Source organism: Arthrobacter sp. NicSoilB8 (genome assembly GCF_019977355.1).
Taxonomy (GTDB): domain Bacteria; phylum Actinomycetota; class Actinomycetes; order Actinomycetales; family Micrococcaceae; genus Arthrobacter.
This window is the reverse complement of the sequence record NZ_AP024655.1, coordinates 626,307-682,481: the sequence shown is the minus strand read 5'-3', so window position 1 is coordinate 682,481 and position 56,175 is coordinate 626,307. Positions and strand designations below refer to the sequence as shown.

The 56,175-nt window shown below is 68.1% G+C and carries 55 protein-coding genes (2 of these 55 running past the window's edge); 37 read left to right on the top strand and 18 right to left on the bottom strand.

The window, feature by feature from the left end:
* Together LDO15_RS03180 and LDO15_RS03175 are read left to right on the top strand one after the other, a co-directional pair.
* Window positions 1-2,765 carry the 3' portion of a crosslink repair DNA glycosylase YcaQ family protein gene (locus LDO15_RS03180; protein WP_223983940.1) on the top strand. Its footprint begins 2,431 nt before the window's first position, so only the last 2,765 of its 5,196 coding nucleotides appear in the window; its start codon lies off the left edge, out of view; its stop codon occupies window positions 2,763-2,765.
* On the top strand, window positions 2,758-3,615 hold the full coding sequence (locus LDO15_RS03175) for a DNA-formamidopyrimidine glycosylase family protein (protein WP_223983937.1): 858 nt from the start codon (window positions 2,758-2,760) through the stop codon (window positions 3,613-3,615). The genes LDO15_RS03180 and LDO15_RS03175 overlap by 8 nt, the downstream gene beginning before the upstream one ends.
* A gap of 213 nt (window positions 3,616-3,828) precedes the next feature.
* On the opposite strand, the gene LDO15_RS03170 is transcribed toward LDO15_RS03175, so the two are convergent.
* Window positions 3,829-4,461, bottom strand: coding sequence for a hypothetical protein (locus tag LDO15_RS03170; protein WP_223983934.1), 633 nt, complete (start codon window positions 4,459-4,461; stop codon window positions 3,829-3,831).
* Between the two features lie 61 nt (window positions 4,462-4,522).
* On the opposite strand from LDO15_RS03170, the gene LDO15_RS03165 reads away from it, so the two are divergent.
* Complete coding sequence (locus LDO15_RS03165; protein WP_223983931.1) at window positions 4,523-6,040, top strand: PLP-dependent aminotransferase family protein; 1,518 nt, start codon at window positions 4,523-4,525, stop codon at window positions 6,038-6,040.
* A 252-nt stretch (window positions 6,041-6,292) separates the two neighbouring features.
* Here LDO15_RS03165 and LDO15_RS03160 read toward each other — a convergent pair whose 3' ends face one another.
* Together LDO15_RS03160 and LDO15_RS03155 are read right to left on the bottom strand one after the other, a co-directional pair.
* The gene (locus tag LDO15_RS03160) at window positions 6,293-6,985 is read right to left on the bottom strand and encodes an SRPBCC domain-containing protein (RefSeq protein ID WP_223983928.1); all 693 of its coding nucleotides are present in this window, start codon (window positions 6,983-6,985) and stop codon (window positions 6,293-6,295) included.
* On the bottom strand, window positions 6,978-7,679 hold the full coding sequence (locus LDO15_RS03155; RefSeq protein ID WP_223983925.1) for a helix-turn-helix domain-containing protein: 702 nt from the start codon (window positions 7,677-7,679) through the stop codon (window positions 6,978-6,980). The genes LDO15_RS03160 and LDO15_RS03155 overlap by 8 nt, the downstream gene beginning before the upstream one ends.
* A gap of 208 nt (window positions 7,680-7,887) precedes the next feature.
* On the opposite strand from LDO15_RS03155, the gene LDO15_RS03150 reads away from it, so the two are divergent.
* Both LDO15_RS03150 and LDO15_RS03145 read left to right on the top strand, forming a co-directional pair.
* Window positions 7,888-8,814, top strand: coding sequence for an RluA family pseudouridine synthase (locus LDO15_RS03150; RefSeq protein ID WP_223987028.1), 927 nt, complete (start codon window positions 7,888-7,890; stop codon window positions 8,812-8,814).
* Window positions 8,815-8,841: 27 nt separating this feature from the next.
* Window positions 8,842-9,477 (top strand): VTT domain-containing protein, encoded by a 636-nt coding sequence (locus LDO15_RS03145; RefSeq protein WP_223983922.1) that lies wholly within the window; start codon window positions 8,842-8,844, stop codon window positions 9,475-9,477.
* An 11-nt stretch (window positions 9,478-9,488) separates the two neighbouring features.
* Here LDO15_RS03145 and LDO15_RS03140 read toward each other — a convergent pair whose 3' ends face one another.
* A complete protein-coding gene (locus tag LDO15_RS03140) occupies window positions 9,489-9,794 on the bottom strand; it encodes a hypothetical protein (protein WP_223983919.1) in 306 nt (101 codons plus the stop codon).
* Window positions 9,795-9,909: 115 nt separating this feature from the next.
* Here LDO15_RS03140 and LDO15_RS03135 point away from each other — a divergent pair, with 115 nt between their 5' ends.
* The 11 genes from LDO15_RS03135 (at window position 9,910) to LDO15_RS03085 (ending at window position 19,976) form a co-directional block, all read left to right on the top strand.
* Window positions 9,910-11,019: a HoxN/HupN/NixA family nickel/cobalt transporter gene (locus LDO15_RS03135; protein ID WP_223983916.1), complete on the top strand. Its 1,110-nt coding sequence runs from the start codon at window positions 9,910-9,912 to the stop codon at window positions 11,017-11,019.
* A 123-nt stretch (window positions 11,020-11,142) separates the two neighbouring features.
* The gene (locus tag LDO15_RS03130) at window positions 11,143-11,472 is read left to right on the top strand and encodes a hydrogenase maturation nickel metallochaperone HypA (protein ID WP_223983913.1); all 330 of its coding nucleotides are present in this window, start codon (window positions 11,143-11,145) and stop codon (window positions 11,470-11,472) included.
* A gap of 204 nt (window positions 11,473-11,676) precedes the next feature.
* Window positions 11,677-12,342 (top strand): hydrogenase nickel incorporation protein HypB, encoded by a 666-nt coding sequence (gene hypB, locus LDO15_RS03125; protein ID WP_263428342.1) that lies wholly within the window; start codon window positions 11,677-11,679, stop codon window positions 12,340-12,342.
* Between the two features lie 21 nt (window positions 12,343-12,363).
* The gene (locus tag LDO15_RS03120; RefSeq protein ID WP_223983909.1) at window positions 12,364-13,422 is read left to right on the top strand and encodes a hydrogenase expression protein HypE; all 1,059 of its coding nucleotides are present in this window, start codon (window positions 12,364-12,366) and stop codon (window positions 13,420-13,422) included.
* 26 nt (window positions 13,423-13,448) lie between these two features.
* Complete coding sequence (locus LDO15_RS03115) at window positions 13,449-15,242, top strand: nickel-dependent hydrogenase large subunit (RefSeq protein ID WP_223983908.1); 1,794 nt, start codon at window positions 13,449-13,451, stop codon at window positions 15,240-15,242.
* Window positions 15,243-15,247: 5 nt separating this feature from the next.
* On the top strand, window positions 15,248-16,225 hold the full coding sequence (locus LDO15_RS03110) for a NifU family protein (RefSeq protein ID WP_223983907.1): 978 nt from the start codon (window positions 15,248-15,250) through the stop codon (window positions 16,223-16,225).
* Window positions 16,226-16,438: 213 nt separating this feature from the next.
* Window positions 16,439-17,026 (top strand): DUF5947 family protein, encoded by a 588-nt coding sequence (locus tag LDO15_RS03105; protein WP_263428341.1) that lies wholly within the window; start codon window positions 16,439-16,441, stop codon window positions 17,024-17,026.
* A complete protein-coding gene (locus tag LDO15_RS03100) occupies window positions 17,023-17,679 on the top strand; it encodes a DUF6084 family protein (protein WP_223983905.1) in 657 nt (218 codons plus the stop codon). Before LDO15_RS03105 ends, LDO15_RS03100 begins: the two co-directional genes overlap by 4 nt.
* Window positions 17,676-19,067, top strand: coding sequence for a hypothetical protein (locus LDO15_RS03095; protein ID WP_223983904.1), 1,392 nt, complete (start codon window positions 17,676-17,678; stop codon window positions 19,065-19,067). Before LDO15_RS03100 ends, LDO15_RS03095 begins: the two co-directional genes overlap by 4 nt.
* A 112-nt stretch (window positions 19,068-19,179) precedes the next feature.
* Window positions 19,180-19,728, top strand: a complete 549-nt coding sequence (locus LDO15_RS03090; RefSeq protein ID WP_223983902.1) for a hydrogenase maturation protease — start codon at window positions 19,180-19,182, stop codon at window positions 19,726-19,728.
* Complete coding sequence (locus tag LDO15_RS03085) at window positions 19,719-19,976, top strand: HypC/HybG/HupF family hydrogenase formation chaperone (protein ID WP_223983899.1); 258 nt, start codon at window positions 19,719-19,721, stop codon at window positions 19,974-19,976. Before LDO15_RS03090 ends, LDO15_RS03085 begins: the two co-directional genes overlap by 10 nt.
* A gap of 31 nt (window positions 19,977-20,007) precedes the next feature.
* Here the strand turns inward: LDO15_RS03085 and LDO15_RS03080 are convergent, their stop codons facing one another.
* On the bottom strand, window positions 20,008-20,787 hold the full coding sequence (locus LDO15_RS03080; protein ID WP_223987026.1) for a DUF6390 family protein: 780 nt from the start codon (window positions 20,785-20,787) through the stop codon (window positions 20,008-20,010).
* A 140-nt stretch (window positions 20,788-20,927) separates the two neighbouring features.
* On the opposite strand from LDO15_RS03080, the gene LDO15_RS03075 reads away from it, so the two are divergent.
* Genes LDO15_RS03075 through LDO15_RS03065 form a run of 3 tightly spaced genes read left to right on the top strand, consistent with a single transcriptional unit; the run spans window position 20,928 to window position 23,953 of the window.
* On the top strand, window positions 20,928-22,076 hold the full coding sequence (locus tag LDO15_RS03075; RefSeq protein ID WP_223983897.1) for an ABC transporter substrate-binding protein: 1,149 nt from the start codon (window positions 20,928-20,930) through the stop codon (window positions 22,074-22,076).
* Window positions 22,066-23,172, top strand: a complete 1,107-nt coding sequence (locus LDO15_RS03070) for an iron ABC transporter permease (RefSeq protein WP_223983895.1) — start codon at window positions 22,066-22,068, stop codon at window positions 23,170-23,172. The genes LDO15_RS03075 and LDO15_RS03070 overlap by 11 nt, the downstream gene beginning before the upstream one ends.
* Window positions 23,165-23,953 carry an ABC transporter ATP-binding protein gene (locus LDO15_RS03065; RefSeq protein WP_223983892.1) on the top strand — a complete coding sequence of 263 codons (789 nt, stop codon included), beginning with the start codon at window positions 23,165-23,167 and terminating at the stop codon, window positions 23,951-23,953. Before LDO15_RS03070 ends, LDO15_RS03065 begins: the two co-directional genes overlap by 8 nt.
* Here the strand turns inward: LDO15_RS03065 and ppc are convergent.
* Both ppc and LDO15_RS03055 read right to left on the bottom strand, forming a co-directional pair.
* A complete protein-coding gene (gene ppc / locus LDO15_RS03060) occupies window positions 23,950-26,763 on the bottom strand; it encodes a phosphoenolpyruvate carboxylase (protein ID WP_223983886.1) in 2,814 nt (937 codons plus the stop codon). The genes LDO15_RS03065 and ppc overlap by 4 nt on opposite strands.
* Before the next feature lie 272 nt (window positions 26,764-27,035).
* On the bottom strand, window positions 27,036-27,716 hold the full coding sequence (locus tag LDO15_RS03055; RefSeq protein WP_223983880.1) for an NAD(P)-binding domain-containing protein: 681 nt from the start codon (window positions 27,714-27,716) through the stop codon (window positions 27,036-27,038).
* Between the two features lie 166 nt (window positions 27,717-27,882).
* On the opposite strand from LDO15_RS03055, the gene LDO15_RS03050 reads away from it, so the two are divergent.
* The 4 genes from LDO15_RS03050 (at window position 27,883) to LDO15_RS03035 (ending at window position 31,154) form a co-directional block, all read left to right on the top strand.
* Window positions 27,883-28,899: an aldo/keto reductase gene (locus LDO15_RS03050; protein WP_223983876.1), complete on the top strand. Its 1,017-nt coding sequence runs from the start codon at window positions 27,883-27,885 to the stop codon at window positions 28,897-28,899.
* Entirely contained in the window at window positions 28,896-29,489 is a 594-nt protein-coding gene (locus tag LDO15_RS03045; RefSeq protein ID WP_223983873.1) for a TetR family transcriptional regulator, read from the top strand. Before LDO15_RS03050 ends, LDO15_RS03045 begins: the two co-directional genes overlap by 4 nt.
* Window positions 29,490-29,585: 96 nt before the next feature.
* Entirely contained in the window at window positions 29,586-30,206 is a 621-nt protein-coding gene (locus LDO15_RS03040; RefSeq protein WP_223983871.1) for a TetR/AcrR family transcriptional regulator, read from the top strand.
* A gap of 78 nt (window positions 30,207-30,284) precedes the next feature.
* Window positions 30,285-31,154, top strand: coding sequence for a DUF1684 domain-containing protein (locus LDO15_RS03035; protein ID WP_223983868.1), 870 nt, complete (start codon window positions 30,285-30,287; stop codon window positions 31,152-31,154).
* 21 nt (window positions 31,155-31,175) lie between these two features.
* Here the strand turns inward: LDO15_RS03035 and LDO15_RS03030 are convergent, their stop codons facing one another.
* Window positions 31,176-32,357: an acyl-CoA dehydrogenase family protein gene (locus LDO15_RS03030; RefSeq protein WP_223987024.1), complete on the bottom strand. Its 1,182-nt coding sequence runs from the start codon at window positions 32,355-32,357 to the stop codon at window positions 31,176-31,178.
* A gap of 122 nt (window positions 32,358-32,479) precedes the next feature.
* On the bottom strand, window positions 32,480-33,337 hold the full coding sequence (locus LDO15_RS03025; protein WP_223983865.1) for an SDR family NAD(P)-dependent oxidoreductase: 858 nt from the start codon (window positions 33,335-33,337) through the stop codon (window positions 32,480-32,482).
* Between the two features lie 215 nt (window positions 33,338-33,552).
* Between LDO15_RS03025 and LDO15_RS03020 the strand changes: the two genes are divergently transcribed.
* From LDO15_RS03020 to LDO15_RS03000, 5 genes are all read left to right on the top strand, one after another.
* Window positions 33,553-34,740 (top strand): glycoside hydrolase family 76 protein, encoded by a 1,188-nt coding sequence (locus LDO15_RS03020; RefSeq protein WP_223983862.1) that lies wholly within the window; start codon window positions 33,553-33,555, stop codon window positions 34,738-34,740.
* 217 nt (window positions 34,741-34,957) lie between these two features.
* Entirely contained in the window at window positions 34,958-36,013 is a 1,056-nt protein-coding gene (locus tag LDO15_RS03015) for an iron ABC transporter substrate-binding protein (protein WP_223983860.1), read from the top strand.
* A gap of 109 nt (window positions 36,014-36,122) precedes the next feature.
* Window positions 36,123-37,622, top strand: coding sequence for an iron ABC transporter permease (locus LDO15_RS03010; protein WP_223987022.1), 1,500 nt, complete (start codon window positions 36,123-36,125; stop codon window positions 37,620-37,622).
* Window positions 37,619-38,809 carry an ABC transporter ATP-binding protein gene (locus LDO15_RS03005; RefSeq protein ID WP_223983857.1) on the top strand — a complete coding sequence of 397 codons (1,191 nt, stop codon included), beginning with the start codon at window positions 37,619-37,621 and terminating at the stop codon, window positions 38,807-38,809. The genes LDO15_RS03010 and LDO15_RS03005 overlap by 4 nt, the downstream gene beginning before the upstream one ends.
* A 58-nt stretch (window positions 38,810-38,867) precedes the next feature.
* Complete coding sequence (locus LDO15_RS03000; RefSeq protein ID WP_223983855.1) at window positions 38,868-40,805, top strand: glycogen debranching N-terminal domain-containing protein; 1,938 nt, start codon at window positions 38,868-38,870, stop codon at window positions 40,803-40,805.
* Here LDO15_RS03000 and LDO15_RS02995 read toward each other — a convergent pair.
* Window positions 40,758-41,618, bottom strand: coding sequence for a phosphatase PAP2 family protein (locus LDO15_RS02995; RefSeq protein WP_223983854.1), 861 nt, complete (start codon window positions 41,616-41,618; stop codon window positions 40,758-40,760). The two genes, LDO15_RS03000 and LDO15_RS02995, sit on opposite strands and share 48 nt — an antisense overlap.
* An 85-nt stretch (window positions 41,619-41,703) precedes the next feature.
* The gene (locus LDO15_RS02990) at window positions 41,704-42,303 is read right to left on the bottom strand and encodes a YdeI/OmpD-associated family protein (RefSeq protein ID WP_223983853.1); all 600 of its coding nucleotides are present in this window, start codon (window positions 42,301-42,303) and stop codon (window positions 41,704-41,706) included.
* A 95-nt stretch (window positions 42,304-42,398) separates the two neighbouring features.
* On the opposite strand from LDO15_RS02990, the gene LDO15_RS02985 reads away from it, so the two are divergent.
* From LDO15_RS02985 to tgt, 5 genes are all read left to right on the top strand, one after another.
* Entirely contained in the window at window positions 42,399-43,169 is a 771-nt protein-coding gene (locus tag LDO15_RS02985) for a VOC family protein (protein WP_223983852.1), read from the top strand.
* Window positions 43,170-43,260: 91 nt separating this feature from the next.
* On the top strand, window positions 43,261-43,800 hold the full coding sequence (locus LDO15_RS02980) for an NUDIX hydrolase family protein (RefSeq protein WP_223983851.1): 540 nt from the start codon (window positions 43,261-43,263) through the stop codon (window positions 43,798-43,800).
* 120 nt (window positions 43,801-43,920) lie between these two features.
* Complete coding sequence (locus tag LDO15_RS02975) at window positions 43,921-45,117, top strand: DUF6707 family protein (protein ID WP_223983850.1); 1,197 nt, start codon at window positions 43,921-43,923, stop codon at window positions 45,115-45,117.
* Between the two features lie 82 nt (window positions 45,118-45,199).
* Window positions 45,200-45,925: an SRPBCC domain-containing protein gene (locus LDO15_RS02970; protein ID WP_223983848.1), complete on the top strand. Its 726-nt coding sequence runs from the start codon at window positions 45,200-45,202 to the stop codon at window positions 45,923-45,925.
* A gap of 33 nt (window positions 45,926-45,958) precedes the next feature.
* Complete coding sequence (gene tgt, locus LDO15_RS02965; protein WP_223983845.1) at window positions 45,959-47,257, top strand: tRNA guanosine(34) transglycosylase Tgt; 1,299 nt, start codon at window positions 45,959-45,961, stop codon at window positions 47,255-47,257.
* Between the two features lie 90 nt (window positions 47,258-47,347).
* Here tgt and LDO15_RS02960 read toward each other — a convergent pair whose 3' ends face one another.
* The 5 genes from LDO15_RS02960 to LDO15_RS02940 all read right to left on the bottom strand — a co-directional run bounded on the left by LDO15_RS02960 (window position 47,348) and on the right by LDO15_RS02940 (window position 51,444).
* On the bottom strand, window positions 47,348-48,388 hold the full coding sequence (locus LDO15_RS02960; protein ID WP_223983825.1) for an IS3 family transposase: 1,041 nt from the start codon (window positions 48,386-48,388) through the stop codon (window positions 47,348-47,350).
* Window positions 48,352-48,786 (bottom strand): hypothetical protein, encoded by a 435-nt coding sequence (locus LDO15_RS02955; RefSeq protein WP_223983828.1) that lies wholly within the window; start codon window positions 48,784-48,786, stop codon window positions 48,352-48,354. The genes LDO15_RS02960 and LDO15_RS02955 overlap by 37 nt, the downstream gene beginning before the upstream one ends.
* A gap of 144 nt (window positions 48,787-48,930) precedes the next feature.
* Window positions 48,931-49,155: a Gfo/Idh/MocA family oxidoreductase gene (locus tag LDO15_RS02950; protein WP_223983843.1), complete on the bottom strand. Its 225-nt coding sequence runs from the start codon at window positions 49,153-49,155 to the stop codon at window positions 48,931-48,933.
* A gap of 94 nt (window positions 49,156-49,249) precedes the next feature.
* Entirely contained in the window at window positions 49,250-50,269 is a 1,020-nt protein-coding gene (locus tag LDO15_RS02945; protein ID WP_223983840.1) for a sugar phosphate isomerase/epimerase, read from the bottom strand.
* A complete protein-coding gene (locus LDO15_RS02940; RefSeq protein WP_223983837.1) occupies window positions 50,266-51,444 on the bottom strand; it encodes a Gfo/Idh/MocA family oxidoreductase in 1,179 nt (392 codons plus the stop codon). The genes LDO15_RS02945 and LDO15_RS02940 overlap by 4 nt, the downstream gene beginning before the upstream one ends.
* Window positions 51,445-51,597: 153 nt before the next feature.
* On the opposite strand from LDO15_RS02940, the gene LDO15_RS02935 reads away from it, so the two are divergent.
* A complete protein-coding gene (locus LDO15_RS02935; RefSeq protein WP_223983834.1) occupies window positions 51,598-52,611 on the top strand; it encodes a LacI family DNA-binding transcriptional regulator in 1,014 nt (337 codons plus the stop codon).
* A gap of 57 nt (window positions 52,612-52,668) precedes the next feature.
* On the opposite strand, the gene LDO15_RS02930 is transcribed toward LDO15_RS02935, so the two are convergent.
* Together LDO15_RS02930 and LDO15_RS02925 are read right to left on the bottom strand one after the other, a co-directional pair.
* The gene (locus tag LDO15_RS02930; protein ID WP_223983825.1) at window positions 52,669-53,709 is read right to left on the bottom strand and encodes an IS3 family transposase; all 1,041 of its coding nucleotides are present in this window, start codon (window positions 53,707-53,709) and stop codon (window positions 52,669-52,671) included.
* On the bottom strand, window positions 53,673-54,107 hold the full coding sequence (locus LDO15_RS02925) for a hypothetical protein (RefSeq protein ID WP_223983828.1): 435 nt from the start codon (window positions 54,105-54,107) through the stop codon (window positions 53,673-53,675). Before LDO15_RS02925 ends, LDO15_RS02930 begins: the two co-directional genes overlap by 37 nt.
* A 231-nt stretch (window positions 54,108-54,338) precedes the next feature.
* On the opposite strand from LDO15_RS02925, the gene LDO15_RS02920 reads away from it, so the two are divergent.
* From LDO15_RS02920 to LDO15_RS02910, 3 genes are all read left to right on the top strand, one after another.
* On the top strand, window positions 54,339-55,280 hold the full coding sequence (locus LDO15_RS02920; protein ID WP_223983831.1) for a type IV toxin-antitoxin system AbiEi family antitoxin domain-containing protein: 942 nt from the start codon (window positions 54,339-54,341) through the stop codon (window positions 55,278-55,280).
* 124 nt (window positions 55,281-55,404) lie between these two features.
* The gene (locus tag LDO15_RS02915) at window positions 55,405-55,839 is read left to right on the top strand and encodes a hypothetical protein (RefSeq protein WP_223983828.1); all 435 of its coding nucleotides are present in this window, start codon (window positions 55,405-55,407) and stop codon (window positions 55,837-55,839) included.
* On the top strand, window positions 55,803-56,175 hold the 5' portion of the coding sequence (locus LDO15_RS02910; RefSeq protein ID WP_223983825.1) for an IS3 family transposase. Its footprint extends 668 nt past the window's final position; 373 of the gene's 1,041 nt are visible here — the first part of the coding sequence; the start codon lies at window positions 55,803-55,805; its stop codon lies beyond the right edge, outside the window. The genes LDO15_RS02915 and LDO15_RS02910 overlap by 37 nt, the downstream gene beginning before the upstream one ends.

Sequence of the window (56,175 nt, the reverse complement as noted above, 5' to 3'; positions counted from 1 at the left end):
AGCGCTACGGGATGGACGGCTCGGCTATGGCCGCCGACGACGGCATCGTGCTGCGCGTCCCCATGATGGAGGACGAGCCGCCGGGCGCCGAGTTGTTCCTGTTCGACCCCGAGGAGCTGGAGCAGATCGTGACGGCGGAGGTCGGCGGCAGCGCCCTGTTCGCGTCCCGGTTCCGCGAGTGCGCCGCCCGCGCCCTGCTCCTGCCGCGGCAGAATCCCGGCAAACGGCAACCCCTGTGGCAGCAGCGGCAGCGTTCGGCGCAGCTGCTCGATGTTGCCCGGAAGTACCCGACGTTCCCGATTGTCCTGGAGACGGTGCGGGAATGCCTGCAGGATGTCTACGATCTCCCGGCGCTGAAGGATATCGCCGCCTCGGTGGAACGCCGCGAGCTCAGGATCGTGCAGACCACCACCCAGCAGCCCTCACCGTTCGCGAAATCCCTGCTGTTTGGCTACGTGGCCCAGTTCCTCTACGAAGGCGACTCCCCGCTGGCGGAGCGCCGGGCCGCAGCCCTGGCCCTCGATTCCACCCTGCTCAATGAGCTGCTGGGCCGCGTGGAGCTCCGCGAACTGCTCGACGCGAAGGTCATCGACGCCACCGAGCGTGAACTGCAGCGGCTGGCCCCGGACCGCCAAGTGCGCGGGCTGGAAGGCGTCGCCGACCTCCTGCGGCTCCTGGGTCCGCTCACGCCGGAGGAAGTCGCCGCCCGCCTGGAGCCGGCGGCGGGGGCCGCTCCGCAGGCCGGCGGTGCTGTCCCGGCGGGCGGGTCTGACGGTGTTGTCCCGGCGGACGAGTCTGACGGTGCTGTCCCGGCGACGGCCGCCGACGCCGCTGCCCACCTCGCCGCCTTGCTGCGGGCCAACCGGGCCATCAAGGTCAACATCGGCGGTGCCGAGCGCTTTGCCGCCGTCGAGGACGCCGCCCGGCTCCGGGACGCCCTGGGCGTGCCGCTGCCCATGGGGGTGCCGCTGGCCTTCATCGAACCGGTCGCGGACCCGCTCGGTGACCTTGTCTCGCGCTACGCCCGCACGCATGGGCCCTTCACGGCCGCCGAAGCCGCGGCGCGGCTGGGACTCGGCGTCGCCGTCGTCGGCACGGCGCTGAAGCGGCTCGCCGCGGACGGCCGCGTGGTGGAAGGCGAGTTCCGCCCGCACGCTTCGCCACCGCCAGATACGCGGGGCGGCACGGCGGACGGCACGGCACCCGGCACTGCCGCCGTCGGCGGGGAACCCGGCGCGTCAGCCGGCGTCGTGGAATCCGGCGACGCGGCGGCGACGGCTGCCGCTCCTGCCGTTCTGCCTCTAGTCTTGCCTCCGGCGGGTGTGAGCGAATGGTGCGACGCCGAGGTTCTCCGCAAGCTGCGCCGCCGTTCGCTCGCCGCGCTCCGCGCCGAAGTCGAACCTGTGGACGCCACTGCGTACGGCCGGTTCCTTCCCGCCTGGCAGAACGTACGGACACCCGGCGGCCGCGGGCAATCCGCGCTGCGCGGCCTGGACGGGATCGTCACGGCTGTCGACCAGCTCTCCGGCGTACCCATTCCGGCCTCCGCCTGGGAGCCGCTCGTCCTGGCCAGCAGGGTCTCCAACTACCAGCCGGCCATGCTGGACGAGCTCATGGCCGCCGGCGAAGTCCTCTGGTCCGGTGCCGGCTCGCTGCCCGGCAACGACGGCTGGATCAGCCTCCACCTCGCCGATTCGGCCGAACTCACGCTGAACCCCGCCATCGATTTCGAACCCGGCGACGCGCAGCGGCGGCTCCTGGAGCACCTGCAAAACAACGGCGGCGGCTACTTCTTCCGGCAGCTGACCGAGGTTGCCGGGGGCATGGACTCCGTGTTGAGCGACCAGGACGTGGTGACCGCGTTGTGGGATCTCGCCTGGGCGGGCCGGATCACCGGCGACACCTTTGCCCCCGTCAGGGCACTGATCGCCGGCGGCCACACGGCTCACCGGCAGGTCGGGCGCGCCCCGCGGGCCAGGGCACCGCGGCTCAGCCGGCTCGGCCGGGCGCACGGCACCGGCCTGCTGGGCTCGCCGGGGCTCACCGGCGGCCGGTACGGATCCGTGACCGGCACCGCGCCCGCGCCCCCGCTCGCCGCGGGCCGCTGGTCCGCGCTGCCCTCGCCCGAGCTCGATCCCACCATCCACGCCCGGGCCACGGCGGAACTCCTCCTGGACCGCTACGGCGTGGTCACCCGCGGCTCAGTCATGGCGGAAAACATCCTTGGCGGCTTCGGCCTCATGTACAAGGTCCTGGCCCGGCTCGAGGAGGCCGGACGGTGCCGCCGCGGCTACTTCATCGAGCACCTCGGCGCGGCGCAATTCGCCGTCCCGGCCACGGTGGACCGGCTGCGGTCCTACGTCGAGGACGCCCAGCTGCACAAGCCCGAGCCGGTGGCGCTGGCCCTCGCCGCGACCGACCCCGCCAACCCGTACGGCGCCGCACTGCCGTGGCCTGCACTGAACGTCGATGCCGGAACGAGCCACCGCCCCGGCCGGAAGGCCGGAGCCCTCGTGGTGCTGGTCGACGGCGCCCTGGTGCTGTATGTCGAGCGCGGCGGCAAGACTCTGCTCGCCTTCAGCGACGACACCGAAGTCCTGGCCGCGGCCGGCTCGGCCCTGGTGGGAGTGGTGACCCGCGGCGCGGTCGACAAGCTGATCATGGAAAAGGTCAACGGCCACGGCATCCTGGACACCCCGGTGGCCGCCGCCCTCGCCCAGGCCGGCGCCTACTCCACCCCAAAGGGATTGAGGATCCGTGCCTGAGGGTGATTCCGTCTTCCGTGCCGCGGCGCAGCTGCATGCGGCACTCGCCGGGAAGGAACTGCTCTCATCCGATTTCCGGGTCCCGCGCTTTGCCACCCTGAGGCTCGACGGCTGGACCGTCGAGGAGGTGGTGCCGCGCGGCAAGCACCTGCTGATGCGGGTACAGGGCCCGACGCCCAAGGACCGGCTCACCATCCACTCGCATCTAAAGATGGAGGGCAGCTGGCAGGTCTACCCGTCCGGCGGCCGCTGGCGGAAGCCCGGCTTCACGGCCCGCTGCGTGCTGCGTACCGCCACGGCCGACGCCGTCGGATTCTCCCTCGGCATTCTTGAGGTAGTCCGCACCGACCAGGAAGACTCCATCGTGGGGCACCTCGGCCCGGACCTACTGGGCCCGGACTGGGACGCAGCCGAGGCCGAACGCCGGCTCCTCTCGGCCCCCGACGTTCCGATCGGCGTCGCCCTGCTGGACCAGAGCAAGCTGGCAGGGATCGGGAACATCTACCGGTGCGAGGCCTGCTTCCTCTCCGGCGTCCATCCGGCGTCGCCCGTCTCCGCGGTGCCGGACCTGGCCGCCATGATCACCGATGCCCAGGTCCTGCTCTCGGCCAACCTCGGGCCGGGCCGCCGGACCACCGTGCTGAACGCGCGCGGCGTTCCGGTGGGCCGCACCGCAGGGCGCCCCGGCTACTGGGTCTACCGGCGCGAGCACCAGCCGTGCCTCAAATGCGGCACCCCCATCCGCCGCGGCGTCCTTGGCAGGGACACCGGCCGGGGCGCCGCCACGGAAGAACGGGACATCTACTATTGCCCCACGTGCCAGCCGGTCCCGGGCTTAGCGCCGGCGTAGCGAGGCCGGCGGGGGGCGGCGCGATCTGGCTCGTGACGCGGCCTATCGTCTGCGAAGCGCTTTTTACCTGAGGACACCTGAATTCCGGCGTCGAAAGGGAATCTGCGCGTCGGCAGGATTTCCCGCGTCGTCAAGATGCGGATGCCGGATGCGCCGCCCGGCATGCTGAGGTCAGGAAGCGGAGGTCAGGAAGCGGAGGTCAGGAAGCCGCAGTCAGGAAGCCGCGACGGCTGGATCGGCTGCCACCACGGGGTGCGCGGGTTCCGTCACCTCAGGCACGGTGAACCGCGGCAGCAGCAACTGCACCAGCGGCCCGATCGCCAGCGCGTACAGGACGGTGCCCAAGCCGACGGAACCGCCCAGCAGCCAGCCTGCCCCGAGGACCACCACTTCGATGCCGGTGCGGCACACCCGGACCGGCCAGCCTGTTCGCCGGGCGAGCCCTGTCATGAGGCCGTCCCGTGCCCCGGGGCCTAGGCGAGCGCCGATGTAGCAGGCGGAGGCCACGCCGTTGAGCAGCACCGCGCCGACGAGCAGGCCGATCTGACCGCCCACATGCGAGAACACTGGAATCAGCGTCAGCCCGATGTCCGCGAAGACCCCCACCAGCACCGCATTGAACAGGGTGCCGACACCGGGCCACTGCCGCAGCGGAATCCAGAGCAGCAGCACCAGGAAGCTGACAATGATCACCACCGTCCCCAGGCTGAGCCCGGTCTTGGCCGTCAAGCCCTGGTGAAGAACGTCCCACGGCGCCGTGCCGAGGCTGGCTCGGATGAACATGGCGAGGGAAACGCCATACATGGCAAGGCCGATCAGGAGCTGGAGGAGTCTGCGGGTCAACATGCAATCCATCCTCCGGGAAAACTGGCCTTGCAATCCATAGCCAGTTTGAAATACTGGCTACATGCCCATCTCCCTCACCCCAGGATCGCTGGCCCGTCTGCTGGGCGAGTGGAACGTCGGCGCCGCCCCCGCCTACCGCGAGCTGGCCGACGTCGTCCGCTTGCTCATCCTCGACGGCCGCATCGCCCTGGACGTCGCCCTGCCGAGCGAGCGTTCCCTGGCCGCGACCCTTGGCATCAGCCGCACCACGGTGACCGCGGCCTACGCCCTGCTGCGCGAGCAGGGCTTCCTCAGCAGCGGCCAGGGCAGCCGGAGCCGAAGCTGCATCCCAAGCCAGGGGCCGGCGCATGCCGGGGGCCGCGATGGTGCCTTGCGGTTGAGCGGCGCTCCCGGGCTGGCCGTGCCGGACGGGATCCTGGACCTGGCCTACGCTTCCCTTCCCGCCAGCGGTGAAGTGGTGCACCGGGCCTTCGCCGCGGCACTGACGGAACTGCCCGCACTGCTGCCGGGCTTCGGCTACGACGCCCTGGGCGTCGGCCCGCTCCGCGAAGCCATCGCGGCACGGTACACCGCGGCCGGGATCCCTACGGCGGCCGGGCAGATCCTGGTCACGTCCGGCGCACAACATGCCCTGAACATTGTGCTCCGCACCCTGGCCGGCCGGTCGGGCACCAAGGTGCTTGTGGAACATCCGAGCTACCCGAATGCCCTCGACGCGATCCGGGCCGCGGGGTGCCGCCCGGTCCCGGTGGCCATGCCAGCCGCAGGCCCAGCGGGCGCGGCCCACAACGGAGCAGACGGCACGGGCGGCTGGGACATCGAGGCCATGGAATCAGCGCTCCTGCAGCAGCGGCCCGCGATGGCTTACGTGGTGCCGGACTTCCATAACCCCACCGGGCGGCTGATGCCTGATCCCCAGCGGCGCCGCCTCGTTAAGGCTGCCGCGGCGTCGGGCACCGTGCTGGTGGTGGACGAGACGCTGCGCGAGCTGAACCTCGAGGGCACCGGCTCGACCCCCATGGCTGCCTTCAGTCCGGCGGTAGTCTCTCTCGGCTCCCTCAGCAAGTCACACTGGGCTGGCCTGCGCACCGGCTGGATCCGCGCCAGCGAGCCGCTGATCCAGCGTTTCGCCGCCGCTCGCACCACCCTCGACCTCGGGGGCCCCGTGGTGGAGCAGCTCGCCGCGGCGCATCTGGTCAATGCCATGACGGAGCCGCTCCCCGCCCGGCTCGCCGCGCTGCGCGAGAACCGGAGCACCCTGTTGGAACTGTTACGCGAGCACCTGCCGGACTGGGAGCCGGAACGGCCCGACGGCGGCCTGTCCGTCTGGTGCCGCCTCCCGGCGCCGATCAGCACCGCCCTTGCGGTGGTGGCTCCCGACGTCGGGATCCGGCTCGCCGCGGGGCCGCGGTTCGGCGTCGGCGGCGCGTTCGAGCAATACCTACGGCTGCCGTTCACCCTGCCGCCGGAGCAACTGGAAACGGCAGTGCTGGCCCTCCGCTCGGCCCAGGACCGGCTCGAGCGGTCGCCCCAGCTGCGACGCAACCTCCCTGCCCCGCCGGCTGCGGCCATTGCCTAACCCCCGCGGCGTGTTGGGCCCCTCGGCCCGTCCTGCGACGCGGGCTCCTTCCTCGCTGCCATTCGCTTACCGGGCCGCGCAACTTCCCTGCCGACGCCCACCCTGTCCCGCGCCGCCGGTTCTATCCTGCGCCGCGGAAATGCCCTGCCGACGCCCGCCCTGTCCCGCGCCGGGCAAATGCCCTGCCGACGCCCGAACTCGGGTGTCGGCAGGGCATCTGCGAGTCGCCAGACAGGATGCGCGTCGCGGGACCTAGGCGTAGACCTTCGCCAGGAATCCGGTCCAGGCCTTCGCCGTCGCCTCGGCGTCCCCTCCGCCGCTGAAGTCGTGCACCGTCATGCCCACCGGTGCCCCGAAGGCGTTGCGGCCGAAGAAGCGGTACATCGCCTCCGCGGTCCGCAGCCCGAGGAAGTTCTCGTTGGAGAAGTCCACTTCGCCGGTGAGCGGCCCGACGCCGTCGAGCTCCAGCTCCACGGTGTCGCCCTTTGCCGAGCCGGCGACGCCCATCGCCTTCTTGAGCCGGTCGAAGCCGTCAGGGGTCTGGGACGCGGCAGGGGCCTGGATGTCAGTGAAGACCACGGGCTTGCCGTCGAAGTACTTCAGGTACTGGCCCAGGGTGTGCAGATAGAACGCCGTATGCTTGCTGGCGCCGTCGTACTGCTCATCCCAGTTGTCCGCGAAGATGCCGCTGTGGACATAGTGCAGCCGGGCCCGGCCGCCGTCGAGCGGTTCCAGGACGTGCTCCAGCTGGTTGAACCAGCCGTCCGGGCCGTCCATCCGGGACACGAGATGGGTGGGATACTCGTCGACGGTCCGAACCGCCGGCCATTGGTCCGTGGGGAACATCCAGGCCGGAGTGTCCTTGGTGACGGCCTCCCACACCCGTTCCGGAGTGCCGGGCAGTTCGGTGTCGTAGACGATTTCGAAGTTCCGCTTGTCAGTCATTGTCCTGCTCCTTAGCTTGTGGGTTTGTCGCTGGTGGGTTTGTCGCCTGCGAGTCCGTCGTTTGCCGGGCCGCGTGTGCCGTCTTGGGTGCCGGCGTCTTGAGTGAAGGGTGGAGAGCGACGACGAGCCGGTGCTTGCGTCCCGCCGGCCGGGAACCCGCCGGGAGGTCTGATCCGCCGTCGTGGTACTTGTCCACGAGCCGGGTCACGGCGACGCCGAGCTCCTCTGCGAAGGCCGACCGGTCCGCCGCCGAACGGAAGGTGATCTCGCCGTCGATGGCAAAGGTGGCCAGTTTCTGCTTGGCCGCGGCCGCGCCGGCGATCAGCTGGCCCATTTCCTGGACCATGCGGGCGGCGAGCGCCAGCAGCCAGAACGCGGAGAAGCGGTCTGAGAACCGGCGCGGGTCCGGAGCCACGGAGGCCAGGGCCGCCGGCGAAATCAGGTACGACGCCGCCGTCGCCCGCAGGATGCGTTCGGTGACGTTGCCGCGCCGCCGCTCCTCGACGAGCTCGACAAGCCCGTGCCGCTCAAGGGCCTTGAGGTGGTAGTTCACCTTTTGCCGCGGCAGGCCCACCCTGGCGGCGAGCTGCGTGGCGGATCCAGGCTCGGCGAGCTCGCGCAGGATCCGTGTCCGGATCGGGTCCAGCGAAGCCTCCGCTGCGGCCGGATCCTCGATCACTTCGATGTCCAACATGCTTCCAGCCTGCCGCCGACAATTTTAATTGTCAAGAATTTTTTTCTGTTCGGCGGTGAATGGGCGGTGTGCCCGTTCCTCCGAAGTAGCGGGAAATGTCCGCGGTCGCCGGACTGTGACGGCGACCCGGGTAGGCCTCCCGCGAGCTGGGCAGGGTGGGCTGGAAAGGGCAGTGCGGGAACGGGCGCACACGTAGAATGGTCCGGTGATGCAATCCCCCCTCCCCGTGCGCGACGGCGTGAACGCAACCCGCCTGCGCCTGCCGGACGAGGGGCCCTGGGACACCGCGCTGGACTACATGATGCACCGCTGGGGGCACATCGACCCGCAGGGTATCGAGGACCGGTTCGACGCCGGCGAGATTGTCGGCGAGGCCGGGGTGGCCCTGGACCGCACCACGCCGCTGCAGGACCACACCTTCATCTGGTACTACCGCACCCTGCCGCCGGAGACCCGGATCCCCGTGGAGCTGACCATCCTGCACCAGGACGACCATCTGCTGGTGGTGGACAAGCCGCACTTTCTGCCCACCACCCCCGGCGGGACCTACATCCAGGAATCGGCGCTGGTCCGGCTCCGGAACCAGCTCGGACTCCCGGATCTGATCCCCATGCACCGCCTCGACCGCATGACGGCCGGAATCCTGCTGCTCTCCACGAACCCCGAGACCCGCGGCAAGTACCAGGTGCTCTTCGAAAAGCGCCAGGTCCAGAAGGAATACGAGTGCGTGTCCGCCGCCGAGCCGGCCCCGGGCCATCCCGCGGTGGACTTCCCCGTCGTGGTGCGGAACCGCATGACCAAGTCGCGCAGCTACCTCCTCGCCGAGGTGATTGACGGCGAACCCAACGCCGAAAGCCGGATCGAGCGGCTGCGGACCTTCGACGGCGGGCCTCGGCGTCGTGCGCTGTACCGGCTGGAGCCGCACTCGGGGAAGACCCACCAGCTTCGGGTGCACATGGCCTCGCTGGGGCTGGGGATCGTCAACGATGCGTTCTACCCCGAACTGCTGGACAAGGCCCCGGACGATTACTCCAGGCCGCTGCAGCTCCTGGCCCGCGGCATCCGCTTCATCGACCCCATCTCGGGGCGCCCGGTGGAATACCGCAGCGGACTGGACCTGAGCGAAGCCCGCTAGCGGCCGGAAGTGCGGTACCTTGTGCCCATGGACTTGGGAAATGCGGACAGCTGGGGGTCCGCACTCTATTTCTGGATCTTCCCCTTCGTGGTCGGCGATGCCATTTTCCCGCCCGTCCCCTCGGAAATGCTCGTCATCACCGGCGGCGCGCTGTCCGCGGAGGGCCACGTCAACGCCTTCATTGTGGTGCTCCTCGCCGCCGTATCCTCCTGGCTAGGGGATCTTCTGGTCTTCCAGCTCTTCAAGCGGCGGCTGAGCCACGTGCTCGACCGCTGGCGCTGGGGCCTGCGGTTCCACGCGGCGGTGCACTCGGCCATCGCGAAAGCGGGCCGGTCCTCTACCTACGGGGCAATCATCGGCGTCCGTTTCATTCCGGGAGGGCGGCTGGCGACGACGGCCGCGGCGGGCATTGCCAACGTTTCGACGCGCGGCTTCAGTCTCTGCGCGGCCATCGGCGGCTTGCTCTGGGCAAGCTGGTCCGTGGCGCTCGGCTATTTCACGGGCTCCGCCACCAGGCTCCCGTTCTGGGCGAGCTCCCTGATTGGCGTCGGCGTCGGGCTGGTGATCGGCGCCGTCGTGGGCGTGATCGTCACCCGGCGGCGCGGCAGCCGCTCGCCCGTAGATTCTGCCGCGGGCGATCCGGACGAGGAACTCGACTTCTAGGCGCCCGGCTTTTAGACCGGGGCCCAGCGGCCGCGGCTGCGGCGCAGCACCGTGAGTGCTCCCGTGAGCGCAACACGTTCGACGGCGTCGCGCATCATGGCTGCCGACTCGAGCGCCTGGCTGTTCTCGGCGGAGTAGGCCGTGGCATCGACCAGGAAGCGCAGGTTCAGCTGCGGGACACCGCCGGCAAGCTCAAGCTGGTGCGATTCGACGTGATGCCGGGTCCCGAGCGCCTCGATGGCCGCGGCCATGACGGCCTCCGGCGGGGTGCCCGGCTTGAGCCCGGTGATCTTCAGTCTGGTCTGGAACGACGGCATAGGCTCAAGCCTAGATGCATTCCACACCGCCCGAGCCACAACCTGGCTGGGCCTCTTTCGATTATTAGACGCAAGGTCTTGGCGGTAGCGATGCCCGCGCCTACCCTTACGGACTATGAGCAACGTGTTGCCTGTGGCGCAGCCGGACCCGCCACGAGCTAGTCGCTGGGACCGCCGGGACAAGCTCCACCTCGCCGGCATCACCGGCTTTGTCCTCCTGCTCAATGTGTCCGGCTGGGGCGTGCTGATCCTGGCAGTTGCTCCCCAAAACTTCACCCTGGGCCGCGCCGGTGTATATGGGGTGGGCCTGGGCATTACGGCCTTTCTGCTCGGGGTACGGCACGCGTTCGACGCCGATCACATCGCCGTCATCGACAACACCACCCGCAAGCTGGTCGGTGAGGGAAAAGCCGCGCTGGGGGTAGGTTTCTGGTTCTCGTTGGGCCACTCGAGTGTTGTTTTCGGGGCGGCACTGCTCCTTGCCCTCGGAGTGCAGGCCCTGGCCGGCACCGTGCAGAACGAGGACTCGCCCCTGACGCAGACCCTGGGCCTGGTCGGCAGCGTTGTGGCTGGGACCTTTCTTATCTTGATAGGGCTGATGAACCTGGTCTCAGTGACTGGCATCGTCCGGGTCTTCCGCGGGATGCGGGCGGGAGAACTGAACGAGCAGGAGCTTGAGCAGCAGCTCAATAACCGGGGCTTACTGGCCAGAATGCTCGGTGGGTCGATCCGGCGGATCGGCAAGCCGTGGCATGTTTATCCGGTCGGGTTACTGATGGGCTTGGGCTTCGACACCGCGTCCCAGATAGCCCTGCTCGTGCTCGCCGCAGGTTCGGCTGCTTTCTCCCTGCCCTGGTATGCCATCCTGGTCCTGCCGGTGCTCTTCGCTGCCGGAATGAGCATCTTCGACACCGCAGACGGCGTATTCATGTCCAGGGCCTACGGGTGGGCATTCCTCAACCCCGTGCGCAAAGTGTTCTACAACCTGACCGTCACAGTTCTCTCGGTTGTCGTGGCGTTGGTCGTAGGTGTCATCGTCCTGTCCGGACTCTTGGTGGACAAGTTGGGAATCGACTCAGGACCGGCGGCCGCAATCGGGTCACTTGATCTGCAAGACGTCGGCTGCATCATCGTGGGACTCTTTGTGATGACGTGGTTGGTTGCTCTCTCTGTCTGGAAATTTGGCCGGATCGAGGAACGCTGGAGTCCCCCGAGCACCAGCTGAGAAACCCGAACGCATCAAGCCGCCGCGGGAGCGCGACAAGACCTGCGGTCGTTGTTGTGGCACTGCCGGAAGTGGTTGTGTTTTGTCCGGGGCGCGCCTATCTTGGCAGGAAGGGGTGCCGCCATGCACGAACTCTCAATCACGCAGAGCCTTATCGAAGCCGTCCTCGACCGAATCGGCGAGCGGAAAGTCACTGCGGTCAATGTGCAGGTGGGACCGTTGTCCGGTGTCCTTCCGGATGCCATGCGCTTCTGCTTTGATGTAGCGTCCGCGGGCACCCCTCTGGCCGGCGCGCAGCTGATGATCGACGAACCGCGGGGCGCCGCCCGTTGCAGAAGTTGCCATGAGGAATTCGAAGTGGCTGACCTGATCCTGCTGTGTCCCTGCGGAAGTGCCGACGTAGAAGTCCTCAGCGGCCGCGAACTCATGCTGATGTCGGTGGAGGTGGCTTAGCCAGTGTGTGCAACATGCGGATGCGGCGACGAGACGAACATCAGGGTCTCCACGCTTCAGGAACCATCGACCGCCGTCTCGGTAGAGCACCCGCATGAGCACGGGCACGACCACGAGCATCCCCACGGGCACGAGCACCCGCATGATCCTGATCATGACCACGGGCACCATGATCATCCTGAAACCATCCCGATTAAGCAGAGCTTGCTCCAGAAAAACGAGCTGCTCGCGGCGAGGAACCGGGGCTGGCTGGAGGGCCGCGGCATCAGGGCGTTGAATGTGATGAGTTCCCCCGGAGCAGGTAAGACGACTCTCCTGGTCCGCACCCTCGCAGACCTGGGCGAACGGCTGCGCGCCGGGGTGGTCGAAGGCGACCAGGAGACCTCACTGGACGCAGACCGCATCCGGGCCGTGGGACGGCCCGTCGTCCAGATCAACACCGGAGCGGGCTGCCATTTGGACGCGGACATGCTCCGGCGCGGGCTGGACGCGCTGGACCCGGAGACCGGGTGCACGGTATTTATCGAAAATGTGGGCAATCTGGTCTGCCCTGCGCTGTTTGACCTCGGTGAAGCAGCCAAAGTAGTAGTCGTTTCCGTGACGGAAGGTGATGATAAGCCGCAGAAATACCCGCACATGTTCAGGGCAGCCGATCTGGTGATCATCAACAAGTCGGACCTGCTCCCCTACGTTGATTTCGACGTCGACCGGTTCCAGCACAGGGCCCGGCAGATCAACCCGCGCACCGAATTCCTGGTCCTTTCCGCCACCACCGGCGATGGCCTCGCCGGCTGGTACGACTGGCTCGACGGAACCAGTTCCCGGTCATCAACTTTGACTGAATCCTTGACGGACACACTGAGCCCGTAAGGGCCTCCGAAAGAGGCAACGATGCCTACTGAAACTTCTCTGAAGGCCGAAGAAACCCTTATTCACGTGCTGTGGATCAACGCAGGGCTCAGCTGCGACGGCGATTCTGTGGCCCTGACCGCGGCCACGCAGCCCAGCGTCGAGGAAATAGCTCTCGGCGCTTTGCCTGGCCTGCCGCGCATTGCCATGCATTGGCCCCTGATCGACTTCGAGTGTGGCCCGCAGGAGGGGGCCGACGACTTCCTCGAGTGGTTCCGTAAGGCCGATCGCGGCGAACTGGAGCCGTTTGTCCTGGTGGTGGAGGGCTCCATCCCGAATGAGAAACTCCACGACCCCGGCGGCTACTGGTGCGGGTTCGGGAACGACCTCGAAACCGGCCAGCCCATCACCACCAGCGAATGGCTGGATCGCCTGGCACCCAAGGCCACCGCCATCATCGCCGCCGGAACGTGCGCCACCTATGGGGGCATCCATGCGATGGCGGGAAATCCCACCGGGGCCATGGGCGTGCCGGATTACCTCGGCTACGACTGGAAATCGAAAGCCGGGATCCCCATCGTTTGTGTCCCGGGCTGCCCCATCCAGCCGGACAACCTCTCCGAAACCATGACCTACCTGCTCTACCAGGCCACGGGTCAGGCGCCGATGATCCCGCTGGACGACGCGCTGCGGCCCACCTGGCTTTTCGGCAAGACCGTCCACGAGGGCTGTGACCGGGCCGGTTACTACGAACAGGGTGACTTCGCCACCGAATACGGATCCCCGAAGTGCATCGTCAAACTTGGATGCTGGGGCCCGGTGGTCAAGTGCAACGTCCCCAAACGCGGCTGGATGAACGGGATCGGCGGCTGCCCGAACGTCGGCGGCATCTGCATCGGCTGCACGATGCCTGGGTTCCCGGACAAGTTCATGCCCTTCATGGATGAGCCGCCCGGCGGCAAGCTTTCAACCAGCACCATCCGCCCGTACGGCTCGGCGATCAGGGCGTTGCGTGGAATCACCACCCACACTCTGGACCAGGAGCCCAGGTGGCGCCGGCCCGGCACTGAGCTCCTCACTGGTGCCCGGCGCACCTGGTAAGCCCAACTTCCAGACAGGTGAAGCACATGACCTCAACGATTCCAATGCCGTCCGGAAGCGGAACAGGCAATAACAACCTGGTGGAGATGGCGTGGGACCCGATCACGAGGATCGTGGGCAGCCTGGGCATCTACACCAAGATCGATTTCGCGAACAACCAGGTGGTGGAGTGCAAGAGCACGTCCTCGATCTTTCGCGGCTACTCCATCTTCATGAAGGGCAAGGACCCCCGGGACGCCCATTTCATCACGAGCCGCATCTGCGGGATCTGCGGCGACAACCATGCCACTTGTTCCTGCTATGCGCAGAACATGGCGTACGGCGTGAAGCCGCCAAACCTGGGCGAGTGGATCGTGAACCTTGGCGAAGCGGCCGAGTACATGTTCGACCACAACATTTTCCAGGAAAACCTGGTGGGCGTGGACTACTGCGAAAAGATGGTGTCCGAGACCAACCCCGGCGTCCTGGCCAAGGCGGAAAACACCCGGGCGCCGCACGAGGCCGAACACGGCTACCGCACCATCGCCGACATCATGCGTTCGCTCAACCCGTTCACCGGCGAGTTCTACCGGGAGGCGCTGCAGGTCAGCCGGGCAACCCGCGAAATGTTCTGCCTCATGGAGGGGCGCCATGTGCACCCGTCTACGCTCTACCCGGGCGGCGTGGGTACGGTGGCGACCATCCAGCTGATGACCGACTACATCACGCGTCTCATGCGTTATGTGGAGTTCATGAAGAAGGTCGTCCCCATGCACGACGACCTTTTCGACTTCTTCTACGAGGCGCTTCCGGGCTACGAACAGGTGGGCCTGCGGCGTACCCTGCTTGGCTGCTGGGGCTCGCTCCAGGATCCCGACTACTGCAACTTCCAGTACAAGGACATGACCGAGTGGGGTCGGAAGATGTTCGTCACGCCCGGAGTAGTGGTGGACGGCAAGCTCGTCACGACCGACCTTGTGCGGATCAACCTGGGCATCCGGATCATGCTCGGTTCCTCTTACTACGAGGACTGGGAAGACCAGGAGATGTTCGTGACCCATGATCCGCTGGGAAATCCCGTGGACCGCCGGCACCCCTGGAACCAGCACACCAATCCGCGGCCGCAGAAGCGGGACCTCGCGGAAAAGTACAGCTGGGTGATGTCCCCCCGCTGGTTTGACGGCCAGGACAACCTTGCACTGGACACCGGCGGCGGCCCGCTGGCGCGGCTCTGGTCAACGGCACTCGCCGGGCTGGTGGACATCGGTTACATCAAGGCCACCGGCCGGAGCGTGCAGATCAACCTGCCCAAGACCGCACTGAAGGGTCCGGTGTCCTTTGAGTGGAACATTCCGCAGTGGAGCAACACGATCGAACGCAACCGGGCCCGCACCTACTTCCAGGCCTATGCCGCGGCCGCCGCCCTGCACTTCGCGGAAAAGGCGCTTGAGGAGATTCGGGCCGGCCGCACCAAGACCTGGGAATCCTTCGAGGTTCCGGACGAAGCCATCAGCTGCGGCTTCACCGAGGCCGTGCGGGGCGTCCTGTCCCACCATATGGTGATCCGCGACGGCAAGATCGCCAACTACCATCCCTATCCACCAACCCCCTGGAATGCGAGCCCCACGGATTCGGCGGGGACTGCGGGCCCGTATGAGGACGCAGTGCAAGGCCAGCCCATCTTCGAGGAGAACAACCGCGAGAACTTCAAGGGCATCGACATCATGCGCACAGTCCGCAGCTTTGACCCGTGTCTGCCCTGCGGCGTCCACATGTACCTGGGCAACGGCCAGACCCTCAAGAAGCTGCACTCCCCTACCCAGACCCTGACCGGCGAGTAGTGGAGATGCCTGGCGAGGACCGGCCGCGGCAGGCCGGCGACCGGATCGAAAGTCTCCTCGATGCCCTCGGAGCCGGCGGGGCAGTGGCCCGCGGGCGTGCGGAGGAACTAGTCCGCCAGGTGACGGACCTGTACGGTTCCGGGTTGGCCCGCATCCTGGAAATCCTGGACGACCGCGGGCAGCTCGACCAGGCAACGCTGGACGCGCTGACGGCGGACGAGCTGGTGTCCAGTCTGCTAGTAATCCACGGGCTGCATCCTCAGGACTTGGAAACCCGGGTGACTGCTGCGCTGGACAGCGTGCGCCCCTACCTCGGCTCGCACGGCGGCAACGTGGAGCTTTTGGACGTCAGCACCGAGGGAGTCGTGCGGTTGAAACTGCTGGGCACCTGCCAGGGCTGCCCGTCGTCGTCCGTCACGCTCAAGTTCGCCGTCGAGGAGGCCATCGAGACGGCGGCGCCGGAGGTGACCGCCATCGAAGTCGTCGAGGCGGAATCGCAGCCGGCCGGCCCGGCCGTGATCCCGGTGGACGCGCTGCTCGTCCGGCTGAACCATCCAAACGACGACGACGGCGGCGGCGACGCTGGCACCGGGGCCGGCCGGCCGGGGCACTGGCAGGAGCACGCCCCCGGTTCGTGGCAGGCCGTGCCGGAGATCGCCGGCCTGGAACAAGGCGAAGTGGCCGGTTTCCTGGTTGGCGGATACCCGGTGCTCGCCTGCCGGACCGGGCAGGACCTGTACGCGTACCGGGACTACTGCCCGCGCTGCACCGGATCCATGGCCGGCGCAACACTCCAGCGCGCCCTCGCGGGGCCGGCGGGCGGCGGCCTGTTGCGCTGCCCAGCGTGCCGTGCGCATTTCGACGTGCGCCAGGCCGGTTCCTGTCTTGAGGACAGGACCCTGCACCTTGATCCGCTGCCCCTCCTGCTGCGGGCCGGCGTGCTGTCCGTAGCCGTGCCGGCAGTGTCCAGCCAGGACGCCTGAAATGACAGCGCCTGAAATGACAGCGCCCGAAGTGACAGCGCCCGAAGTGACAGCGCCCGAAGTGACAGCGCGTGACGTGACAGGCCTGCTCGGATGACGCCGGGGCCAGCCCGTGGAGTGGGCCGCACACCAGGCTCCGGTGGCCTTCCCGTTGCCTTGCTTCGGCGGATCGCCGCTCAGCCGGCCGCCCCGCCCGCCGGCGAACGCTGTGAGATGTGCGGCGAGCCCATCGCCGAGCCGCACCAGCACGTGGTGGACGTCGTGAGCCACGCCATGATGTGCACCTGCAGGCCCTGCTACCTCCTGTTCACGGACAGCACCGCCCATCTTCGCTACCGTTCCGTGCCGGACCGGTACCTCTCGTTTCCCGACTTCGAACTGGGTCCGGGCCAGTGGGACGAACTGGAGATACCGGTGGGCCTCGCCTTCTTCTTCCGCAGCTCCACATTGGGCCGGACGGTCGCCTTCTACCCCGGCCCGGCGGGCGCCACCGAATCCGAGCTTCCACTGGATGCCTGGGGCATCGTGCTGGCGCGCAACCCGTCGCTGGCAGCGGCGGCGCCGGACACCGAGGCCTTGCTGATCCGCGGCCCAGGAAAGGACCGCCCGCAGGCCGACTGCCATTTGGTGCCGGTGGACGCCTGTTATGAGCTCGTGGGCCAGCTTCGCCGCGTCTGGCGGGGGTTCGACGGCGGGCAGGAGGCCCGCGAGCAGCTCACCGCCTTCTTTGAAGCTGTCAGCAGCCGCAGCAAACCGGCACACAAGGAAGACCACGAGCCAGCGGCGGGCGGAACGCAATGACCGGGCTGGCGTTCGCCGTCGTCGATGTCCAGCCGGAGCCGTACAGCGCGGCCCCGCAGCTGACCGCCCGGCTACGCCTGACCGAATCCACGGGCACGGCTATCCACGCCATCGCGTTGCGTTGCCAGGTGCGGATCCTGCCGCAGCGCCGCGGCTATGCGCCGGCGGAGGAACCGGGGCTGCTGGATCTTTTCGGCGAGCGCGGGCGTTGGCCCAACACGCTGAAATCCTTCCTCTGGATGCAGTGCAGCACCATGGTGCAGGGCTTCTCCGACAGCACCGAGGTGGACGTCCCCCTGCCTTGCACCTTTGACTTCGACGTTGCCGCCGCCAAATACCTCCATGCGCTGCGGGACGGCGAGGTACCGCTTGAGTTCCTGTTCTCCGGAACCGTCTTCACCAGGGGCCAGACCGGCTTCGGCGTGGAACAGGTGCCCTGGGATCTCGAGGCACCCTACCGGCTTCCTGTGTCCGTCTGGCAACGGCTGATGGACGTCTACTTCCCCAACGCGGGTTGGATCCGCCTGGACCGCGACGTCCTGGCGGCCCTGGCGCAGTACAAGTCGGCGCGCGGATTGACATCGTGGGAGGCCGCCGTCGAATCCCTGCTGGCCGCTGCAGCCTCCGACGCGGACGGGAAGCGGCTGCCATGAGCATGAGCCTGAGCCTTGCCCGGGCAGTGGCGGATGCCGTCCTCTACGAGGGCTACCTCCTCTACCCCTACCGGGCGTCCTCGCAGAAGAACCAGGCCCGCTGGCAGTTCGGCATCCTGGGTCCGCCCGGTGCCGCCGAGTCCGGCGTCGGAGAAGACCACGAAATGTTCGCCGACTGCCTACTGGCCCCGGGGCCCGACGCCGGCCTGTACGTTCACCTGCGCTTCCTGCAGTTGCAGTCGCGCGCTGCGGAAAGATTGGACGACGCCGGCAGCTTCAGCCCGGTGGATGAGCTCACCGTCGGTTCCGCCCGATGGCTGAGCTGGGATGAGGCGGTGGAGCAGGAAACCGTCCTGGGGCCGTTTACGCTGGCTCACTTGCCGGGCCTGGACCGGGCGCTCGTGCTGCCGGTGGACGTCCCCTTCGGCGAGGACATGGAGGAAGTCAGGGACGACGCCGGCCGGCCGGCCGGACGGCTGGTTCGCCGTCGTCGCGCGCTGCACGGCGAAGTGACGCTCAGCGCCACCGCCGTCGACGGCCGTCTGCTGCGGCTCAGGGTTTCGGTGGCGAACACGGCCGGATCCGTTGCGGAACCGCCGAACCGCCAGGACGCCATCGCCACGTCTTTCATCGGCGCCCACGTGCTCCTGGACCTGAGGGGCGCGGACTTCCTGTCCCTGCTGGACCCGCCGGACGGGGCCAAGGAGGCCGCCGCGTCCTGCGCCCAATACCGCTGCTGGCCGGTGCTGGCCGGGCCCGAGGGCCAGACCGACGTGCTGCTGGTGTCCCCGATCATCCTCTACGACCACCCTGCAGTGGCCCCGGAAAGTTCAGTGGCCCTCTACGACTCCACAGAAATTGACGAGATCCTCACCCTGCGCGTTCTGACGCTGACGGACGAGGAGAAGGCCGAGGCCCGGGCGACGGACCCGCGTGCCGCGGCGATCATCGACCAGTGCGAGGCCATGTCGCCGGAGGAGCTCCAGCAGCTGCACGGCATCCTGCGTAACCCCCACGCCGAGGAAATCCCGGACTCCGGGGGAAGCTTCGCCGGCACTGCTGAGGAACCGCCGGCCTGGTGGACGCCGGAATCAGAAGCCCTCGTCCAGCCGCACCTGGATGCCGTTGTGATCAATGGCGTACCGGTGGCCCGCGGCAGCCGGGTAAGGGTAAACCCGAGCCGCCGCGCTGACGCGCAGGATCTCTTCTTCGCCGGGCAGACCGGACGCGTCACGAGCGTGCATTTCGACGTCGACGGCAGCACCCACGTTGGCCTGGTGCTCGAAAAGGACCCCGCGGCGGACCTACACGAGGGCTATGGCAGGTCCTTCTACTACGCTCCCGAGGAACTGGAACCGCTCGACGATGGAAGGGGAAACCCACTATGAGGATTATCGGGATAGTCACGGTTGGAGTGCTGGTGGCGCTGGGACTCGGCGCCGTCTATGTGGGGATTCGGTCGGTCCCGGATATCCAGCGCTACCTGAAAGCGCGGCGGATGTGACGCTGGTGATCCGGCCAGACCCCGCGGACGGCACTGCGGAGCACCCCTGCCACATCCTGGTGGCCGGCGTGGGCAACTTGTTTCTGCGCGATGACGGCTTCGGCCCCGAAGTGGCCCGCCGTCTGGCCGCGGACGCTGGCCGCGCAGTTCCGGGCATGCTAGCCGTGGACTATGGAATCCGGGGAATGCATCTGGCCTACGATCTGCTGGCCGGTGTGGACATCCTGGTCCTGGTGGACACCGTGCCTCCAGACGCCCTGGAGGCAAACTCGCCCGGCTGCATCAGGGTGCTGCGGGTGGGCCGGGAGGACCTGGACGGCGCGGCGGCCCTTGACCCGCACGGCATGGATCCGGTGGCCGTATTGGGACGCCTTCGCTCCCTCGGAGGTGAGCTGCCCCTGACCTTTGTGGTGGGCTGCGTGCCGGCGGACCTGAGCGAAGGGATCGGTCTGACCGGCGCCGTGGCAGCGGCCGTACCGCGGGCGATGGTCGCCGTCGTGGATCTCGTTACGAACCCGAACCGGGAGGGCGCACCGTGTGCCTAGGAATACCTGGCCAGGTCATTGAGCTGCTGGAGGGCTACGGCAACCAGCTCGCCCTGGTGGACGTGGCCGGCGTGCGGCGGAAGATCAACATCGGGCTGCTGGACGAAGGGCCGCCGGAGCCTGGCTCTTGGGTGCTCATCCACATGGGATTCGCCCTTGAACAGGTCGATTCCGAGGGCGCCGACCGGGCCATGGGCGGGCTGGAGCTGATGGGCCGTCCCAGGGATTTTGACGACGACACCGGCTAGCGGCGCCGGATGCCGACGCCCGTTACCGGTATCAGCCCTGGCGTTCAAGGGCGATCGCTGCGCCGCGGTGTTCGACGCCATTGTTGGCAATGTGGAGATGGCGCGCTGTGAAGTGTTTCAGCCGCTGCAGCTGGTGCGGGGAGAGCCTGTCACACACCCAGTCCCAGTGCAGCGAGACCACATCGCCGACGGCCAGCCCGGCCACAAAACCTGTTCCGTTCACTGCGTACTTGGCCGTTTCCACGACAGGTTCCCCCACGGCGAGGGCGAGGCCGTCCCAGACCAGCGGCCGGGACCGCACCACGGCCTCGTCCCCGGTGATCGCCAGCACCTCGCCCCACCGGATCCGGCAACGGTCCAGGACGTTCAGGGCCGTAGCGTGGCGGCGGTCGTCGTGGAGCAGGCCCAGCCAGGGGTAGATCTCAAAAACGTGGAAGCTGTGGTGCGGGACCCCGCCGGCCAAGACACCCTCGACCAGGTGCGGGAACTGGTGTCCGGTGCGGGCCCGGAACCGGTCCTCCATGGAATTGCCGATGTTGGTGATCCCCACAGAGTCCAGAAGACCGTTGCCCACCCAATAGGCCTCCACCACGCTGGCATCGAGCGGATCTGCTATACCGTTGGACCCTGCGATTAACTCCAGATAAGGCCACGCGCCGGCGAAGCCCCTGGCCAGTTCGCGGAGCCCCTGGTCTGTCACGCCGGACTGGCCGTAGTGCAGCAGCGCATCACTGTCCGGGGGCCCGCAACTGCCCCGGGAATTGGGCGGGTAGGCATACCGGACAAACAGCTGGGCACCGTCGACAACCATCACCTGGCCACCTTCTGCAAAGGTTCCTTGAACGTAGCACCGGCCCCGCGCCCCGACAAGGGCCCCGGAACCCGGTGGCCGTTGACAGCCATGACCGCGGGGCGGATCCTGTGAAGAACCTACGCGCAGGGGGTTAATCCATGCGAGACGACGATCTCAACCGCCGCACCGTGCTTCAGGTTTTTGTGGCGGGAAGTTCCGCAGCCTTCCTCGCCGGCTGCGGAGCCGCCGGCCCGGCAGCGACCCCCAGCGGTTCCGGCACTGCCCCCGCAGCTTCCGAAAGCATCAGCATCACGGACCAGCGGGGCAAAACCGTCACGTTCGCCAAGCCGGTCACCAGCGTGGTGACCATCCCGATGCCTGCAGCCTCGCTGCTGGTCGCCGTCGACGGCGGCGCCGACCGTCTGAGCGCCATGCACAACGCATCGTGGGTCGCGATGCGTGACGGCGTCATGGGGACGATGTTCCCCCGGACGCTGGGGCTGCCGCATGACGTCGCCACCCAGGACTTCACCCCCAACGTGGAGAGCGTGCGGGCACTGAATCCCGACGTCGTGGTCCAATGGTCGGATTCCCAGCTGGTCGACCCGCTGGAGAACGCCGGACTGACAGTGATCGGTCTGAAAAACACCGGCAAGCAGGAGGATGTCGACGCCTGGGTCGCCATGTTCGCCGCCATGCTGGGAAAACCGGAGCGGGCCACCGAAATCAAGACGCGGAGCGACAAAGAGCTCGCGGAGATCAAATCCCACGCGGCCGGCCGCAGTTCCGCCGGCCCCAGCATCCTGTATTTCAACAGGTTTACGGGCGGGCTGAAAGCCGCCGCGGCCAACACGTACAACGACTTCTACATCAAGCTCGTCGGCGGCACCAATCCCGCCACCGGCCAGGACCCGCTGCCGGGCGCCGGCATGGTTGGCCTGGACGTGGAGCAGGTCCTCCGGTGGGATCCCGAGGTAATCCTGCTCGGCAACTTCGACAACGCGATGCCGCAGGACATCTACTCGGACCCGGTCTGGCAGAACATCTCCGCGGTTCGCTCGCGGCGGGTCTACAAAGTGCCGCTTGGTGGCTACCGGTGGGATCCTCCCGGCCAGGAGTCGCCCCTCATGTGGCATTGGCTTTCCAGCATCGCGTTCCCCGAGGCACGATCAGGGCTGCGCGGAAAAGTCACAGAATACTTCCGGTTCCTCTACAACCACGAGCCCACGCCGGAAGAGCTGGACAAGATCCTCTGGACCTCCGGGAACAGCGGCTCCGCCGACTACCAACAATTCAATGCTGGATGAAGCCAGCTCAGCGAAACTGACCCGCCGTCCGCGGGCTCCTCGGGAAGCCGGCCGGCACGGCAGGCCGGAGCGGGCGGGCGCCACGGCGGTCCTCGGACCCGTAGTCGTCGCGGCCATGATGCTGGCCGCCGTCGGGCTCGTGGCGCTTGCCGTGGGCCGGTTCAACGTGCCGCTTGGGCACGTTGTCCAGATTCTCGCCGCCCAGGTTGTGCCTTTTCCGGTCGAGGCGAGCCAGACAGAACAGAATGTGGTCCTGCTGGTGCGGATGCCGCGGATCCTGCTGGCCCTGCTGGTGGGCGGCGGCCTGGCGATCGGCGGTGCCGCGCTCCAGGCCATCTTCCGCAACCCGCTGGTCAGCCCGGAGATCATCGGCGTGTCCGCCGGCGCGTCCTTCGGCGGCGCCCTTGCACTGCTGCTCGGGCTGGGCACATTCATGCTGGTGGCCGGCTCCTTTGCCTTTGGCCTAGTGGCCCTTGGACTGCTGTTCCTGATCACCTCGGGGCGCGGCGGGACGCCGATGCTCATGATTGTTCTCGGCGGGGTGGTCACAGGCTCGTTCTTCTCGGCCTTGGTGGCCTTGGTGACCTACATCGCGGATCCGAACACCACCTTGCCTGCCATTGTCTTCTGGCTGCTCGGGAGCGTGGCGACGGCGACGTACGCGAAAGTCGCCGTCGCGCTCATCCCCGTCCTGGGCGGCGCCGTCGCGCTTCTGCTGCTGCGCTGGCGGCTCAACGTGCTCTCCCTCGGCGACGAGGATGCGGCGGCGCTGGGCCTCAGACCGAGGCCGTTGCGCTGGGTGGTGTTGCTGGCTGTGGCACTCATTGTGGCCGGCGCGGTGGCCGTCAGCGGCGCGGTCAGCTGGGTTGGCCTGGTGGTGCCGCACCTGGCGAGGATGTGGGTGGGCCCGGACCACCGTGTGCTCCTGCCCGTATCCTTCCTCCTGGGCGGCGCCTACATCGTGCTCGTGGACACCCTGGCCCGCACGGTGACGGCGGGTGAGATCCCGCTGGGGGTCCTCACCGCCCTCATCGGCGCCCCCGTGTTCTTCGTGCTCCTGCGCCGGAACCGGGAAAGGATCTGGGAAAGTGCTTGAGCTGGACCGCGTGGGCTTTGGCTATGCCCGGCAGGCGTGGGTGTTCCGGGATGTCACTTTCCAGGTGCTGCCCGGCACGGCAACCGCGGTGCTCGGCCCCAACGGGAGCGGCAAGACAACACTGGTCCGGTGCGCAGCCGGGCTGCTCGAGCCGGCAGAGGGAACAGTCCGGCGGGCGGACGGCGCGGGGTACGTGCCGCAGGCCCGCGGCAGCGCATTTGGCTACAGCGCCTTGGACATGGTGCTGATGGGGAGGGCCCGGCACGTGGGAATCTTCCGCACGCCGGGCGCCGCGGACCGGGCCGCCGCCATGGAGGCCATGGAGAAGGTGGGCGTCGACAGGCTTTGGAGCCGCCGCTTCCCCACCCTGAGCGGCGGCGAACAGCAACTGGTCCTGATCGCGCGGGCCATCGCCACCGGCTGCCCGGTGCTGGTGCTGGACGAGCCCGCCACAGGCCTGGATCTTAAGAACCAGGTGCGGGTCCTGTCACTCTTGCGCGGTCTGATGGCCGACGGCATGGCCCTGCTGCTGAGCACGCACCACCCTGACCACGCCTTGTCTCTGGCCGACCGCGCGGTCCTGCTGGGCCGCGGCAGCGCACGCACCGGGCCGGCCGAGGAACTGCTCACCGACCCGGCGCTCACGGATCTTTACGACGTCCCGGTCCGGACGCTCCCCTATTACGACGACGGCACGGCCCGCCGCACGATCGTGGTGCCGTACGGCGAGTCCCGGGACGGGGAGCCCCGTCGCAAGGAGTCCCGGGACGGGGCGTCCTAGCCGGTGTTGCGCAGCCCGGCGGCGACGCCGTTGACGGTGATGAGCATGGCTCGCTGGAGACGCTCGTCGATCTCCGCGCCGGAGATGCTCGCCCCGGCCTCGGCCCGGACGCGGCGCAACAGTTCCACCTGCAGGTAGCTGATGGGGTCGAGGTACTGGTCGCGGATCTCCAGGGAGCGCTTCAGGGTGGGCTGGGCGTCGAGGATCACGTGCTCGCCGGTGAGGTTCTGGATCTCCGCGACGGTGAGCTCGTACTCGGCCCGGATGGCACGGAACAGGTGGTGCAGCTCCTCCGGAACCAGGGTGGAGACGTAATAGCCGGCGATGTCCATGTCCGTCTTCGCCAGCGTCATCTCCACGTTGGAGAGCACCGAACGGAAGAAGTGCCAGCCCTCGATCATTTCCTTGAGCTGGGCCGAATTTCCGGCCTCACGCGCGGCCTTGAGGCCGGAGCCCACACCGAACCAGCCCGGAACGATCTGCCGTGACTGCGTCCAGCCGAACACCCATGGGATGGCCCGGAGGCCTTCAAGTCCGGCGCCGGAATCGGGCCGCTTGGACGGACGCGAGCCGATGTTCAGGGACCCCAGCTGCTCCACCGGTGTGGAGGCCATGAAGTAGGCGGGCAGGTCGGGGTCTTCGATCAGCGTGCGGTAGCGGGCAAACGCGGCGTCGGAGACGATTTCCATGACGTGCCCGTAGCGCACGCGCTGGTCCTCCGAAGTGCGCGGCGCACGGTGCAGCGCCGAGCCCTGGAGCACCGCGGCGAGCGATAGCTCCAGGTTCTCGCGGGCCAGCTCGGGCAGGGAGTACTTGTCCGAGATGACCTCGCCCTGCTCGGTGAACTTGATCTCTCCCTCGAGCACGCCGTTGGGCTGGGCCATGATGGCGTCGTAGGTCGGTCCGCCGCCGCGGCCCACGGAGCCGCCGCGGCCGTGGAAGAGGCGCACGCGGACGCCGTGCTTCGCGGCCACGTCCCGGAGTTTGCGCTGGGTCTTGTAGATTTCCCACTGGCTCGTCATGACACCGGATTCCTTGTTGGAGTCCGAGTAGCCGAGCATAATTTCCTGCACGTCGCCGCGCAGCCGGACCAGTTCGCGGTAGGACGAATCCGAGAGCAGCCGGTCCACGATCTCGGCCGAGGCACGGAGCTCGTCCACGGTCTCCAGCAGCGGCGCGAAGCCGATCTTGGCGTAGGGCGCCTCGCCGAAGAGGCTTACCAGGCCGGCCTCGCGGGCCAGCACGGCCGCGGCCAGAACGTCGTCCGCGCCGCGGGTCATGGAGATGATGTAGGTCTCGATCACGTCGGGGCCGTAGGTGCGCAGGGCACGCCGGATCTCCCGGAAGACGTCGTACGTGCCGTCGGCGACGCCGTCGAGCTTGATCGGGTGGCCGGAGAGCGGGCGCCGGGACGCGAGCTCGGAGCCCAGCACCTCGAGCCGCTCGGCGCGGCTGAGTTCCGCGTACCGGACGCCGGGGCCGCCGAGGCGGTCCATGAGCTGCCCGACGGCGTCATGGTGGTGGTCGGCGTGCTCGCGGATGTCCAGGGTGGCCAGGTGCAGGCCGAAGGAGGCGATGGCGCGGCGGACCCGGGACAGGGCGCCGTCGGCGGCAAGCGCGGCGTGGTGGTTCCGCAGCGACCGTTCCAGCAGGCCGAGCTCGGCGAGGAGCTCCGCGGTGGCGGTGTAGTCGCGGCCGGGCTCGTGCGCGGAACCGGCCGCAACCCGCCGGCCGGTGTTGATCAGCTTGGCCTTGATGCAGGTGAGCTTGAGCCGGTACGGCTCCTGCGCGTTCAGCTCGAGGACCCGGCGGTCCAGGCCCGGCAGGTTCTTGAGGTCGACGTCGATCGAGTCCAGGAGTTCCTGGTCCGCCCCGGCCAGCGCGGTCGAGTTGGACAGGATGGAGATGAGTCCGTCGATCAGGCCGATGCTGATCCGCACGGCGTGCTGGTTCTGGATCTGGAGGATTTCGCGGGTCACCGCGGCGGTGACATTGGGGTTGCCGTCCCGGTCGCCGCCGATCCACGAACCGAAGCGGATCGGCGCCTTCTGCGACGACAGGGTGACGCCGTGCTCGGCGAGCAGCTCGGACAGGTCCGAGAGCATTTCCGGCATGGCGTCGCTGAGGATCCCGGTGAGGTAGTAGATGGCGTTGCGGGCCTCGTCCACGGGGGTGGGCCGGACCTGGCGGAGCTCGTCCGTCTGCCACATCTGGTCGATCACTTCGGCCAGGTGGCGGTCCTGGCGGCGGCGCGCGGAGGTGCCTTCCGCCGTCGACTCGGAGAGGATGTCCGAGAGCCGGCGGATCTTGTCCAGCACCGAGCGGCGCGAGGCCTCGGTGGGGTGGGCGGTGAAAATGGGCCGGACGTCGAGCTCGTTGACGACTTCCTGCAGCACGGAGTTGCCGGCCTGGTCCGCGATCTCCTCGACGGCCTTGGCGAGCCAGCCGTCCTTCTCCTGCCGGGTGCGCAGCCCGCGGACCCGGTGGACCTGCTCGGCGGCATTGGCCAGGTGGAAGTAGAACGCGAAGGCGCGGACCAGGTCCGTGGCCTGCTCGAGCGGCAGGGAGCCGAGCAGTTCCCGGACCTGGGCGACGACGTCGTAGGAGCTCCACGGACCCGTGGCGTCGGCCCCGCCCCGGGCGGCCTCCTTGGATTCCTTGGTCAGCAGGCGCACCTGCTCGACGAGGTCCAGGAGTTCCGGCCCGTGCTGGCGGACGAGGGATTCGCCGAGGAGCGTGGAGACGCGGCGGACATCAGCCCGGAGTTCGGCGGCAAGATCGGTGTCGGAATGCATTGCAGTGTCAGCCATGGAAACTATCTTTCGAGGGTTCGACGTGGCTCGTACACTGCGCTGGATACTGTGAGCCGGATTACTTCTTCCCATGGGATGTTACCCGCAGGCGCTCCCGGCCGGAATTCCGTCTCAGATAGTGAGGCCCGGATCGTGGGCCAGGTGGTTGGCCCCCGCCGCGCCGTCCCGCCCCGCCCCCGGTCCACCGCCCCGATTCCCAACTAACTCGCAGCAGGGGCCGTTTTGGGCGCTTAAAACGGCCCCTGCTGCGAGTCAGTCGGGTGAAGGCGCTAGCGGGCGATCTTGAAGTTGAAGTCGCCAGTGCCCAGCGCACCCCAGAGCCGCAGCCAGATCGGCAGGAGCATTTCCGGGCCGCGGGCACTGGTGATGTCGCCGAGGTCGATCACGTCGCGGTGGCCGAAGCCCTTGAGGAGGTCCGTCACTGCCGCCTTGGCGTCGGCGTCGTTTCCGGAGACGAACACGGAGTGGTCGCCGCCGGCCACCCGCGCCGGATCCACCATCACGGAGGCATTCATGGTGTTGAGGGCCTTCACCACGCGGGCCTCCGGGAAGGCCCGCTGGATCTGCTCGCCCAGGCTGTCCGTGTTCACCGGGTTCAGCGTCGGCGGCATGCCGTGCGAGAAGTCCAGCGGGTTGGCGATGTCCAGGATGACCTTGCCGGCCAGGTTCCCGGAGCCTGCTGCGGACAGCGCAGCCAGGGAGCCCCCGCCGTTTGTGGCGTTGACGATCAGTTCGGCGCCGGCCGCGGCGTCGGCAAAGGCGGCGACGCCGACTCCGGGGTTCGCGGCGTGCCACTGGGCGAACGGCGCGGTGCCCATCATGTCCGGCTCGGTCCGGGCCAGCGTTGCCTTCGGGTCGCGGGTGCCGATCACGACGTCGTGGCCCAGGCCTGTCAGCGCGCCGGCAATCGTGCGCCCCACCATTCCGGTTCCCAGTACTGCAATCTTCATGGCTTCCTCATCCCAAGTCAGTGGAGTAGACAGGTTCGTCTATGTGTGAACACGACGCTATCAGACAGGTCTGTCTACGACAACAGGAGGCCTGCTGCCGCGGCACGAGCAAAGCAATGGCTGACAAAGTTTGAAATCTGTCAGTTGATTGTTGTACGCTCATTCCATGACAACCCCCACCCTCGGCACCCCCCGCACCCTGGGCTCCACGGGCCCCACCACCGCCCCCATCGGCCTCGGACTGATGGGCATGTCCGATCTTTACGGCCCCGCGGACGACGCCGAGAGTGTCGCCACGATCCAGGCCGCCCTCGATGCCGGCGCGACCCTGCTGGACACCGGGGACTTCTACGGCATGGGACACAACGAAATGCTGCTGCGTGACGCCATCCGCGGCCGCCGCCGCGAGAGCGCCCAGATCAGCGTGAAATTCGGCGTCCTGCGCGACGCCCGCGGAGGATGGAACGGCGTGGACACCCGGCCCGCCGCCATCAAGAACTTCCTGGCCTATACCCTGAGGCGCCTCGGCACCGATTACGTCGACATCTACCGGCCGGCCCGCCTGGATCCTGCCGTCCCGGTCGAGGAAACCATGGGCGCACTGGCCGAACTCGTGAAGCAGGGCCTCATCCGCCACATCGGCCTCTCCGAGGTGGGTGCGGATACCCTGCGCCGCGCCAACGCCGTCCACCCGGTCTCGGACCTCCAGATCGAGTACTCCCTCGTCTCCCGCGGCATCGAGCAGGACATACTGCCGACGGCCCGCGAGCTCGGTGTGGGCATCACCGCCTACGGCGTGCTGTCCCGCGGCCTGGTGTCGGGCCACTGGCCCGCCGCCGGAACCGGGAACCGGCGCGACTTCCGGGCCCGCCTCCCCCGCTTCTCCGGCGAGAACCTGCAGCGCAACCTCGAACTCGTCGAACGGCTGCGCGCCATCGCGGACCGCAAGGGAGCCACCGTCGCCCAGCTCGCCATCGCCTGGATCCTGTCCCGCGGCGAGGACATCGTCCCCCTCGTCGGCGCCCGCCGGCGCGAGCGGCTCACCGAATCGCTCGGCGCAGCCGGCCTTCTTCTCTCCGGCGCGGACCTTGCGGAGATCGAGGCCGCCGTCCCGGCCGGCGCCGCCGCGGGCACGCGCTATGACGCCGGCCAGATGGCCATGCTCGACAGCGAACGCCGGTGAGCCCTGCCGCCGTCGTCCTGACGGAAGAGCGCATCCTCGACGCCGCGGAAGACGTGCTGCGGCGCTTCGGGCCGGCCAAGGCCACCGTTGTGGACGTCGCGAAGGCCCTCGGCGTCAGCCACGGCAGCGTGTACCGGCACTTCCCCACGAAGGTGGCGCTGCGGGACGCGGTGGCCCGGCGCTGGCTGGACCGGCTCGCGGATCCGCTGGATCCGGCCCGGGATACAGACGGCCCGGCCGCGGAACGCCTGCTCCGCTGGCTGGAACGGCTCGCGGCCATCAAGCAGGGCATGGCGCTGAACGATCCCGAGCTGTTTGCCACGTTCAGCCAGCTGACCACCGAGGCCCGGGAAGTCGTCGCGGTCCACGTTGGGCATCTTGCAGCCCAGCTCACGGAAATCATTGCCGACGGCGTCCGCGGGGGCGAGTTTTCCGTCGCGGATCCGGTCACCGCCGGCCGCGCCGTCCTGTATGCGACAGCACGGTTCCACCACCCGCTGCACGCGCCGGAATGGGCGGATCCGGCCATCGGGTCAGACCTGCGGGACGTCTGGCGGCTGATCGTGCAGGGCCTGGCCGCACGCCCGTAGGCCGCGACGCCCCCACGCCACGGCCCGCGGCCGTCGGCGGGCGGTCCAGATGACCGGACCGAGGCATAGACAGACTTGTCTGTGTACGATGGTGTCATGACTTTGCCAGCAGCCACCGCCCCGCCGGCTGCCCGCACCCCCGCCGGGCAAGCCAGGGAGAAGATCCTCGACACGGCCTTCCGGCTCTTTTACGCGCACGGTTTCCGGGCGGCCGGCATCGATACGATCATCGCCGAGTCCGGCGTCGCGAAGGCCACGTTCTACAAGTATTTTCCGGCCAAGGACGACCTCATCCTGGCGTATCTGGAAAAGGTCGACGGCGTCTGGACCGGACAGCTTCACGCCGCGGCCGAGGCCGCCGGGGAGGACCCGGCCGTGCAGCTCGTGGGCCTGTTCGATGCCCTGACAAGCGCGTGCCGGCGCGACGGCTACCGCGGCTGCGCCTTCATCAACGCGGCCGCCGAGTCAGCCGCCGGCACCCGGGTCCACGACCGGACCGTGGCCCACAAGCGGCAGATCCGCGCGTGGATCCGGGACCTGGCCGCCCGGGCCGGCGCGCAGGACCCGGACCAGCTCGCCCGCAGCCTGACCCTGCTGCTCGACGGCGGACTGGCCAGCGGCGTGCTCGACGGCGACCCGGCCGCAGCCAGCGCGGCCAAGGCCACAGCAGCCCAACTAGTGGCGGCCGGCCTCAGAACTCCACCCACCCCCAACTGACTCGCAGCAGGGGCCGTTTTGAACGCTCAAAACGGCCCCTGCTGCCAGCTAGTTGGGCTGATACCCCTGAAGGTGCCCGTGACTGATTCGAAGCCGGTGACTGATTCGGCGACGGACGCGCAGCTTGCCCGCTGGCAGCGCTTCCGGAATAACCGCGACGCGGCCCTGGCCAGCGACCACGGCTGGCTGACGCTGACCTCCTTCCAGTGGCTTGAGGACCGGCCGTCCGGCGTCGAGCTCGCCCCGGGGCGCTGGTCCACGGACGGCACGGCGGCATTCCTCACCGCGGCGGCGCCCGACGGCCTGTCCCTCGTCGAAACCGGCGACCCCGTGGACGGGACCGTCAGCGCCGTGCTCGCCGACGAGGAATCGCTGATGTGGGTGCAGTACGGCGGCGACGACGGCCGCCAGGTGGTGGTGGAGCTCGCCATGCGGGCGGGCAAGTACGCCATCCGCACCCGGGACTCCCGGTCACCGGTCTTCACCGGGTTCGACGGCGTGCCCACCTTCGACTTCCGCCCGGATCTGGTGATCGAGGCCCGGTTCGTGCCCTACCCCGAGCCCGTGGACGTGCCGATCGGGACCGCCAACCCGCTGGTGGACGGGATCCACCGTTCGGTCGGCGAACTGGTCTTCCGGCTCCCCGGCTCGGACCACGAGTTCCACCTGCAGGCCGAGGAGGAAAAACTTGGCGCCCTGACGGTGACGTTCCACGACGAGACCAACGGGGCAGCCCCGCCGGGACAAGCAACTGCCGAGTGGCGGAAGGTCTCCACGGCAAGACCCCGCGTCGATTCATCCGGAAATGCCACGGTGGTCCTGGACTTCAACCGGGCCATCAACTACCCCAGCGCCTTCACCCCGTACGGCACTTGCCCCATGCCGGTGAAGAACAACAGCCTGGACTACCGGATCACGGCCGGCGAGAAGGAACCCGGGGTCTTCTGAGGAGTTTGCCGTAACGGTCTTCTAGACGATCGCGGACACCCCGGTGACGGCGCGCCCGGCGATCAGGGTGTTGATCTCGAACGAGCCCTCGTAGGTATAGATCGCCTCGGCGTCGGAGAAGATCTTGGCCATCCGGTAGTCGGTGACGATTCCGTTGCCGCCCAGCAGGGACCGGCCCATCGCCACGGTCTCGCGCATCCGGGCGCTGACATAGGACTTGGCAAGCGCCACCTGCGGCATGTCCGCAGCGCCCTCCTCCTGCAGCTGCGCGATCCGGACCATCATGCCCATGCTGGCCACGGCATTGCCGAGCATCGTCACCAGCTGCTGCTGGACCAGCTGGAACTTCGCCAGCGGCCGGCCGAACTGCTGACGTTCGACGGCGTACTGCCGGGCGACGTCGAACGCCGCCAGCTGCTGCCCCACGCCCTGCCAGGCCACCATGATCCGGGAGCCGCGCAGGAGCTCGTTGGTGTCCTCGAAGCTGCTGATGCCGGCGAAGCGGTCCGCCTCGGCCACCAGCACCTCGGTGAAGACGATGTCCGCATTCTGCACCGTGCGCAGCGCAATCTTGTTCTCGATCCGGCTGCGGCTCACGCCCGGCAAGGTGGCGTCGACGATGAAGCCGCGGATGCCGCCGTCGGCTTCATCCCTGGCCCAGACGAGCATGTAGTCGCAAAACGTCCCGTTGCCGATCCAGCGCTTGGCGCCGTTGAGCACCCACGCATCGCCGCCGTCGGCCGCGCCGCCGGGGACCCGGCGGGCCCGGGTTTCCATGCCGCCCGCGACGTCCGAGCCGTGCTCCGGTTCGGTGAGCGCGAAGGCGCCCGTGGTGCGCAGGTTCGCCGCGTCCTCGAGCAGGCGCGTCTTTTGTTCGTCGGAGCCGAAGCCGTAGAGCGACTCCACGAACAGGTCATGGTGGACCAGGAAGAAGGTCGCGAGCGACGTGTCCACCCGGGTCATCTCGGCGATCACGATCCCGGCGAACAGGTTGCTGTAGCCGCGCTGGGCGGGCGCGCTGAGCTCCAGTGCGGCCAGCTTGGGCAGGATGTGGGCCGGGAACTCGGCCTTGTTCCACCAGTCGCAGGCGTACGGGGCGACCTCGGCTGCCAGGAACTCCCGGAGCTGCGTCAGTTTCGCCTGCTCCGCGGAGCTGAGCAGGGATTCGTAGTCGAAGAAGTCCGCAGTGGGCAGTTCCGCCACAGACGGTGCTACTAGGGACCGTGATACCAGGGACGGTGCTACAGAAGGTGCGGCCACAAACGGTGCGGTCCCGGCGGCCTGTCCCGCCCCGGTCATTTCGGTGCCGGTCATTTCGGACCCGGTCATTTCGGACCCATGCGGATGGCGCCGTCGAGGCGGATGGTCTCGCCGTTGAGCATGGCATTGTCCACAATGTGCGCCGCGAGGTTGGCGTATTCGGCGGGGCGGCCCAGCCGCGAGGGGTGCGGCACCTGCCGGCCCAGCGAGTCCTGTGCCTCCTGAGGCAGGCCGGCCATCATGGGGGTCTCGAAGATCCCCGGGGCGATGGTGACTACCCGGATCAGCGAGCGCGCGAGTTCGCGCGCGATCGGCAGCGTCATGGCGGCCACGGCGCCCTTGGAGGCGGCGTACGCGGGCTGGCCGATTTGGCCGTCGAACGCGGCAACGGAGGCGGTGTTGATAATGACGCCGCGTTCGGGACCGCCGAGCTCCGTGGTGGCCGGCTCGGTGGCTGCCATCGCGGCCGCGGCGAGGCGGATCACGTTGAAGGTGCCCACAAGGTTGATCTGGATGACGCGGCTGAAGGTCTCAAGGGGCAGCACGCCGTCGCGGCCCAGAACCCTGCCGGGGGTGGCGATTCCCGCACAGTTGACCACGATGCGCAGCGGGCCCAGGGCGGAGGCGGCACCGACCGCGGCTTGCACCTGCACCTCGTCGGTGACGTCGGCGGGGACAAAGACGGCGGTGCGGCCGCCTTCGGCAGCCGCCGCGTCCGCACCCGCAGCGCCCGCAGGGGCCCCGCCGGCGGCAGCGGGATTGCCGGCGCTAGCGTTCAGTTCGGCGGCAAAGGCGTCCCCGGCGGAACCCGGCAGGTCCACGAGCACCACCGAGGCGCCGGCGTCGAACAGGCGCCTGGCCGTGGCAGCTCCCAGACCCGAGGCCCCGCCCGTAATCAGCGCGACAGTACCCTTGATGTCCATGCATCCTCCTTGATGTGGAACCGAACCCCGGCCGCGAAGCCTGTACGCGGGCTGCGCTGGATAAAGCGGCCCGCAGGGAACATTAGTTAGTGAATGTTAACTGGAATGCGGACATTCCGCACCTTTCCATGCACCTTCCACCCCAGCTTCTACGGCACCCTCCACGGCACCGTCCCGATCGGTGTCGCAACGGGACCCGCGATTAGGCTTGAGGCATGACCCGAGCCGACGCCGCCCCCAACTGGTCCTTCCGCGCGGACGAGGCCGCCCGCTCGGTGACCAGGCTTTTCGGGCAGCGGCTGTTCTTCCTGCCCGGGACCCACATCGGGGCCATCCTGCGGCCCTCGGGCCGGCTGAAGAACCTGTCCAGGCCCTGGCACTACTGGTGGCAGGCGCATTACCTGGACTGCCTCGTGGACGCCGGCCGCCGGGAACTGGGGTCGCCGGGGCGGCCGGGAGCCAAGTTCGACGGCGAAAACCGGCCCAGCGCCGGCCGGCTCGCCTCCCGGCTGGTCACGGGCATCCGGTTGCGGAACTTCCTCACGGTGGTGAACAACTACTACGACGACATGGCCTGGCTGGCCTTGGCCACGCTCCGGCTGGACAAGCTCGCCGCAGACTCCCGCAAACACACCGGCCGGGGGCGCAACGCCAAGGTCCTGCAGAGCCTGACGCTGCAGTTCGACTCCGCCTCCACGGATGATCTGGGCGGCGGCACCTTCTGGAGCACGAAGCGCGACTTCAAGAACACGCCCGCCACCGCCCCGGTCGCCCTGTACTACGCGCGGACGGGCAACCGGGCCAAGGCGCAGGCTCTGCTCGACTGGCTGGACGCGCGCCTCTACGAGCCCGGGCAGGGCCTGTACCGGGACGGCCTGCGGATATCCGGAACGGGTGAGGTGCTCCTGGAAGAAACCATCTACACCTACAACCAGGGGCCGGTCCTCGGCGCCCTGCTGGAGCTCGGGGGCGAGGCGAACCTCGGCCGGGCGGTCGCGCTCGTGGGGGCCGTGGCGCGCAACCTCACGCAGCCGGTGCCTCTGCCGGGACGCACCGCAGCGGTACTGCGCTGCGAGGGGTCGGGCGACGGCGGCCTTTTCACCGGGATCCTCGCCCGCTACCTGGCCCTGGCCGCCCTCGACGAACGGCTGCCCGCCGAGGCCCGGACCACGGCGGCGACGCTCGTGAACAACACGGCCGAGGCGCTGTGGGAAGGCCGCAGGATCCTCCCGCCGCAGGACCCCCTCGCCCGCCGGGGCAGCCATCTGATCTTCTCCGACCGCACCGATCAGCCGGCGCGCCGCAGCTATCCGGAGGGCGCCGCCGTCGAACTGTCGACGCAGCTCCAGGCCTGGATGGCGCTGGAGGCGGCCGCGTCAATCGCCACAGCCACCTCCCCGTGACAGGGACAGGTGACGGGCGCCCGCAACACCCCCGCAACCGGCGCCAATTACGTCACGCAATAGTTTCGTAATTCATGTGATCCTGATCACTTAATGGCGCCTCAGGTTGGTTGCTTAGGTTTGGCTAACCTACAGTCTTTCTTAGTGAGCATGCCCTAACTTCCCCGCTCACGGGGGTGAAGGCACCTACGACGACTTCCTTGCAGAAAGTAGCCTCATGAAGATCCGCACCAACGCACTGGCGGGCATCGCCCTGGCCGCCACTGCCGCTCTGGGCCTGGCGGCCTGCGGCTCCGGTTCATCCTCCCCGGCCGGCAGCAGCGCAGCCTCCGGCGGCGCGGCCTCCGGCGAGATCACGGTTTATAACGCCCAGCACGAATCCCTGACCAAGGAGTGGGTGGACGCTTTCACCGCGGAAACCGGCATCAAGGTCACGCTGCGCCAGGGCGACGACACCGAAATGTCCAACCAGATCGTCCAGGAAGGCCAGGCCTCGCCGGCCGACGTCTTCCTCACCGAGAACTCCCCCGCCATGGCCCAGGTGGAAAACGCCGGCCTCTTCGCGGACGTGGACAAGGCCACTGTGGACCAGGTCCCCGCCGAGTTCCGCCCCTCCACCAACAAGTGGACCGGGATCGCCGCCCGCTCCACCGTGCTGGTCTATGACAAGAACAAGATCACCGAGGACAAGCTGCCCAAGTCCATGCTGGACCTGGCCAAGCCCGAGTGGAAGGGCCGCTGGGCCGCCTCGCCGTCGGGCGCCGACTTCCAGGCGATCGTCTCGGCCCTGCTCGAGCTCAAGGGCGAGGCCGCCACGCAGGAATGGCTCAAGGGCATGAAGGAAAACTCCAAGGCCTACAAGGGCAACAGCACGGCCATGAAGGCCGTCAACGCCGGTGAAGTGGACTCCGCCCTGATCTACCACTACTACTACTATGGCGATCAGGCCAAGACCGGCGAGAACTCCAAGAACGTCACGCCGTTCTACTTCAAGAACCAGGACCCGGGCGCCTTCGTCTCCATCTCCGGCGGCGGCGTGCTGAAATCCTCGAAGAACGCCGCAGCGGCACAGGCCTTCCTGAAGTTCATCACCGGCAAGAAGGGCCAGGAAGTGCTCCAGAAGGGCACCTCCTTCGAATACGCCGTCGGCTCGGGCGTGCCGTCCAACGACAAGCTGGTTCCGCTCGCCGAACTGCAGGCCCCCACCGTGGATCCGGCCAAGCTCAATTCCGCCAAGGTCACCGAACTGATGACCCAGGCAGGGCTGCTGTAAGGCAGTGACTAGCAAGCTGGCGGTCCCCGGTCCATTAGGTGACCTGACGACCGACACGACGACGGCGGGCAGGGGCAAGCGCCCCCGCCCGCCTTTCGGCGTCTCTATTGTGTCCATCATGGCGGTCCTGATCGCCTTGTTCTCTCTGGTGCCCCTGGCCTACGTGATCGTCATGACGGCCGCCACGGGGTGGGACACTGCCGTGTCCCTGATCGTCCGCCCCCGGGTGGGCGAACTCCTGCTGAACACTGTGCTGCTGACCGTGGTGACAGTGCCGCTGTGCCTGGTGCTCGGCGTCGGCGGCGCGTGGCTCGTGGAGCGCACCAGCCTGGTGGGCCGGAAGTGGTGGGCCGTGCTGCTCGCCGCCCCGCTGGCCATCCCGGCCTTCGTCAACAGCTATGCCTGGGTTTCCGCGGTGCCCTCCCTCGGCGGCCTGTGGTCCGGGGTCCTGATTGCGACCCTGTCCTATTTCCCGCTCGTGTACATCCCGGCCGCCGCGACGCTCAGCCGCCTGGACCCGGCCATCGAGCAGTCCGCCGCGTCCCTGGGACTCGGCGCCTGGCGTGCGTTCTTCCGCGTGGTTCTGCCGCAGCTGCGCATCGCCATGACCGGCGGCGGCCTGCTTGTCGCGCTGCACCTGCTGGCCGAATACGGGGCCTTCGCGATGATCCGCTTCGACACCTTCACTACCGCGATCATGGTCCAGTACCAGTCCACCTTCAACGGGACCGCGGGAAACATGCTGGCCAGCGTCCTGGTCTTCCTCTGCCTGATCCTGCTGCTCGTGGAGGTCCGCAGCCGCGGCAGTGCCCGGTACGCCAGGATCGGCTCGGGCGCCCAGGCGCGCGCCTTGCGCCTGCCCCTGCACGCCTATCAGGTTCCCGCCCAGCTGTCGCTGATCGCCCTCACCGGGCTGGCCTTCGGCCTGCCGCTGACGTTCGTGCTGCGCTGGATCGTCACCGGCGGTCCGGAGATCTGGGCGGCGGAGGAATTCATGCCGGCCCTCCTGCAGACCCTGGCCTACGGCCTCGGAGCGGCCGTCGTCACCACGCTGGTCGCGTTCCCCATGGCGTACCTGGCCGTGCGGCGTCCCGGCTGGTTCAGCAAGTCCCTGGAGCTCTCCAACTACATCACCAGTTCCATGCCCGGGATTGTGGTGGGCCTGGCGTTCGTGACCGTGAGCATCCGGATGGTCCCCAGCATGTACCAGACCTCGGGGCTCCTGATCGCGGCCTACGTGCTGCTGTTCCTCCCGCGCGCCCTGGTGAACATCCGCTCCGGGCTGTCCCAAGCGCCGAAGGAACTCGACGAGGCCGCCCAGGCGCTCGGCAAGCCGCCCCTGCTGGCCTTCCTGCGCGTGACGCTGCGCCTCACGGCACCCGCCGCGGCCGGCGGCGCTGCCCTGGTGTTCCTGGGGATAGTCAACGAGCTCACGGCCACCCTGCTGCTCTCGCCCAACGGAACCCGCACGCTCGCCACCGAGTTCTGGAGCAAAAGCAGCGAGATCGACTACGCCGGCGCCGCCCCGTACGCGCTGCTGATGATCCTGATCTCCGCGCCCATGACCTACCTCCTCTTCCAGCAGTCCAAGAAAGTAGCCGGACAGTGACCGATATTCACCCGTCGCGCGAGGCCCCCTCCCGCCTCCCCGAGCCGCGGATCGCGGCCTCCGTGGCCACCAGCACCAACAGCCACCTGGAAATCGATGCGGTCACCAAGAACTTCGGCTCCCAGGCCGTGCTCAAGGGCGTCAACCTCTCCGTCGCCAGGGGCGGGACGACGGCGATCGTAGGACCGTCCGGCTCCGGCAAGACCACGCTCCTGCGCCTGATCGCGGGCTTCGAACACCCCGATACCGGCAGCATCTCGCTCAACGGCACCAAGGTGGCGGGAGAGAACGCCTGGGTCCCGGCCCACAAGCGGCACGTCGGCTACGTGGCCCAGGACGGCGCCCTGTTCCCGCACCTGACGGTCGGGCAGAACATCTCCTTTGGCCTGGACGCCGCCAAGCTCCCCGGCGGCCGACGCGGCGTCAAGGACCGCGTCGCCGAACTGCTGGAAATGGTCTCGCTGGACCCGGCCATGGCCAAGCGCCGCCCGCACCAGCTCTCCGGCGGCCAGCAGCAGCGGGTCGCCCTGGCCCGGGCGCTGGCCCGCGAGCCGGAACTTATGCTCCTTGACGAGCCCTTCTCCGCCCTGGACGCGGGCCTGCGCGTGGCCACCCGCCGTGCCGTGGGCCAGGTCCTGAAGGACGCCGGCGTCACCACGATCCTCGTCACGCACGACCAGGCCGAGGCGCTGTCCTTCGCCGACCAGGTCGCCGTGATGCGGGGCGGCAAGCTGGCCCAGATCGGCAACCCGTTTGTCGTCTACACGCGCCCGGCGGACCGGGCCACCGCCGAGTTCCTGGGTGACGCCGTCATCCTGGATGCCTGGATGGAAGGCTCCCTGGCCACGTGCTCGCTCGGCGGGATTCCGGTGCGCCGCCCGCCGGCCCAGGGCAGGGTCCAGCTGATGCTGCGCCCCGAGCAGATCCGCATTGCCGAGGACGGCCCCATCCGCGGGACTGTGGTGGACACGGACTACTTCGGCCCGGAGACCACCGTGCGGCTCCAGCTTCCGGTCCCGCCGGTCCTTGCCGCCGGCGCCATTCCGGACCACCGCTACCCCGGCGGCGGGGAAATCATCACGATCCGGCACTGGAACGCGTCCATCGCCCGCCCCGGCACGGAGCTGCGGCTGCGCGTGGTGGGCGAGGCCGTCGCCTTCCCGATGGATGAGCAGCCGGCCCCGTAGCCGTCCGCGGCGCACCGGGCGCATTGAGACCGCCGGGTGCCCGGCATAGGGTGGGCGCATGACTGTTCAGCCAGGCCTGCACCGCCAGCATTGCTCCGTTGCCGCCCCCACGCAGCTGTGGCTCGACCCGGACGGCCGCCTCGCCGGCGAGGCACCCGCGCCCGGCGCCGGTGGCTCCGGCGATCCGGCCGGATTCACCGGGCTTCTGCACGGCGATACCCGGATGCTCAGCCGGGCCCTCGTACGCGTCAACGGCCTGGAACCCGAACCGGCCACCGTCGAGACCGAACCCGGCGGCGTCCTGCGCGTCAGGGGACTCGTCCGGGGCATCCCCGGCCCCACGGAGGATCCCGCCGTCGAGCTCGTCCAGACCTGGACTGTGACGCCCGGTGTTGTGCGGCACACCCTGCAGCTGCGCACCTCCCTGGATTCGCTCGACGCCGAAATCGACGTTGAGCTCGCCGCCGACTTCACCGACATGGCCCAGATCCGGCTCAGCCGTTTCCGCGGCGCGTCCGGGCCGTCCTCGGCCGACCTGTCGGTGTTGCGCTGGCAGGAGGGCGGCAAGACCCTGACGGTCGCCGCTCCCGGCGCCGTGGCCCCCGACGGCCGGCTCGCCTGGCGCGGAAGCCTGGGCCGGGGCCGGCCGTTCGAGGCCGAGTGGCAAGCCGTCCTCACGGACGAGGACGACGCCGTCGTGGCGGCCCGGCCGCCCGCCTCCCGGCCGCCGCGGACCGGCCCGGCCGGGGCCCTGGGCCTGCTCCTGGACAACTCCCTCGATGAAGTGGCCGGGCTCCGGCTGGCCACCCGCCAGCTTCCGGATGCCCCGTTCATCGCCGCCGGGGCGCCGTGGTATTTCACGCTGTTCGGGCGGGACTCGCTGTGGGCGGCGCGGCTCCTGCTGCCGCTGGACACCGGGCCGGACAACGGGCTGACCGCGGGCACGCTGCGGGCCCTGGCGGCGTTCCAGGGCACCCGGACCGACCCGGCCGCCGCCGAAGAACCCGGCAAGATCCTGCACGAACTCCGGTCCAAGGAGCTCGTGCTGGAAAGCCAGGGCCTGCGCCTGCCGCCGGTGTACTACGGGGCCGTGGACTCCACCCCGCTATGGCTTTGCCTGCTCGGTGAACTTTGGCGCGCCGGCCGGCACGACGCCGCCGTCCGGTCGCTGCTGCCGAACGCGGCACGTGCCGCCGACTGGCTGCTCGCCGCCGGCGCACCCGGAACAGACACGGACACGAGAACGGCCGGCAACGGCGGGTTCCTCAGCTACCGCGACACCACGGGACACGGCCTGAGCAACCAGGGCTGGAAGGACTCCCGGGACGCCATGCAGTTCCGCGACGGCCGGCAGGCCGACGGGCCGATCGCCCTGTCCGAGGTGCAGGGCTACGCGTACCAGGCGGCCCTGGAAACGGCAGAGCTGTTCGATGCCTACGGGGAACCCGGCGGCCAGGCGCTCCGGGAGTTCGCCGCCGCCTTGCGCCTCAGGTTCCGGGAGCGTTTCTGGGTTGAGGACGACGCCGGGCCGTTCCCGGCCATGGCCCTCGACGGGCACGGGGTTCCGCTGGACATCCCGGGCTCGAACATGGGACACCTGCTGGGCACCGGCATCCTGGACGCGGCCGAGGCCCGGCTCGTGGCGGACCGGCTCGTGAGCCCGGAGCTGTTCTCCGGCTACGGTGTGCACACGATCTCGCGGCGCGCGGCCGGGTTCTGGCCCTTCAGCTACCACTGCGGCTCGGTCTGGAGCCACGACACCGCCATCGCGATCCGCGGCCTCCTGGCCGAAGGTTTCATTGCCGAGGGACGGATGCTCGCCGACGGGCTGCTCGCGGCGGCCGCCTCGTTCGGACACCGGCTGCCGGAGGTGTTCGCCGGGGTGCGGGCCGAGGACTCGGGGGTCGCGGTGCCCTATCCGGCATCCTGCCACCCGCAGGCGTGGTCCTCAGCCTCGGCGGTGGTGATCGCCCAGGCGATGGGCGTCGGGCTCTGACCAGCTGTCCTGTGACGGGACCGCCTCTGCCCGGCGTTCCCCGGCAAGGCCCGCCCCCACCGGCACGGCCGGGCCCGGAAGCGGCCCTGAAGACGGCGACGCGGTCCGGCCGGCCATGGCGGCGCGCAGCCCGTCGGCCAGGATGACGATCCCGGTGACGGCCAGCGCCAAGCCCATGGAGGCGAGCACGTCCGTCAGCCAGTGATAACCCAGGTACAGGCGGCTCAAGGCGACCGCGAGCGTCCCCGCGGCCGCGGCCGCGAAGCCGAACACCGACGTCGAGCGTTTGCTCGTCCTCGTGCCGCGGGCCGCCAGCAGCAGGTAGTTCAGGACGCACAGGAAGACGCCGGCACCGAAGGTATGGCCGGAGGGAAAGGACAGGGCGTCGTCCGGGCCCAGCAGAAAATCGCTGGCGGCGGGCCGGCCGCGGCCGACGTCGTGCTTGATCAGCGTGGATACCGCAAAAGTTGCCGCCATGGCACCGATCAGCAGGGTGGGACGCCAGAGTTCCCGTTTCCAGGCCGCCCAGGCCAGGGCCAGCACGCAGCCGATCACGGTCATCCACAGCGGCGACGTCACCGTCGTCACGGCCGTCAGGAGGGCGGTGGCCAGCGGGTTCCGGGACGCCACGAGCCCGTCATGCACGGGCCCGTCCAGGGCGGCCGCCCCGCTGTTGGACTGCACCGCGGCGAGCATGGTCCAGAAGACCGTTTCCCCCGTGATCAGCAGGCCCGCGGCCACGAAGAAGAGCCGCCGCTGGGACGCAAGCGGCAGGCGGTCAGGGGGTCGCGGAGCACGCTGGGCAAGGAGCATCGGTCAATCCTGCCAGCGGCAACTACCCGTAGCCCGGACAGCTGCTGGGAGTTCCCTGTGATCGCGGCCGTCGCCCGGACCTCAGTCACGCTTCCGGGGGCCGCCTGGCCTGCGGGTACGGAGTTTCGAACCGGGCGAGCATCTCCACGAATCCCGCGATCTTCTTTTCCCGGGTGGCGGCCTGCTTGACCGCGTTCGTTCGGTAGATCAGCGCGAACCGGTTCACAGACGTCAGGACCTCGAACATCGCCTGCGCCCGGGGCTCCGCCGCGATGGCCGCGGCGAGGTCGTCCGGGACCTCCGCCGCGGCCGCGCCCGGATAAGCGGCCTCCCAGCGCCCGTCCGCCTTGGCACTGAGGACGGCGGCCTGTCCTGCCGGGGCCATCCGCCCGGCCGACTCCAGGCGTTCAATCCGTTCCACGTTCCGCGCGGACCACACACTCCTGGGTCCCCGCCGGGTCATCCGCTGGAACGAGCTCTCCTCATCCCGACGCCGGCCCTGCCCGTCGATCCAGCCGAAACACAGCGCCTCCTGCAGCGCTGCCTCGTAGTCCAGCTCGGTCACCGAGCCGCCTTTCTTGTGCAGCACGAGCCACACGCCGGGACTGTGCGCGTGATGCTGTTCCAGCCAGGCGCGCCACTCGGCGGCGTCCTTCACCAGCAATTCCTCAAGTTCAACGGCCATGGCACCATTGTGCTCCGCGGGGCTGACCATAAGGGTTGCTTTGGTGGGACGATATCCGTGAAAGCCGGAATCCGTCACAACCTTGAGGAGCAACGATGCTGCGTGTCCGCCCGATCCACTTCACCTCCCGCCTTGATGAATGGGAGCGGCTGCTCACCGCCCTGGGCTTGGTCAAGACCGTTGACGAGCCCACCTGGCGGGAGTTCGACGCCGGCTCCGGCCGCCTAGCCCTGCACTTCGTCGAGCAGGGCTCCGCCGGGGACGGCACCACTTCCTTCGGCGTCGAGGTGGGCGATCTGCAGGAATTCGCCCGGCGCACCAAAGAGGCCGGCGCGGCAGACGGCGTCACCAGTGCCGAACTCATCGAGGCAGACCACGGTTCGTCCTGCCGCATCACCGCGGCTGACGGTTTCAGTTTCCTGGCGGACCCGGCCACGCGGGCTGCCGACGGGAGCTGGGGCGGGTCGCCGGAAGCGGACCCCGACATCGCCGTCGTCGGCGTCTGGTTCTCCGAGGATGCCGTCGCGGCGGCTCAAACGCTGCGCCACATCGGCGCGCGGCCCCGCCCGGTCCCGGGCACCGGCGCCGGCGACGCCGAGACCAACACGATCGAATCCGAAGCGTTCACCGCGAAGAACGGCGGCATCCTGATGCTCGGCGCAGGCACCGGGGCCGGGAGCGCCGGCCTGGGCTTCGAATACGCCGGCGATCTCGATGCCCTGCGCGAGCGCCTCAACGAGGCGGGACACGAGGCGGCGGTCATAGAGGAAGCGGCCGTCCCCACCCTTCACGTCGCCAACCCCGATGCGGACGGCATGGCCGCCCATCCCCCGCTGTGGATTTCCGCCGCCCCCGGGGAGGAGTGAGCCCACGGCAATGTGACGGTTCCGCAGGGCGGGCGCGCCTGTTCCGCGACGCGGCGCGGGGAACGGGTCAGGGATGGGGTAGAACTTAACCATGAATGTGCGCACCCCTGACCCGAATCCCGGCTGGCTCTCCGACGACGACTTGTTCGAAGCGCGGGGAAGGCTGCCGATGGTCTACGTCGAGGCCGTTCCGGTCCGGCTGGACCCCCTGGGGTTCGTGAACGAGGTGGGCACCCTCCTGCAGGCCGACGAGGACGGAACCATGGTCAGGTCGTTGGTCTCGGGCCGCGTCCTCTACCGCGAGACCATCCGCGCCGCGCTGCTTCGCCACATGGAAAAGGACCTGGGCCCGCTCGCCTTCCCGCAACTGCCGGTCAGCCCCGTGCCGTTCACCGTGGCCGAGTACTTCCCGTCCCCGTCCCACACGGGCTTCACCGACGACCGCCAGCACGCCGTCGCCCTGGCCTACATCATTCCCGTCACCGGCGAATGCTCCCCCCGGCAGGACGCCCTCGAACTGACCTGGATGACCCCGCAGGAGGTCATGAGCACGGACGTGCAGCTGGAGTTCAGCGGCGGCCGCGGCGCCCTGATCCGGCAGGCGCTGGCCTACGCGGGCGTCGGCAACTAGCCGGCATTACCGGGTCCGGCGCCGCCCCGGGACGCTCGGAGCGTCCCCCGCGTCCCCGACTTCACGCACCCGATTTTGTAGACTGTAGGGCGGACCGCAAGAGAACTTTAAGGACTCCCGATGACCCACCCCCCAGCCTCCCGGAACTACAGCGAACAGCAGGCTGGATCACTGCGGGCCGGCGACCACCTGATCCTGCCCGACGGAAACCGTTCCGCCGAGGTCCACCGGGTGGACGTTGAGTCCGACGATTTCGATACGCCCGCCATGGTCCTGGCGACCCTCAGCGGCGGCGGTGTGCTGCGGATCGCCGCCGGATCAACGGTCCGGATCGCCGGAGACTCCGAACCGGGTGCGGTCACCGCGGAATCCGCCGGGTTCTGGCCCGCGGACAGCGCGGGGGCTGCTCCCGCGGAAGCTTCCGCCGGGTCCGGCGGCGGTTCTTCTGGCGCCGGAGCCCTCGGCGGCGGTGAATCCGACGGCGGTTCATGCGGCGACGGTGAATCCGACGGCGGTTCATGCGGCGACGGTGAATCCGACGGCGGCGCATCGGCGCTGCCGGCGTCGGGACCGTCCCCCGAACCCGAGGAGGTGCCGGACGCCGTTTTGTCCGATGCAGCAGAGGCCGACGCAGCGGTGTCCGCCGTCGTCGTTCCTCCCCAGCCCCTTGCGCCGCCCGCGGTGAGCGGACCCAGCGACGCGGACCTGGCGCACATCCCGGCCCCCGACGGCACGCCGGAATCGGTCGTCGAGGCCGTGGCGGAGGCCCACCCGGGCGCCGTCGGTGTGCTCCTGCTCAGCGAACGGCTCGCCAAGGGCATCAACACCAAGTCCGGGAGCTGCCTGAAGGATCTCAGCGACCTCGCCCATGAACTGTTCGTCACCTTCAAGGACGCCGAAAACGCCCTCGCGGTCGCCGACCTGCTCAACGTCCTGCCCTTCGACGGCAACCCCGGCCGCTGGGCCTCGGTGGAGGCCTCCCTGTCGCTCTCCAGCTACATCTGCCGCCAGCTGGGGCAGGACGAACGCGCCCGGACCTACGAGAAATTCCTCCGCGCGCCGGAAGCCATGGAAGCGGACCCGTTCAAGGCAAGGATCAACGCCAAGGTGCGCCAGCGCTCGCTCAACGAGCCCAACCTGTACGACAAGGAAATCTTCCGCTCGATCGACAACGCGAACCCCGACGCGGAACGTGAATGGCGGCTCCTGCGGCTTGAGGCCCTCCTGTTCCTGCGGGCGCACGGCGGCTCGGAGACCATCGGCATTGCCGAGCTGGAACGCCGGATCGGCAATGAGCTGGAATCCGTCCGCTCCTGAGGCCGCCGCCTGGTCGGCCCGAACCGTTCGGGGCAACCGTTTGGCCCTACCCGTTCGCGGCCGGGCGTTGTAGATTCACCCCATGACGAACAATCTGAGCGTTGTGATCAATTCGGACGCGCAGCAAGTTTGGACCATGCTGCGCGAACCCGGCAGAATCGCCCAATGGCACGGCTGGAACGCCGATGACCAAGAGGCCGAAATCAACGAAATCTACTTCGGCCCCAATGTGGTCGAAGGCGCGGACCACACCTCCCTGGTGGTCGACGGCGGAGACGTCTTCACCCTGAAACCTGTCCCCACGGGCACGGAAGTCAGCGTCACCCGGGCGGCGGTAGACCACAATTCCGAATGGGCCGCCTGGGACGAGGACATCACCCAGGGCTGGCTGACCTTCCTGCACCAATTGCGCTTCGCCCTGGAACGGCACCCGCACGGCAAGCGCCGGACCTTCTTCTTCTCCGTCCCCGGCTCCGGCGGGTCCGCGATAGAAAATCTTGGGCTCAGCGATGTCCCGGCTCCGGGCGACCCTTATTCACTCACCCTGCCCACCGGCGAGGAGATCTCCGGCAAGGTGTGGTTCCGCAGCAATCACCAGGTGGGCCTGACCGTCCACAACTACGCCGAGCACGGCGACGGTCTGCTGATCGTGGCGGACCAGCCCGCCATCGCGGACGTGCGGCCCGACGGCGGATCCCTGGCGATCGTCTCCACCTACGACCTCGGCGCCCACCAGCTCGAGGCGATCCGCAATTACTGGGACAAGTGGCGGGCTGAGAACTACCCCACATCGGATCCCGTCCACTAAGGCCTGGGCAGGGTTAGCTGGCACACTTGAACCGTGCCAGCCAATCCTGACTCCAATCCTTTGCCCCCCGCGCCTGCCCGGCAGTCCGAGTTTTCTTTCCGCGTGGGCAAGAGGCTGAGTGAAGCGTGCCCGCCGTCGGCCGGTCAGGTTGCCGCCAACGGCGGGGAGTTCCTCGGCCGGACCGGCACCATCGCCACCCCGCACGGCGAGATCCAGACCCCGGCGTTCATCGCCGTCGGCACCAAGGCCACGGTCAAATCCGTGCTGCCGGAATCCATCGCCGAACTCGGCGCGCAGGCCGTGCTGGCCAACGCCTACCACCTGTACCTTCAGCCGGGCGCGGACATCCTGGACGAGGCCGGCGGCCTGGGCGCGTTCATGAACTGGCGCGGGCCCACGTTCACCGATTCCGGCGGCTTCCAGGTGATGAGCCTGGGCTCGGGGTTCAAGAAGGTCATCGACATGAAATCGGTGGACCATTCGGGACCCGACGACGCCGTCGCCCCCGGCAAGGAACGCCTGGCGCACGTGGATGAGGAGGGCGTGTGGTTCAAGAGCCATCTCAACGGTGACCGGCACCGTTTCAGCCCCGAGATCTCCATGAACGTCCAGCACCAGATCGGCGCGGACATCATGTTCGCGTTCGACGAGCTCACCACGCTGCAGAACTCGCGCGGCTACCAGGAGGAGTCCCTCGAGCGGACCCGACGCTGGGCCGAACGGTGCCTCACAGAGCACTTCCGGCTCACGGAAGAGCGCGCCGGCAAGCCCTACCAGGCCCTGTTCGGCGTGATCCAGGGCGCCCAGTATGAGGACCTGCGGCGCAAGGCCTGCCGCGACCTCGGCGCCATGAACTTTGACGGCTTCGGCATCGGCGGGGCGCTGGAAAAAGAGAACCTCGGCACGATCGTGCGCTGGTGCAACGAGGAGCTGCCGGAGAATAAGCCGCGGCACCTGCTGGGCATCTCCGAACCGGATGACATCTTCACCGCAATCGAGAACGGCGCGGACACATTCGACTGCGTCTCCCCCACCCGGGTGGCCCGCAATTCGGCGTTCTATCACCCCACCGGCCGCTACAACCTCTCCGGCGCCAAGTACAAGCGCGACTTCGGCCCGCTGCAGGAAGGCTGCGACTGCTACGCCTGCCTGAACTACTCGCGGGCCTACATCCACCACCTGTTCAAAGCCAAGGAGATGGTCTCGGCCACGCTGATTTCGATCCACAACGAGCGTTTCGTGGTGAAAATGGTCGACGACGCCCGGCTCGCCATCGAGGCCGGCAACTTCTTCGAGTTCAAGGCCGAAACCCTGGGCCGGTACTACTCCTAGATACTCCCCGCCGTCCAGGTCGCCGAAACAATTCGGACCCGCCGTCGAATTCGCCGGAACCTCTCGAGGTCGCCGCAACGTCGGAATGAATCAAGCTGTTTGTGACAGCGGGTTGGCTTTGTGGTTGATGCCGGCGTGGGCCGGGGCGGCTGGTGCGGTGGGTTTGTTTCGGTAGCGGTGAGGATGCCGGGCGTGGCAGGCGTTGAGGGTTGCTTGGCGGCGTTGGCGTGCCTGGTCGACTCGTCCTGCGTGGACGGTGTCGGGCGTGTAGTAGTTCAGGCCGCTGTGGCGGTGGTTGGCGTTGTAGTCCGCGAAGAATGCCGCCATATAGTCGCGGGCGTGCTGGAGGTCCTGGAACCGGCGGGGAAAGTCCAGGTCGTATTTCACTGTCTTGAACAGGGATTCTGAGTAGGGGTTGTCGTCGGAGACCCGCGGGCGGGAGTAGGACAGTGTGATGCCCAGGGACTGGGCAAGCTGGAGGGTGCTGCCGGCGCGCATGGGTGCGCCGTTGTCGGCGTGGAGCACGGCAGGGCGCTGCCGGTTTTCGGTGACCGCGCCTGTGATCAGTGCGGCGGCCAGGGCGGCCGTTTCGGTGTGTTCGACCCGGTGCCCGACGACTCTGCGGGAGAAGACATCCAGGATCGCGTAGAGCCGGTAGGTGTGTTTTCCCGGGCCGTGGAGCATCGTGATGTCCCAGCTCCAGAGCTGGTTCGGGGCGGTCGCGTGGATGATGGGTTTGGCTCGTTTGGGGCCGGTTCCCGTGCGCTGTTCGCGGCGGTCGCCGTTCTGCCCGTTCCGGGCCACGATGCGGTGGGCGGCGGCGATGGAGAAGAAACAGTGCCCCGCGTCGAGCATCCGGTAGTAGGCCTGGGTGACGGAGAGGTTGGCGTATTCCCTGGAGTTCAGCAGTTCCATGAAGGCGTCGGCTTCGGTATCGGTGATCCGGTTCGGGTAGGCGCGGTCGGGATGGGGCACCATGATCCCCGACGGTGCAGGCGGGCTCAGGTGCCGGTACCAGGCCGTGCGGTGAACGCCCACCAGGGCGCAGGCCTTCACCGCGGACCAGCCGGCCGTGATCAGTTTCCCGGCAAAGGTCAGGGCGATGTCTTTCCAGGTTTTGGCGTCAGCCACTCCGGCCGGCCCGGCTCCGGTTCCTCCACTTTTGGATCCGTCGCCGCCGCGCTCTTGGCCATCGCGTCCAAGAGCGCGGAAGCTTTTCCCAGAATGTCCACGGCAGCCTCGGACCGCGCCAGCTTGGCCTTGAGGATTTCGTTTTCCTTCAAGACCCGTTTGAGTAACTGCTTATCGCCCGCGTTCAATCGCTGGTCCTCCTCCAGGTTGTCCGATCTGGACCTCAGCTCCCCGGACTCCCGCTGGCGGCACCAACGGTTCATGGTGCCCTCGGTGATGCCCGCCGCCCTGATGAATGCGGCTTTAGCGCCCCACTCGAGGCATTTGTCGTACTCATCCAGCATCGCGTGCTTCTGCTCGGTAGTGAAGTGCTTCCGGTTCGAAACACGAACAGGCATAACGAAATCCATGATGGACCTTTCCCCGCACTGCCCCGGCTCCAGCAACAGGAAACCTGTCACACAACAGCCTGACACACAGGGACGTTCCGGCGATCCCGCAGCTTTCCGGCGACCTCGCGATTCACCGCACGACGGCGGCCCCTACTCCGGGTGCTGTCCGTCCAGCCCCACAACCCTGTTCTCCAGTGCGCTGCGCCGCGCGGCGTCGAGCACCTCAAGGGCCCGTACCCCCTCGACGGCCGGCACCGGTCCGGGCCCGCCGTCCCGAACCGCGCGGGCGAATTCGGTGTAGAACCCGGCATAGTTGTCCTGCTCCGAGTCCGATGCGCACCGTATGGGCCCTTTCTGTTCGTGCGCTGTCCGCACCGCCGTCGAATTCGCCGGAAAGCTGCCCGTTCGCCGGTCTCTTACGGCGAACCCGGCGCTTTCCGGCGACCTCGGGGTATTGATCGAACGACGGTCAGTTCGTGAGGTGCAGCGACGCCGTCAGTGCCGCGTCGGCGTCGCGCAGGACCTTGGCCGCCACCTGGAGGCCTTCGATCCGGCCAAGGGAGACGTCCTCGTGCTCGATGTTGACGAGCATGTTCGGGTCCACCTCATACAGGGCACGCAGGAACTCGGTCCAGTAGGCCGTGTCGTGCCCCCGGCCCAGGGCCACGAAGTCCCAGGCGGAGTTCTTGGGCCACTCGTTGGCCCACTCGTCGCCGCCGAGGTTGGTGCGGCTTTCCTCCGGCGAGAGCCGGCGGAAGCTGTTGTCGAGGACACCGTAGAGCGCGGCGTTCTCCTTGTTCACTCGGACGTCCTTCGCGGCGGCCTGGAAGACCAGCGGGCCGAGTTCGCGAACCACCGCGACCGGATCCATCTGCTGCCAGAACAGGTGCGAGGCGTCCAGTTCGACGCCGACATGGGTCGCGCCGGTCAGCTCGATGAGCTTGCGGACATCGGCCGTGTTGAAGACGATGTTCTGCGGGTGCAATTCAAGGGCCACCTTCACACCGTGGTCGGCGGCGAGGCGGTCGGTTTCCTTCCAGAAGTCCGCTGCGATGCCCCACTGGTAGTCGAGCACGTCCAGGGCCGCCGAGTTCCAGGCGTTGACGACCCAGTTGACCGTGGTGGCCCCGGGTTCGCCGCCGGGCAGGCCGGACATGGTGACCACCCGGTCCTGGCCCAGCCGCTGCGCCAGCCGGATGGAGCGGCGGATGTCTTCGGCGTGCTTCTCGCCGATCTCACGCTTGGGGTGCAGCGGGTTGCCGTTGCAGTTCAGGCCCGCGATCGAGACGCCGGTGCCCTCGAAAATCGCGAGGTAGTCGTCCCGGGCCGCGTCGCTTTCCAGGATCTGGTCCATGGTGGGGACGTGGACGGCGGGCAGGAATCCGCCCGTGTTGATTTCAATGCCGGTCAGTCCGAGGCCGGCGATGACCTTCAAGGCCTCGGGCAGCGGCCGGTCGTGCAGGATTGCGTTGTAGACGCCGAGCTTCATAGCGTGATCATCTTTCCGTCGTGGAGCGCGGATTCGGTGACCGCGCCGAGCAGTTCCATGTTGCGCACGCCCTCGTCGAAGGTGGCGCAGCGGGGCAGGGATTCTTCCTCGCTGAGTCCGGCGACCTCTTCCAGGAACGCCCGGGCCTGGTAGCCGAAGGCGTCGTTCTGGCCGAAGCCGACCTCGGGGGCGTCCATGGCCAGGCCGCCGGCGATGTAGGGGTGGCCCGGGCCGAGGATGACCTGGCGGTAGCCGTTCTCGTTGCCGGAACCATCGTTGAGGAACAGCTGGATTTCGGCGGGGCGGCGCTGGTCAAACTTGGCCGCACCGTTCTCGCAGAACACTTCGAAGTTGAGGCTGTTGGCGTGGCCGGCCGCGACGCGGGAGACTTCAAAGCTGCCGGCACCGTTTTCGAACTCTGCCGAGAACGCCGCGTAGTCGTCGTTCTCGACCGGCTCGAAGGTGTCACTCACTGCCGCGTGGTCGTGTCCCATGACGGCGCCGAGCGGCAGCGGACGCTTGCTGATCACGGTGCTGAGGCGGCCGCCGGTGACGGACTTGATGTCGCCGCAGAGGAACTCGGAGACGTACGTGAGGTGACTTCCGACGTCGGCCAGCGCACCGGAGCCGGGGCCGCCCTTGTAGCGCCAGCTCATGGGCGCCGACGGGCTGAAGCCATAGTCGGTCCAGTAGCGGCCGCTAAAGTGCAGGACGTTGCCCAGGACGCCGTTGCGGATGAGGTCGCGGATGTACGCGATGCCCGGCGTGCGGCGGAAGGTGAACCCGATGCGGGCAATCGAGCTGGCGTTGCGGGCAGCCTCGGCCATGGCGCGGGCGTCCTCAATGGAGTCGCTCAGCGGCTTTTCGCACAGCACGTGCTTCCCGGCGGCCAGCAGACCTTCCACGACTTCGCGGTGCAGGGAGTTCGCGATCACGACACTCACGACGTCGATGTCGTCGGCTGCGGCGATCGCCTGCCACGAGGTGTCATTGCGTTCGTAGCCGAAACGCTTCGCAGCGAGGGATCCGAACTCGGCGTTGACATCGCCGATGGAGACCAGCCGGATGGGAGGAAGAACCGGGCTGTACAGCGCCGAGGCCGTGCGGTATGCGGCCGCATGCGCCTTTCCTGCCATGCCGGCGCCGATTACGGCAACTCCTAAACTGTCAGCCATCGATTTCTCCTTTGAAATTCGGCCAGGCCGATGGCCCGACACTAGAAAATTGGAGCGCTACAAAAACTGGCGCTGTAAGAAGCGTAGCTATGTGCATATGTCCTGTCAATGGTGCGACAGTTATCCTCGAATGAGACATGAAAGGCTCTGCAGATGACGCTGAACACCTCTCGAACCCGCCGGCCGACGATCTACGACGTCGCCAAGAGCGCCGGCGTCTCCCCGTCCCTGGTTTCCCTTGTGCTGCAAAACCCGTCCAAGGTCAGCCAGAAGCGCCGGGACGCCGTCCGGGCGGCCATGTCGGAGCTAGGATATCGACCCAGCCGGGCGGCGACAACGCTCGCCAGCAGCCAGACCAAGAGCATCGGGCTCGTCATTGACGACTTCCGGAACCTCTGGTTCGTGGACCTCCTGCGCGGCATGGAATCAGCCCTCTCCCCGCACGGCTACCAGGTCACCCTCGCGGACTCGCGGCCGGGCGAAAACCGGATCACGGAGGCCGCGGACGGCCTGCTGGCCATGCACGTGGAGGGCCTCGTCATCGCCGCCGAACCGAGCGCGTCCATGATGGCCGGGACCTGGGTTCCCGCCGTCGTCGCCGGCTGGCGGGACGGCGTTCCGGCCGGCGCCGACCTCATTACCAATGACGACGATGGCGGCGGCCGCATCGCGGCGGAGCACCTGCTGGGGCTCGGCCACACGCGGATCGGACACCTCACGGGCGCCGGCGGAGCCGCGTCCCACCGGCGGGAAGGCTTCCGCAGCCGCATCGTGGAGGCCGGCGTCGAGGTCCGGATCGCCGGCGAATCCCAGGGGACCTCCGAGGAAGACGGCTACGCGGCCGCCTGCTGGCTGCTCGAACACCACCCCGACACGACGGCCCTGTTCGCGGCCAACGACACCATGGCCCTGGGCGCCCTCGCCGCCGCCAAGGCACGTGGCCTGTCCGTCCCGGCGGACCTCTCCGTGATCGGCTACGACAACTCCCAGCTGGCCAAGTCGCGCTACCTGGACATCACCTCCGTGGACAACCGCAGCGACGTTGTCGGCGTGGACGTGGCCACCACCCTGCTGGCCCGGATCCAAGACCCCACCCTCGAACCCCGGCGCGAACTGATCGAGCCCGCCCTCATCGTCCGCGGCACCACGGCCCGAGTTTCCGGCTGACACTCGCGCCGTCGAACTCGCGGGAAACCACCGAACTCGCCGTAAATTCGGAATGAATCAAGCTGTTTGTGACAGCGGGTTGGCTTTGTGGTTGATGCCGGCGTGGGCCGGGGCGGCTGGTGCGGTGGGTTTGTTTCGGTAGCGGTGAGGATGCCGGGCGTGGCAGGCGTTGAGGGTTGCTTGGCGGCGTTGGCGTGCCTGGTCGACTCGTCCTGCGTGGACGGTGTCGGGCGTGTAGTAGTTCAGGCCGCTGTGGCGGTGGTTGGCGTTGTAGTCCGCGAAGAATGCCGCCATATAGTCGCGGGCGTGCTGGAGGTCCTGGAACCGGCGGGGAAAGTCCAGGTCGTATTTCACTGTCTTGAACAGGGATTCTGAGTAGGGGTTGTCGTCGGAGACCCGCGGGCGGGAGTAGGACAGTGTGATGCCCAGGGACTGGGCAAGCTGGAGGGTGCTGCCGGCGCGCATGGGTGCGCCGTTGTCGGCGTGGAGCACGGCAGGGCGCTGCCGGTTTTCGGTGACCGCGCCTGTGATCAGTGCGGCGGCCAGGGCGGCCGTTTCGGTGTGTTCGACCCGGTGCCCGACGACTCTGCGGGAGAAGACATCCAGGATCGCGTAGAGCCGGTAGGTGTGTTTTCCCGGGCCGTGGAGCATCGTGATGTCCCAGCTCCAGAGCTGGTTCGGGGCGGTCGCGTGGATGATGGGTTTGGCTCGTTTGGGGCCGGTTCCCGTGCGCTGTTCGCGGCGGTCGCCGTTCTGCCCGTTCCGGGCCACGATGCGGTGGGCGGCGGCGATGGAGAAGAAACAGTGCCCCGCGTCGAGCATCCGGTAGTAGGCCTGGGTGACGGAGAGGTTGGCGTATTCCCTGGAGTTCAGCAGTTCCATGAAGGCGTCGGCTTCGGTATCGGTGATCCGGTTCGGGTAGGCGCGGTCGGGATGGGGCACCATGATCCCCGACGGTGCAGGCGGGCTCAGGTGCCGGTACCAGGCCGTGCGGTGAACGCCCACCAGGGCGCAGGCCTTCACCGCGGACCAGCCGGCCGTGATCAGTTTCCCGGCAAAGGTCAGGGCGATGTCTTTCCAGGTTTTGGCGTCAGCCACTCCGGCCGGCCCGGCTCCGGTTCCTCCACTTTTGGATCCGTCGCCGCCGCGCTCTTGGCCATCGCGTCCAAGAGCGCGGAAGCTTTTCCCAGAATGTCCACGGCAGCCTCGGACCGCGCCAGCTTGGCCTTGAGGATTTCGTTTTCCTTCAAGACCCGTTTGAGTAACTGCTTATCGCCCGCGTTCAATCGCTGGTCCTCCTCCAGGTTGTCCGATCTGGACCTCAGCTCCCCGGACTCCCGCTGGCGGCACCAACGGTTCATGGTGCCCTCGGTGATGCCCGCCGCCCTGATGAATGCGGCTTTAGCGCCCCACTCGAGGCATTTGTCGTACTCATCCAGCATCGCGTGCTTCTGCTCGGTAGTGAAGTGCTTCCGGTTCGAAACACGAACAGGCATAACGAAATCCATGATGGACCTTTCCCCGCACTGCCCCGGCTCCAGCAACAGGAAACCTGTCACACAACAGCCTGACACACAGGGAATTTCCGGCGCCTCCGCCGCGTTCCGGCGAACTGGGTGGGCCGTCCCAAAAAGAGCCGTCGCCACAACTCCGGGTGCGGCCTCGCGTTTTCCACATGACGACGGCGGGGCCTGCCGCCCGCTTCCATGGCAGCCCAAGCTGGTGGCATGACGCAGAACCCCTTGAAGCTGCCACCGATGGGTAACCTCTGGCGCACCGAACAACTCCTGGACCTCGGCTACGGCCCCCGGGCCATCCGTTCGCTCCTGGATTCGGGCATTCTCGTCCGGCTCCGGCACGGCTGCTACATCCGCGCGAGCCTTTGGCGGGCCCAGTCCCCCACCACCCGGAGCCGGCAGCTCATCTACGCCCATGCCCACGGGACGCGGACGACGTCGACAGGCACCTTCCACTACAGCCACACTTCCGCGGCGCGTCTCCGCCGCCTCTATCTGTGGGACGTGGATGACGCCATACACCTCCTCCAGAAAGTGCGCCCCTCGAACGAGCGCCACGGCAGGGACGTCCGCTGCCACACGCGTCCCTTCGCCGAGCACGAGGTTGCCATGGTGAACGGGCTCCGGACGACTTCGCTGGAGCGCACAACGGCCGACTGCGCCATGCTGCTGCGCTACAGGCAGGCGTTGATCCTCACTGACCACGCACTTCGCCTGGGCGCGGACCAAAGCGTCCTGCAGGCCATGGCAGATGATCTGGACGGCCGGCGGGGAATCCGGACATTCCGCCGTGTCCTCGCCTCGGCAGATCCGCGGTCCGAATCTCCCGGTGAGACTCTGACCCGCGAGCTGATTCTGCGGTGCCGGATCAAGCCTCCCGAGCCGCAGCTTGAAGTGTCTAGCCGCGCTGGGCGTCATCGCTTGGACTTTGCGTGGAAGGAGGAGAAGGTCGCCCTCGAGTTCGACGGCAAGATCAAGTACTTCGATTACAGTCCCACGGCCGAGGTGCTCTTCGAGGAACGGCGGCGGGAGAAGGCCTTGACTGAAGAGGGCTGGCGGTTCGTCCGCGTGGAGTGGAAGGACCTCTTCCGCGAGCAGGAATTCGAGAGCCGTCTGCTTCGTGCACTGGCCGGCCGCCGCCCGCACCCGTGAGCGTCGAATTCGCCGGAAGCCCGCGACGTCGCCGGAAACTCCCTGTGTGTCAGGCTGTTGTGTGACAGGTTTCCTGTTGCTGGAGCCGGGGCAGTGCGGGGAAAGGTCCATCATGGATTTCGTTATGCCTGTTCGTGTTTCGAACCGGAAGCACTTCACTACCGAGCAGAAGCACGCGATGCTGGATGAGTACGACAAATGCCTCGAGTGGGGCGCTAAAGCCGCATTCATCAGGGCGGCGGGCATCACCGAGGGCACCATGAACCGTTGGTGCCGCCAGCGGGAGTCCGGGGAGCTGAGGTCCAGATCGGACAACCTGGAGGAGGACCAGCGATTGAACGCGGGCGATAAGCAGTTACTCAAACGGGTCTTGAAGGAAAACGAAATCCTCAAGGCCAAGCTGGCGCGGTCCGAGGCTGCCGTGGACATTCTGGGAAAAGCTTCCGCGCTCTTGGACGCGATGGCCAAGAGCGCGGCGGCGACGGATCCAAAAGTGGAGGAACCGGAGCCGGGCCGGCCGGAGTGGCTGACGCCAAAACCTGGAAAGACATCGCCCTGACCTTTGCCGGGAAACTGATCACGGCCGGCTGGTCCGCGGTGAAGGCCTGCGCCCTGGTGGGCGTTCACCGCACGGCCTGGTACCGGCACCTGAGCCCGCCTGCACCGTCGGGGATCATGGTGCCCCATCCCGACCGCGCCTACCCGAACCGGATCACCGATACCGAAGCCGACGCCTTCATGGAACTGCTGAACTCCAGGGAATACGCCAACCTCTCCGTCACCCAGGCCTACTACCGGATGCTCGACGCGGGGCACTGTTTCTTCTCCATCGCCGCCGCCCACCGCATCGTGGCCCGGAACGGGCAGAACGGCGACCGCCGCGAACAGCGCACGG

Coding starts and splice junctions, on each gene's coding strand:
- LDO15_RS02990 (WP_223983853.1), bottom strand. CDS start 42,303: ATGGCCGTTGAACTTGAGGAATTGCTGGTGAAGGACGCCGCCGAGTGG.
- LDO15_RS03105 (WP_263428341.1), top strand. CDS start 16,439: ATGTGCGGCGAGCCCATCGCCGAGCCGCACCAGCACGTGGTGGACGTC.
- LDO15_RS02970 (WP_223983848.1), top strand. CDS start 45,200: ATGACGAACAATCTGAGCGTTGTGATCAATTCGGACGCGCAGCAAGTT.
- LDO15_RS03150 (WP_223987028.1), top strand. CDS start 7,888: ATGCAATCCCCCCTCCCCGTGCGCGACGGCGTGAACGCAACCCGCCTG.
- LDO15_RS02980 (WP_223983851.1), top strand. CDS start 43,261: ATGAATGTGCGCACCCCTGACCCGAATCCCGGCTGGCTCTCCGACGAC.
- LDO15_RS03080 (WP_223987026.1), bottom strand. CDS start 20,787: ATGGTTGTCGACGGTGCCCAGCTGTTTGTCCGGTATGCCTACCCGCCC.
- LDO15_RS03050 (WP_223983876.1), top strand. CDS start 27,883: ATGACAACCCCCACCCTCGGCACCCCCCGCACCCTGGGCTCCACGGGC.
- LDO15_RS03110 (WP_223983907.1), top strand. CDS start 15,248: ATGCCTGGCGAGGACCGGCCGCGGCAGGCCGGCGACCGGATCGAAAGT.
- LDO15_RS03135 (WP_223983916.1), top strand. CDS start 9,910: ATGAGCAACGTGTTGCCTGTGGCGCAGCCGGACCCGCCACGAGCTAGT.
- LDO15_RS02935 (WP_223983834.1), top strand. CDS start 51,598: ATGACGCTGAACACCTCTCGAACCCGCCGGCCGACGATCTACGACGTC.
- LDO15_RS03075 (WP_223983897.1), top strand. CDS start 20,928: ATGCGAGACGACGATCTCAACCGCCGCACCGTGCTTCAGGTTTTTGTG.
- LDO15_RS02920 (WP_223983831.1), top strand. CDS start 54,339: ATGACGCAGAACCCCTTGAAGCTGCCACCGATGGGTAACCTCTGGCGC.
- LDO15_RS03115 (WP_223983908.1), top strand. CDS start 13,449: ATGACCTCAACGATTCCAATGCCGTCCGGAAGCGGAACAGGCAATAAC.
- LDO15_RS03040 (WP_223983871.1), top strand. CDS start 29,586: ATGACTTTGCCAGCAGCCACCGCCCCGCCGGCTGCCCGCACCCCCGCC.
- LDO15_RS02945 (WP_223983840.1), bottom strand. CDS start 50,269: ATGAAGCTCGGCGTCTACAACGCAATCCTGCACGACCGGCCGCTGCCC.
- LDO15_RS03025 (WP_223983865.1), bottom strand. CDS start 33,337: ATGGACATCAAGGGTACTGTCGCGCTGATTACGGGCGGGGCCTCGGGT.
- LDO15_RS03120 (WP_223983909.1), top strand. CDS start 12,364: ATGCCTACTGAAACTTCTCTGAAGGCCGAAGAAACCCTTATTCACGTG.
- LDO15_RS02940 (WP_223983837.1), bottom strand. CDS start 51,444: ATGGCTGACAGTTTAGGAGTTGCCGTAATCGGCGCCGGCATGGCAGGA.
- LDO15_RS03000 (WP_223983855.1), top strand. CDS start 38,868: ATGACTGTTCAGCCAGGCCTGCACCGCCAGCATTGCTCCGTTGCCGCC.
- LDO15_RS03130 (WP_223983913.1), top strand. CDS start 11,143: ATGCACGAACTCTCAATCACGCAGAGCCTTATCGAAGCCGTCCTCGAC.
- LDO15_RS03165 (WP_223983931.1), top strand. CDS start 4,523: ATGCCCATCTCCCTCACCCCAGGATCGCTGGCCCGTCTGCTGGGCGAG.
- LDO15_RS03070 (WP_223983895.1), top strand. CDS start 22,066: ATGCTGGATGAAGCCAGCTCAGCGAAACTGACCCGCCGTCCGCGGGCT.
- LDO15_RS03100 (WP_223983905.1), top strand. CDS start 17,023: ATGACCGGGCTGGCGTTCGCCGTCGTCGATGTCCAGCCGGAGCCGTAC.
- LDO15_RS03095 (WP_223983904.1), top strand. CDS start 17,676: ATGAGCATGAGCCTGAGCCTTGCCCGGGCAGTGGCGGATGCCGTCCTC.
- ppc (WP_223983886.1), bottom strand. CDS start 26,763: ATGGCTGACACTGCAATGCATTCCGACACCGATCTTGCCGCCGAACTC.
- LDO15_RS02955 (WP_223983828.1), bottom strand. CDS start 48,786: ATGCCTGTTCGTGTTTCGAACCGGAAGCACTTCACTACCGAGCAGAAG.
- LDO15_RS03055 (WP_223983880.1), bottom strand. CDS start 27,716: ATGAAGATTGCAGTACTGGGAACCGGAATGGTGGGGCGCACGATTGCC.
- LDO15_RS03015 (WP_223983860.1), top strand. CDS start 34,958: ATGAAGATCCGCACCAACGCACTGGCGGGCATCGCCCTGGCCGCCACT.
- LDO15_RS03140 (WP_223983919.1), bottom strand. CDS start 9,794: ATGCCGTCGTTCCAGACCAGACTGAAGATCACCGGGCTCAAGCCGGGC.
- LDO15_RS02915 (WP_223983828.1), top strand. CDS start 55,405: ATGCCTGTTCGTGTTTCGAACCGGAAGCACTTCACTACCGAGCAGAAG.
- LDO15_RS03020 (WP_223983862.1), top strand. CDS start 33,553: ATGACCCGAGCCGACGCCGCCCCCAACTGGTCCTTCCGCGCGGACGAG.
- LDO15_RS02975 (WP_223983850.1), top strand. CDS start 43,921: ATGACCCACCCCCCAGCCTCCCGGAACTACAGCGAACAGCAGGCTGGA.
- LDO15_RS02925 (WP_223983828.1), bottom strand. CDS start 54,107: ATGCCTGTTCGTGTTTCGAACCGGAAGCACTTCACTACCGAGCAGAAG.
- LDO15_RS02985 (WP_223983852.1), top strand. CDS start 42,399: ATGCTGCGTGTCCGCCCGATCCACTTCACCTCCCGCCTTGATGAATGG.
- LDO15_RS03145 (WP_223983922.1), top strand. CDS start 8,842: ATGGACTTGGGAAATGCGGACAGCTGGGGGTCCGCACTCTATTTCTGG.
- LDO15_RS02995 (WP_223983854.1), bottom strand. CDS start 41,618: ATGCTCCTTGCCCAGCGTGCTCCGCGACCCCCTGACCGCCTGCCGCTT.
- LDO15_RS03170 (WP_223983934.1), bottom strand. CDS start 4,461: ATGTTGACCCGCAGACTCCTCCAGCTCCTGATCGGCCTTGCCATGTAT.
- LDO15_RS03155 (WP_223983925.1), bottom strand. CDS start 7,679: ATGTTGGACATCGAAGTGATCGAGGATCCGGCCGCAGCGGAGGCTTCG.
- LDO15_RS03160 (WP_223983928.1), bottom strand. CDS start 6,985: ATGACTGACAAGCGGAACTTCGAAATCGTCTACGACACCGAACTGCCC.